The sequence below is a fragment of the Paenibacillus sp. FSL H8-0315 genome (genome assembly GCF_038005365.1).
Lineage (GTDB): Bacteria > Bacillota > Bacilli > Paenibacillales > Paenibacillaceae > Paenibacillus_AQ > Paenibacillus_AQ odorifer.
Genome location: NZ_JBBOTA010000001.1, coordinates 5,478,789 through 5,536,459 on the forward strand (window position 1 = coordinate 5,478,789; position 57,671 = coordinate 5,536,459).

Sequence of the window (57,671 nt, forward strand, 5' to 3'; positions counted from 1 at the left end):
GTAGTATTGCCATATATGAGTCCGGACCTTTCGGCTGCTTTACGTCTGAGAGATGCCGGTGCTGCTGCTGTGATGCCGCTTGGTGCGCCGATCGGGACGAATCGCGGCCTGCGCACTAAGGAGCTTGTGCGTATTCTTATTGAAGAAGTGAATTTGCCGATTATTGTAGACGCCGGGATTGGCAAGCCCTCGGAAGCGGCGGAAGCAATGGAGATGGGGGCCGCTGCTGTTCTGCTTAATACGGCTATTGCAACGGCACGTAATCCGCTCGTCATGGCGGAAGCGTTCCGCGAGGCGATATCCGCTGGCCGCAAAGCTTATTTGGCAGGACTCGGTCCTGTAGAAGAAGTTGCTTTTGCTTCGTCACCGTTGACTGGATTTTTGAACTGAATTTGATAGGTCACGAAAGGAGGGAAGATTAGCATGAGCTTTTTTGACACACTGGCCCGCTTGGAGCAGTATCCTTATGAGCAACTGTGGAAGGAGTTCCGGGAGGATGACGTTAAGCGGGCGCTTGGAAAAGACAAGCTGAACGAAAATGATTTGCTGGCATTGCTCTCTCCGGCAGCAACGCCGCTGCTAGAGGAGATGGCGTTGGCTGCACAGCGACTGACCCGTGCACATTTTGGTTATTCGATGCAGCTGTTCACACCGATGTATCTTGCGGATTTTTGTGTGAATCATTGTACCTACTGCAGCTTCAGCTCCATTTATGATTTTCCGCGCAAAAAGCTGTCCTTGGAGGAGGTTCGCAGGGAGGCTGAGAAGATTGCAGCTACAGGTCTGCGGCATATCCTCATTTTGACTGGTGAATCGCGCCGGGAGAATCCTGTCTCATATATTAAGGATTGCGTAGATGTACTCAGGGAATTTTTTTCCTCTGTCAGTATTGAGATAAATCCTCTATCAACTGCAGAATATAAAGAGCTTCTTCAAGCAGGGGTGGATGGATTAACACTATACCAAGAGGTGTACCACCAGGAGACTTACAGAAAGCTGCATGTTAAAGGGCCTAAAAGAAACTACCGGAATCGCCTGGATGCACCTGAACGCGGCTGTCAGGCAGGTTTTCGTTCTGTGAATATTGGTACGTTGCTCGGGATGTATGATTGGCGGCAAGAAGCATTCCAAAGTGCCATGCATGCCCGCTATTTGCAGGATCGGTATCCAGATTGCGAGATCAGTCTGTCACCTCCGCGGTTTCGGCCTTATTTAGGGGAATTTAACCCGGAGTGTGATGTTACCGACCGATCGCTAGTGCAGATTATTTTGGCATACCGGTTATTTTTACCCCGTTCGGGCATTACTTTATCTACACGAGAGCCTGCCTCTCTACGCGATCATTTAATTCATCTAGGAATAACTAAGATGTCAGCCGGGGTCACTACTGAGGTGGGCGGTCACACTAATGCAGGGGGAACTCCGCAATTCGAAATATCCGATGGCCGTAGTGTGCAGGAGATTACGGAAATGCTATATACGAAGGGTTTGCAGCCCATTTTTAAAGACTGGGATATCCTGACCGAATCAACAACGTAACGCTTGTATTATCAATTATTAATCACTAATGGACCCCTGCGAGATTCATGCGGAGGTCCATTTTTTTTGTATAGAGGGTGTTTAGTTTCCGGCAGAGAGCTCATCGAGAGACATTTCGAAACTCGGTGCCATATGAGTCAGAAAATAATCCACTTCCTGCAGGTCAAGCCCACGAAGTTTTGCTGCTGTCTGCTCCTTCGCGGCGGCAAATTCTCGGTTTCCTGCAGCAACTTCCCATACGCATTTCAAATAAGCATCCAGCCGATCAGCGGCTTTCACATAGCTGTGCAGCAGAATGTCCTCCGAATCGGGAGGGCTGTCTTCCGGTCGTATAAGCTGAGTGTAGATGCTTTTCAGCTCTGATGGAATCATTCCAGTTAAGCGATCAGCCGCAACTTTCTCCATTTCGCGGAAGCTGGTGAGCAAGCTAGGATTGTTGTATTTTACCGGCGTGGCGATGTCACCTGTGAACACTTCGCTGGCATCATGGAACAGAGCTATGGTTGCTGCTCGTTCCGCGTTTAGTGAACGTCCAAAATGAACATTACCGATGGAACAGAGCATATGTGTGAGCAATGCAACATGAAAAGAATGCTCAGCGACGTTCTCCGGTGCGGTGCTGCGCATCAAGCTCCAGCGCTGAATATACTGAAGACGATATAGATAGGCAGAAAAATGGTAGCTCAATTTTAAAGTAACCCCTTTCATGCGGTGCTAGGTATGATATTATTATACTAATTGTATCAAACTTTAGATAACCTGGAACTGCCGAGAGGAGCTTGAATGAAGATGCAGCATTTTGAAGACAGTATTTATAACCTTATCGTAGAAACTTCCACGAATTTGCCGGGAGATGTACGCCGGGCAGTTGCAAAAGGTCGCGCGCTGGAAGACAGGGCTACCCGGTCCGGTCTTGCTTTAACCACGATTGCGCAAAATATCGGAATGGCTGAGCAGCAAGTGTCTCCGATCTGTCAGGATACGGGAATGCCTACATTTATCATTCACACCCCTGTGGGAATCAATCAGATTGAGATGAAAAAAGATATTCATAATGCCATTGTACGAGCGACCAAGAATGGTAAACTTCGTCCCAATTCTGTAGATTCATTAACAGGTGAGAATAGCGGAGATAACTTGGGTGCAGGCACACCAGTCATTCATTTCGAACAATGGGAAGAGGATAAAATAGACGTTAGACTTATTCTGAAGGGTGGAGGCTGCGAGAATAAAAATATTCAATACAGTCTCCCGGCAGAATTAGAAGGACTCGGCAAAGCGGGTCGGGATCTTGACGGAATCCGTAAATGTATTTTACACGCGGTATATCAGGCGCAGGGACAAGGATGTAGTGCCGGTTTTATTGGCGTGGGTATCGGCGGTGACCGTACGACTGGCTACGAGCTGGCTAAGAAGCAGCTGTTCCGCAAAGTGGAGGATGTTAATCCAATAGAAGACCTTAGTAAGCTGGAAGACTATATTATGGAGAATGCTAACAAGCTTGGAATTGGCACGATGGGCTTTGGTGGTGAAGTATCGCTGCTGGGCTGTAAGGTTGGCGTAATGAATCGTCTGCCAGCTAGCTTTTTCGTATCCGTTGCTTATAACTGTTGGGCCTTCCGCCGCCAAGGGGTGCTGGTTGATCCATCCACAGGCAATATAGAGGATTGGTTGTATGAGAGTGGTACAGGGATATCTGTAGATGATGAAGGGGCACATGAATCTGAAGCAGTAGTTGCTGAGGGAGCTAACAGCCCGGCCTCTGAGTCGCGGGAAGTACGTCTTACAACGCCGATAAGTGAAGAGGATATCCGTAGTCTGCGTGTTGGAGACGTGGTTATTTTATCCGGTGAAATGCATACAGGCCGTGATGCTTTGCACAAATATTTAATGGATCATGAGTCTCCGGTAGATCTGGAAGGGGCTGTGATTTATCATTGTGGTCCTGTGATGATGAAAGATGAGGAAGGCTGGCATGTAAAAGCTGCGGGCCCAACTACGAGCATTCGTGAAGAGCCTTATCAAGGCGATATCATCAAAAAATTTGGAATCCGTGCAGTCATCGGAAAAGGTGGTATGGGTCCAAAAACGTTAAAAGCGTTGCAGGAGCACGGCGGGGTATACCTCAATGCGATTGGTGGAGCCGCCCAGTATTATGCTGAGTGTATTAAGAAGGTCAACGCTGTTGATTTTATGGAATTTGGTATTCCTGAGGCGATGTGGCATCTCGATGTGGAGGGTTTTGCAGCGATTGTGACGATGGATGCTCACGGCAACAGTCTGCATGCGGATGTGGAAAAAGATTCTGCAGCTAAATTGACTCAATTCAAGGAGCCAGTGTTTAAATAAATGGGGTTACAACCGGTGGATAAGTCATGAGGAGGGCAGATTCTCTGAATGGCTTTTCCATGGGTTTTAATCAAATTATAAGGATTTATATGTCCAGACTATAAATGATCCTTAAGGAACGCCGAAGGCGTTTTTGCCTGTCTAAAGGAGGACAACGAATGGCACCACATTATATTAGAAATGGGTTTCTTAACGTTACGCCGTATTTTATTGCGGAAGATGCAGACCAATTGATAGATTTTGTTGTGCACTGCTTTGATGCCAAAATTATTGATATGCTGCGAAATGATGAGGGAAGGATTAGGCATGCCGAGGTCAGAATCGGTGATTCCATCATTGAGATTTCCGAAGCGAATGAAAAGTATTCACCGGTACAGCTTGCCATTCATCTTTATGTAAGAAATGTTGATGAGACCTACCGCAAGTGCCTGGATGCCGGGGCTTCTATTATTGAAGAACCACTGGATAAATCCTATGGAGAAAGAGGAGCAGGGGTTAGAGACCGTCAGGGTAATCAGTGGTTTCTTGCCACCCGTACAGAATAAACTCATGTGTTTTTACAAAAGTAATACAAAGTAACAGTCCAGAGTTAATCAACTCGGGCTGTTATTTTTATATAATCTACTCTGGGGGGCTTATGTCACGGTCATAGTCGTACTGGTATTTTGAAGAAAATGAAGTTAGGATAAAAGATACAATGATAAAGGGAGAGGCAAATTTCAGATGAAACCGTTTCGTGCTCGTCTTACGTTTATACTTATGGCCTTAATCGGTATTTCCATGATTGGTACTGGATTTACGATGGCTCATCTGTTTAAGAGCTCCCATATAACTGCTCTGGAAGAGAATATGTCCCGGGAAATAAGTTTGCTCTCAGGAACACTGGAATTTGTAGATATGAATTCTTCAAATGCGATCCCGTATTACACTGAACAGGCGGAGCATATTTCTAAACTTTTAGATTCTCGGATAACGTTTATTACAAAGTCGGGTAAAGTAATTGGCGATTCTGAGAAAAACCCCTTGGAAATGGACAACCACTCCAATCGTGAAGAAGAGATAGGGGCTGCGAAAGAGGGAACTGGACGGGCAATCCGTTACAGCGAAACTCTAAAGCATGAGATGTTATATGTGGCTGGAAAGGTAACTTCTGATCAGGGATTTGACGGCTATATTCGGGTCTCAATGGGACTTGATGCTGTAACGCAAGGTCTTAAGCATGCTTGGATGATCATGGCTGCAGGTCTAATTATCTTGTTCTTGTCAGCAACTATTGTGAGCTATAAAGTAGCTTCAAGCATGACTTCCCCGCTGGAGCAAATCACAAGAGTCGCCCGGCGGATTACCGATCTGGATTATGATGCCAGAGTTCATTTGAAGCGTAAAGATGAAGTTGGACAGCTGGCTACAGCGATTAATGCAATGGCAGACAGTCTTCAAGACCAGCTTAAGACGATTCGTGATAATGAGGATCTGCTGCAAAGCGTGCTGGATAATATGACGGGCGGCATCATAATGATCAATGCGGAAGAAGAGATTGCGCTGCTTAATCGAGCTTCAGAGCGAATGCTTGATGTCAGTAACGGTGAAATGGCGGGTCATTCGTACAAAGAGTTAAAACGGCATTATGAGCTAACCCGTCTGCTTGAAGAAGGGGTGTTAAGCCGGGAGCCGATTCATGAAGAACGAAGTATTTATAACCCAAGAGAGCGAATTGTACGGATGGACGCGGTTCCGATGATCCAGGATGGTACGTACAGAGGTATGCTTTTCCTATTGCAAGAGGTTACGGAAATTCGCCGTTTGGAGCGGATGCGTAGTGAATTTGTAGCTAATGTATCGCATGAACTCAAGACTCCGGTTGCAGCGGTCAAAGGGTTTGCCGAGACCTTACTGGGTGGCGGAGTTAAAGATGAGAAGACGGCGAGATCCTTCCTGCAAATTATTTATGATGAGAACGAGCGTTTAAATCGCTTGATTGGAGATATTCTGGAATTATCTAAAATCGAATCTAAACGGGTGCAGCTCGATTGCTCACCGGTTCATATCATTGAATTCTTTGATTCCGTGCTGGGAACCATCAGTAAAGTCGCTGAGAAGAAAAACATTAGTCTTAATGTAGAGGTTCCTGAGGAGCTATTCATTGAGGCGGATGAGGATAAGCTGCGTCAAATCTTTATGAATCTGTTCTCTAATGCGATTAATTACACACATGAAGGCGGAAACGTAAAGGTCTACGTTAAGAGTCTACTGAAACCAGACGGCTCCGAAAATGTTCAATTTACTGTTAGCGATACAGGTATGGGGATTCCTAAAAAAGATCTTCCGCGTATTTTTGAACGTTTTTACCGGGTGGATAAGGCAAGATCCAGAAGCTCCGGTGGAACCGGATTGGGGCTGTCTATTGTAAAGCATTTGGTAGATATGCACCATGGAGTGATTTCAGTTGAAAGTGATTTGGGAATCGGAAGTTCCTTTGTGATTGAATTGCCTTTACTGCAGGAAGAAAAGACCGATTAGATTTTTGTAAATTCACTTTTTCAATTTTACACTAAGTTAACATTACGGTGATATGATGGTTTTGTTGCTGTTTTGTAAAAATCAAACTATATGGAAGACGGGGGAACCTATGGCTCAACGATTGCTTGTCATTGAAGACGAACCGACACTAGCCCGGCTGCTGTCCTATAACTTAACGCAGGAAGGTTACGAGGTGACGGTAGAGGATCATGGAACGGCAGGATATGATCGTGCGACGAGGGAACCTTTTGACTTGATCGTATTGGATCTGATGCTGCCAGGAATGAATGGCATTGACATCCTTGATAAATTGCGTGGACAAGGTATCCGCACACCTATTATCGTATTGACTGCTAAAAATGCTGAAGAAGATGTGGTTAGAGGGCTGAAATCTGGTGCTGATGATTATATAACCAAACCTTTTGGAGTATCCGAATTGCTTGCAAGAGTGAGCGCTGTTTTACGACGGATTTCCGGTCTTGCTGAGGAGGCTCCACAAGAGACACCTATATCTGCTTCTACGATCATTCTGGGACAACTAGAAATCTATCCTGAGCGGTATGAAGTTTCCTTAGGTGGACATAGCATTAACCTGCGACCGAAAGAGTTCGAGGTATTGTTATATTTGGCTCGTAAACCAGGGGTAGTGCTGACAAGAGATGATCTTATGAACGCTGTATGGGGCTTTGATTATATTGGTGGACAGCGCACCGTTGATGTGCACGTAAGTTCACTTCGTAAAAAGCTTGAGCTAGATCCAGAATCCGTCCATATCGATTCCATTCGAGGTGTAGGTTATAAATTAGTTGTTAACAAAAAGAGAGCTCCGGTCATTTAGCATGACTGGAGTTTTCTTCTTTATCCCGTTCATAAACAAGATTCAGGTGAGATTACACGCCGAATTGTAGGGAATACTATCACGTGGACTAATTCATCTTCACCAATTTTACATTGCGTTAACATTTCTCTCCAACTGTATTTACATTAAAAGCTTATTATGGAGAACGAAGATGATGAGAAGGAGACGTAAATACTAATGAAATCCATCATTGACATAGAGAAACTTGATCTCTACTATGAGTCATTTCACGCACTGAAGAATGTGAATCTGCAAATTCCGGAGAAACAGGTTACTGCTTTTATTGGACCTTCCGGTTGCGGAAAATCCACTCTGTTGCGCACGCTGAATCGTATGAATGATATGATTCCTGGTACACGTATTGAAGGAACTGTAAACATCGGCGGCAAAAATATTTATAGTGACGAGGTAGAGGTAGAAAGCCTGCGTAAGCAGGTGGGCATGGTATTCCAACAGCCAAATCCTTTTCCAAAGTCGATTTACGACAATGTTGCTTATGGTCCTCGCCTGCACGGTATTCGTTCAAAGAGCGAACTGGATGAGATTGTAGAGCAAAGTCTGCGTCATTCCGCGCTGTGGGAGGAAGTTAAAGATTTTCTGAAAAAATCTGCCCTTAGCTTGTCCGGCGGACAGCAGCAACGGCTGTGTATCGCCCGAGCTTTGGCAGTACAGCCGGATATTCTGCTCATGGATGAGGCAACGTCTGCACTTGATCCTGTGTCTACGCTCAAGATAGAGGAGCTTGTACAGGAATTAAGAAGTAAGTATACAATCGTTATGGTTACTCATAACATGCATCAGGCGGCACGTGTATCTGGTCGAACCGTGTTTTTCTTGAATGGTGTAATTGTAGAGGCGGCGGATACAGAGGTGTTGTTCTCGACTCCTAAGGATTCCCGCACCGAAGATTATATTTCTGGACGTTTCGGCTGATACGGGCTACAAGGGCGCTCGTCCTTGGAAATGGCAAGCTGACCATACATTAATGAGGAGGATCGCTCTTACTATGATTCGCAGAAAAGAATTTGATAAAGATTTGGAAGAGCTGCGCAGTCTGCTGCAGCAGATGGGTGAACATGTAATAGATGCTCTTGGTGGAGCAATTGTTGCTTTACAGAATCTTGATACTGTGCGCGCTCAGGAAATCATTAAAGCAGATTTGCAGCTGAATGCCATGGAAGATAAAATCATGGAAATTGGCTCACGGCTAATTATTACACAGCAGCCTGTAGCAAAAGATTTGCGCCGCATTATCGTTGCTTTCAAAATATCTAGCGATTTGGAACGTATGGGTGACTTGGCTATTGATGTTGCGAAAGCAACTATGCGCATCCATGGACAGCAGCTGATCAAGCCGCTTGTAGACATTCCACGTATGGCGGAAATTGTGACGACCATGATTGATGAGGCTATCCAGTCTTATCTGGATGAGAACACGGATCTGGCTTATAGAATGGCACAAGATGATGATCAGGTCGATCAATTATATGGTTCGATGATCAATGAGCTATATAGTTATATGGTGGCAAAACCGGATTCTGTATCCCAAGCTATGTTATTAACGCTGGTAGGCCGTTATATTGAACGGATTGCCGATCATGCGACTAACATAGGTGAGAGTGTTGTTTATCTGGTCACAGGCAGCCGTCCGGACTTGAATCAGTAATTTGCACTTACACAGCTTTTGTTATATCTTTAGTTAAACTAAGTAGCCGCCCTTTTAAAAGGGCGGCTACTTGTTGTATATCCTTAACATATCAGCTTATCCCACTGTTTAGGTTGGTAAAGCCGTTTCTACTTGTACAGGGCATATGGTAAGATGTAAGGAGTAAGCATGAAAAAGGCGAGGTGCACTATGGACAAGTTGATACTTATAGATGGAAACAATATTATTTACCGTGCTTTTTTTGCGATGCCCCCGCTGACGAATACAGCAGGGCAACAGACAAATGCGGTGTACGGATTTACAACGATGCTGCTTCGTTTAATCGAAGAACATAAACCGACACATATGATTGTCGCTTTCGATGCAGGGAAAGTTACTTTTCGGCATGAAGGTTATCAAGATTATAAGGGCGGCCGGCAAAAAACACCGCCGGAACTCTCCGAGCAGTTCCCTTTGTTGAAGGAATTGCTGACTAATTTAGGTGTACCGCAGTTTGAAATTGGCAATTATGAGGCTGATGATATTATTGGCACCATTTCACGCCAGGCGGATGAAGCGGGACGGCAGGTTATGATCGTGTCGGGAGACAAGGATATGTTGCAGCTGGCCTCTGAACATACGACCGTTGCCTTAATCCGCAAAGGGGTCACCGAAGTTGAGCTTTATGGGCCGGAACAAATCCGGGAGAAATATGACCTAACCCCTGAGCAGATCATTGATCTTAAAGGGCTGATGGGCGATGCAAGTGATAACATCCCGGGAGTACCCGGCGTAGGTGAGAAGACAGCTTTGAAGCTGCTGCATCAATTTGGATCAGTGGAAGGTGTCTTAGCTGGAACCGGTGAGCTAAAGGGTAAAATGAAAGAGAAACTGGAAACCCATGCGGAAGATGCGGTGATGAGTAAAAAATTAGCGACCATCTATCGTGAAGTACCGCTTGAGCATTCGTGGGAAGACATGGTCTTCAATGGAATTTCAGCGGATACAGCCGGACCAGCGCTTGCTAAGCTGGAATTTAAATCATTGTTGGACCGTTTGTCGCTTAGTGCTTATGCTCCTGTTACCGAGGGTGAGGAGAGTGCAGCTGAAGTAGAAGCTGCGGCACTTGATATTACGATCGTAAGTGAAGAAGAACTTAAGGAGCTTAGTGAAGCCCTGGCTGGTATTTCGGCGCTGCATGTGGAATCGAATGGAGATAATCCGCATCGTGCCGAGGTAATCGGAATAGGATTGTCCTCTCTGGAGCGGCATTACTATGTGCCGTTTGAATTACTGCATAAACCGGCCGCTGCGAAGCTGCGTGATTGGCTAGGAGATGAAAAGGCTCCGAAAAGTGGATATGATCTTCACCGCGCTGATTTGGCTCTACACTGGCAGGGAATTGCTTTTGCAGGTGCAGCCCATGATGTGCAGCTGGCGGCTTATTTGCTTGATCCTACGGAGGCTAATCAGAATCTAAATGATCTCACTGCTAAATACGGCTTGCCGCGGCTCTCTCCTGATGAAGAGGTATTTGGTAAAGGTGCCAAATACAAAATCCCTGAGCTTGAAGTTTTAGGAAATCACGTTGCACGAAAGAGTGCAACGGTTCTTGGAATCGCACAGAAGCAACAGCAGGAGCTGGTGGAGACCGCAATGACAGGGCTATTCGAGGATCTGGAAATGCCTTTGTCACGGATTTTGGCGGATATGGAGAAACAGGGGATTGCAGTCAATGCTGGTGATCTTAAAGAGCTTGGAAAAGAATTCGAGGCGCAAATTTCCAAATTGGTCAGTGAAATATACGAGATTTGTGGCACTGAGTTTAATTTGAACTCACCAAAGCAGCTGGGTGAAATCTTGTTTGTAAAGCTAGGTCTGCCTGTCGTCAAGAAGACGAAGACGGGTTATTCCACGGATGCCGAAGTGCTTGAGAAACTGGCGCCATACCACGATGTGGTGCGTTTGATTCTGCAATATCGCACAATTGCAAAGCTGCAATCTACCTACGTAGAGGGGCTGCTTAAAGAAATTTCCCCGAACACAGGGAAGGTGCATACATTCTATCGGCAGACAATTGCCGCTACAGGACGGCTTAGCAGCCAATTCCCGAACTTGCAAAATATCCCGATTCGTCTAGAGGAAGGACGCAAAATCCGCAAGGTATTCGTTCCGTCCGAACCGGGCTGGTCCATCTTAGCAGCCGACTATTCGCAGATCGAACTGCGTGTGCTGGCACATATTTCCGGTGATGAGCGGATGAAGGAAGCCTTTCTGCATGATATGGATATTCACACGAAGACAGCGATGGATGTGTTCGGTGTGACCGCAGAACAGGTGGACAGTAATATGCGCCGTGCCGCAAAAGCCGTTAACTTTGGGATCGTCTACGGGATCAGTGATTACGGTCTCTCGCAGAATCTGAATATTCCGCGTAAGGAAGCCGCGCAATTTATTGAACAGTATTTTGAGGTTTATCAGGGTGTGCGCCGCTATATGGACGATATTGTAGTGGAGGCACGAAAGTATGGTTATGTGACCACATTGCTCGAACGTCGCCGTTATCTGCCGGAGATTAATGCGAAGAACTTTAATCTGCGCTCTTTTGCGGAGCGGACAGCAATGAATACACCTATACAGGGAACAGCAGCGGATATAATCAAGCTGGCGATGGTGCATATGGACAAGGCGTTATTTGATCGTGGGCTTAAGAGCCGTATGCTGCTTCAAGTACACGATGAGCTTGTATTCGAGGTGCCAGAGGATGAAATGGAGCTTATGAAGACGCTTTTGCCGGAAGTAATGGGTGGAGCCCTAAAGTTATCTGTGCCGCTTAAGGCAGAGGTCAGCTTTGGAAGTAACTGGTACGAGGCGAAATAGACTCCCTTTAAGGTGTGCATATCAGCTATAATGTAGTTGAGGTGAAGACATCATGCCGGAATTACCGGAAGTAGAGACAGTCAAGAGAACACTTAATGAGTTAGTTAATGGAAAGCAGATAGAGAATGTAACCGTCCGGTTGGCGCGGATTATTCAGCGTCCGGATGATATTCAGGCTTTTGCCCACCTGCTGGCAGGTCATAGCATTGTAAAAGTTGAACGAAGAGGAAAGTTTTTGCGTATTGTGCTGGATGGTCTGGTGCTTGTGTCACATTTACGGATGGAAGGCCGTTACGGACTTTTTTCAAATGATGACCCACTGGACAAGCATACACATGTGATTTTTCATTTTACGGATGGAACTGAGCTGCGTTACACGGATGTTCGCCAATTCGGGACAATGCATCTTTTTCAGATGGGAGAAGATCTTCAGCTGCCGCCTTTAAATAAGCTGGGGCAGGAGCCGCTGGAGCCTTCTTTTACACCGGTGAGGTTTAAGCAGATCGTGTCCGGTAAAAGCACCAAAATTAAATCGCTGCTGCTTAATCAGGAATATATCGTCGGCATCGGCAATATTTATGTAGATGAGTCGTTGCACCGTGCGGGTATCCATCCTGAAGACAGCGCCAAAGCGCTCACGGACAATCAATTGGACAAGCTGCATCATGCTATTGTAAGCACGCTGGCCGAAGCGGTTAACGCCGGAGGTTCATCTGTTAAGTCATATGTTAATGGCCAAGGTGAGAGCGGTACGTATCAGCAGCAGCTATTGATTTACGGTCGTAAGGATCAGCCGTGTAGTAACTGCGGAACGATGATTGAGAAGACGGTTGTAGGCGGTCGTGGCACGCATTATTGTCCAAATTGCCAGCGTCCGACTGTTCACTGAATTTGTTGAAATAATAAGGTTGGCACCCACTACTTGTCCCGCCCATATACTGTGTGAAGAATGCTTAATAGAGAACGGAAGCTGAAACGATAAAATTTCAGTTTTCCGGTTCTTCACAGGAGGGATTGCGGGTGCTCAGCCCATTATTTTCACTGCTATTGCTAGCGTTTGCCTTGAGTTTGGATGGTTTTGGTGTAGGAATTACATATGGGCTGCGTAAAATGAAAATACCACTGCTCTCCGTTCTGATTATCTCGCTCTGTTCGGGGGTAGTTATCTGTGTATCGATGCAGGTTGGGGTTTTGCTTGCCAAGGTAGTGTCTCCGAATGCAGCTTCTATAGTTGGTGCAGTTATACTTGTGCTAATGGGGTGCTGGTCGCTTGTTCAGATGCTGATGCAGAAAGAGAAAGATGCAGATGGCGGACGTAAAGCTGAAACGGTAGATAAGGGCTCATTTTCCGAGCAGGCTTGGGCAGAGGTAGCTGCTGATTCTGAAGCGGGTACAGAACCTGTTATGAATGATGAACCGTTGAAATCAGCTGTTTTTTCACTTGAGCTTCGCCGTTTGGGGATCGTAGTACAGATCTTGCGTACCCCGTCTTCTGCGGATATGGATGCCTCAGGAAGCATCTCTTCGATGGAAGCGATGATACTGGGGATTGCGCTCTCTCTGGATGCTTTTGGGGCTGGACTTGGCGCAGCGCTGCTTGGCTTCAATCCGATATGGACATCACTTACAATAGCTTTGTTTAGTGGTACATTTCTATTGCTGGGTATGAAGACTGGACTTAGATTTGCCGGGAACTACTGGATGAAGCATGCTGCCGCATTACCAGCGTTATTATTAATTGCAATGGGAATACTGAAGCTATTATGAGGTGAGTACATGATTATAGGCTTAACCGGAGGAATCGCATCCGGAAAAAGCACAGTGTCTGCACTGCTTGTGAACAAGGGAGCGAGGCTGGTTGATGCCGATGTGATCGCCAGAGAAGTTATGCTTCCCGGGCATGAAGTGTTGGCTGCTGCTGCTAAGCAATTCGGAAAAGAGATCCTTTTTCCGGATGGAACACTGAATAGGGCCAAATTAGGTGAAATCGTCTTTCAAGATCCTGTGGCCCTGCAAACCTTGAACAATTTGACGCATCCTGCCATCCGGCAGGAAATCAAAGACCGTATGTACAGCATGGAGCAGGAAGAGCCGAAGCGGCTTATTATTGTGGATATTCCGCTTCTTTTTGAATCAGGGCTTGAGACCCTGTTCCATGAGATTGTAGTAGTCTACGTTCCCCGTGAAATGCAAATTGCTCGATTAATGGAACGTAATAGGCTCTCTTTAGAAGAAGCAGAAGCGCGATTGAATGCACAGATGGATATTGAGCAGAAACGTAATAAAGCGGACTACATCATCGACAACAGTGGCGATCTTGCGTACACTGAGCAACAGGTTGCTGTGTTTTGGGACAGGCTGGGTTTATCATGAAATGGCTACGTAAAAAAAGAGTACTGCTTCTGCTATTTGTGGGTTTTACGGCAATATTGTTTCTGAGTACTAACTGGATGTCGTGGTTTTATCCCATCCATTTTAAAGATGAGATTCGCAAGCACAGCATCACTTATGAGATAGACCCGTTTCTTGTAACCGCGATTATTCGTGTAGAAACGAACTTCAAAACTGGACGAGAATCCAAAAAAGGCGCACTAGGGCTGATGCAGCTTATGCCGGATACCGCGAAGTGGGCGCTGGAAAAGGCCAAGCTTCCAAACGTATCTATGGAAGAACTCAAGCATGAGCCTTCGGCTAATATTGAACTGGGTACATGGTATCTTTCAACTTTATCCCGTCAGTTCGAAGGTAAACGTACAGCAATTATCGCAGCCTATAATGCTGGACCCGGAAAAGTTCAACGCTGGTTGGACGAAGGGATCTGGGATGGGACAGATGCAACCATTAAAGATATTCCCATTGGTGAAACCAGGCATTATGTACAGCGCGTTAATTATTACTATGATCAGTACACGGACATTTACAAAGAATTTTAATTTCTACCGTGTTATGTATAAAAAGAAGTATTAAACGACCTGTAGGTCGTTTAATACTTCTTCAAAAAGCTTATGTTGGTCAGGTTATTTGTATTGACCTGCCAGTTGTTGTTCTGCCAGGGTTACAAGACGTTTAGTGATGTAACCACCGATCGAACCATTTTCATAAGAAGTTTTATTGCCTTGGTAACCATCTGGGGAAAGCGTGATTCCTAGTTCTTGGGCAACTTCGTATTTAAGTTGTTCCAAGGCACCGCGGGAATTTGGAGCTACAAGGTTATTGGAGTTGTTGCTTTGGCTCATTGCTGTTCACCTCCTCTGTTGGTAACTGTATTATGTGCCGGACTTGCCATTATCATTACAAGAAAAAAACGGTGATTTCTGGAAATAATAAAAAAGCCGTTCAAAAGCCGGATTTATAACGTGCCGGGACCCATACCATTATGTAATAGGAAGTGATGAAGCTTATGAAATGCCCTTACTGTGATCACACAAATACTAAAGTGCTGGACTCGCGACCAGCGAATGAAAATAAGTCAATCCGTCGTAGGCGTGAATGTGAGCGTTGCAGCAAACGTTTCACTACTTTTGAAATGATTGAAGAAACGCCACTCATTGTAATTAAAAAAGACGGCAGCCGTGAGGAATTCAGTCGTGATAAAATACTCCGCGGTCTCATCCGTGCTTGTGAGAAACGGCCGGTTTCTGTGGAACGTCTAGAAAAGATCGTGTCCGAGGTTGAGAAATCTCTGCGCGGCATCGCCGTTGCGGAAGTGGAAAGCCAACAGATTGGTGAATTCGTGATGGAGCAGCTCTACCCAGTAGATGAAGTGGCTTACGTTCGTTTTGCGTCCGTATATCGCCAGTTCAAGGATATTAATATGTTCATGAAGGAACTCAAAGGGCTGCTGTCCAAGAGTACGGGAGAATTAGAGGGATTATAGGGTTTTGTCCAGTTAGGGCGTTACAGCCAATCCTAGGGTCTGTTAGGAGTGCTTGTACTGGTTTGTTTCCTCTGAGTTTTGAGCGGGGAATTTGAGTGGAAAAATGAATTTTAAAAAAAGTGTTGACATAGAGGGCGATTTTTTATATTATATAGAAGTCGCCTACGACGCTTGAGTTTATCGGAACAACTCAATTACGACCAAACTAAAATTAAAAAATGTGTGATTACATACATCTGAAATTTCAGTTTGGGGCCATAGCTCAGCTGGGAGAGCGCATCGCTGGCAGCGATGAGGTCAGGGGTTCGATCCCCCTTGGCTCCACCAAACATCATATGGACTCTTAGCTCAGTTGGTAGAGCAGTAGACTCTTAATCTATTTGTCCAGGGTTCGAGCCCCTGAGAGTCCATCCTAAAAAAACGGCAGAAATGCCGTTTTTTTGTTGTTTGGGGAAGAGTGACTTTTTATTTGGTTTTGATCGTGGTATAGTTTGGGTAGATAAAACGTACAATGCAAAGAGAGTCGTGCGGAAACACGACTCCCAGTGCAATAGCCGCTTTTAAGGGCGGCGGCTTCGGAAGTTTAGTCAGGAAATAGACCGCATTCCTTTGCGAGAGGGCGGTCTATTTCTTTTTGAGGTAGTTGAGCAGTGCAATAATGAACATGCCGAACATGAACATCAGTGACAATTGCTGACTTCAATTACAGACAATCCATATCTAAAGAAACAGCAAGATGCTGTTTCTTTTTTTGTTCCCATTTATTAATTATCATTAAATCCATTAAACTCCTGAAGCATTTGGATAAAGGTTTCAAGCTGTTGATTATCCCATTGGGCTATGCGCTCATAAAATATGAACTCCTTATCCTGTAACGCGTCAAAGGTTTTTTGTCGTCCAAGATCAGTGAGAGTAAGAAGGATCGCTCGACGATCATTAGGAGAGTCTTCTCTTCTAACATAACCCAAATTCTCGAGTTGCTTGATGAGACGGCTGACTGAACTACGATCCATAGCCGTTGATTCTGCCAACACAGAGGCGCTTGTTGGTCCATAAGAGTACAGCCAACGGACTATATGGAAAGCAGCAGGCTGTATAGATGAATCGAAAGCGGCAGCAGTTCTGACATTTAGGGCATGCGAAGCGCTAATGAGAGCACTAATTTGTCCACCTAGCTTCAATTCTAATTGTCCTCTCAACGTGTCTTTACGTTCGGCATTCATTGTTTTAACCACCTAACCTTGTATTTTAAAGTTATCATACATCTATTTAGTTGACATATGTCAATCATCAATATATAGTTGATATATATCAATTATATGTTTTGGACAATACGCTGTCAAAATGAAATTGGCCCTTATGAATTCCTTATATAAAGGAGAATGTAGATGATGACAAAGCCGATTATTGTAATTACTGGAGCTACAAGCGGTTTGGGACAACTCGTTGCACTTGAAATGGCAAAGCAGGGTGCCCATCTTGTTCTGACTGTAAGGAGTAAAACCCGTTCGGAAGTAACTGAAAAAATGATAAAGGAGAGCGTACCAGCAGCCGAAATTAGTTTTTTCTACGGAGATTTATCTTCAATGAGGGATGTCACTAGGTTAGGACAAGAAATATCTAGTGTTTTTCCGAAGATAGACGTGTTAATAAATAACGCAGGGCTTCATGGGTTTGAACAGCGGATAACTGCCGATGGATTCTCAGAAATGATGGCTGTGAACTATTTTGCACCATGGTTATTGACGCAAACCTTAGAACGTTCTTTGAGAGCAGCAGGAAATGCAAAAATTATAAATGTTGCTTCGGAAGCTTCACGCCGGCATGGAGTGCTAAAGTTGCCAGAAGATTTGCTCAATACAGCTTCTTTTACTTCCAGAGGATCTTCTGAGATTTATGGGAAAACCAAACTGTTAAACATTATGTTTACCAGTGAGCTTGCACGCCGCTGGGCGGGAACGGGAATCAGTGTTCATGCATTGAATCCGGGTTTTAACGTTACAGGTCTCGGGCGTGAACTTTGGTTTTCTTCGATGCTTAAGCGCTTATTGAATTTCTTTCGTATTGGCGATCCTCGTAAAGGAGCGGAGATCATTATTCGTTTAATGAGCGATCCTAAGTATCAAGAGAGCAGTGGGGGATATTTTAACGTTGGGACAGGCAATCCCATTGTACCCGTCCAACCGGGAGGAGATAGGGTAATGGAAAATAAATTATGGAACGATACGCGAGACATTTTGCAGCAGAAAGGTTTCTTTGGAAACTGATTTAATTAGTGAAACTAACCTCATGTCCGTTCGAATCACCCATTCATGATCCTGCGGACTGTATAGCTCTTATTTTCTTTATTTAATGAAATTAGTCGAGTGATCGGACCGTATCGCACTTATTCCCTCATCAGTAGCAGTATTTTGCTTTGAAAAGACTAGATAAGTGCGTAGGAGTCCGATAGCTTGGGAAAACGCCTCATAATGAGAAAATAAGAGCACCTCGGTCCGTTGTATCTCAACCTTCCGCCAGTCCGACATTTTTTAGTACTACGATCAGAAATAGACCGATCCCTTGTGAGAGAGGGCGGTCTATTTTACAGTTACCGTTAGTTACCGTATTCCTTCAAAAGCGTATCTCACCAACTGCTGCACATAAGCATCGTCTATGGGTTGGCCGGTCACCAGCAAGCGGTAGAATATCGGCCCGTAAATAAGATCGGTAACAACTTCAATATCGAGATTATCCTTCAATTCCCCGCGCTGAACACCTCGTTCCATAAGCAGCCGTGCCTCAAGCCGACGAGGCTGGAAATATCGGGTCCGATAAGCTTCCGCCAAGCCTGAATCCATCTGTCCTTCGCCAATGATCTCCGTAATGATTTTACCCTCTCGACTAATCAGGAACCGGGATAAGTTCGTTGCATGCATGAGAATATCATCGAATACTGAACCTGTGTCAGGTACGGGCAGTCTGTCCGCAGCGGAGGATAGGAATCCATCAATCACCACGGCAGCCTTGTTAGGCCACCATTTATATATCGTAGCTTTGCTGACCTTGGCACGATCCGCTATTTTTTCCACCGTAACTGCTCCAAAACCATTTTCCAATAACAAATCATAGGAAGCGGAAAGAATAGACTTCTCCGTCTCAACATTACGCGGACGTCCTCGTTTACTCTCCATCTGAAATCACCCTTTCGTTAATCTGTCTCCAGTCAAAATATAAACTATACGTTCAGTATACTAAAAAAATCCGGGAAAATAAATGACCATCGCCTATTTACAAAACGATACGTTCAGTATATTATTTAAACATGAATTAGTGAACTGAACGTATAGTATTTAAATTATTATGACCATCTGAGGAGGATTCACATGCAAAAAGAACAAGCGGCGAAAGAGAACCACATTTCAAGTTGGATGATGTTTATGTTAGCAGCGGCATGCGGGCTTATCGTGGCCAATCTTTATTATGCTCAAACCCTTGTCGGACCTATCAGTGTCTCGACAGGACTTTCTTCTACAGCCGCAGGCTTGATCGTCACTTTAACTCAAATCGGTTATGTTGTAGGTTTGTTATTTATCGTGCCGCTGAGTGACATTGTTGAGAATCGGCGTCTCACGATAATCACGTTAATGGTTGCAGTGGGTGCATTGCTGGTTGCAGCTTTCGCAGCTAATGCGCCTTTGTTCCTGACAGCATCTTTGTTTATAGGAACCGGTTCTGTGGTAGCTCAAATCCTGGTGCCTTATGCCACCTATTTAGCGTCTGAAGAGCAGCGTGGGCGTGTGGTTGGTAATGTTATGAGTGGACTCTTACTTGGTATTATGTTTGCCCGGCCCGTGGCAAGCTTTATCACCAGCATCTGGGGATGGCAAGCCGTTTTTATTTTTTCAGCGGTCGTCATCACGTTGTTAGCCATTCTGCTGTCGCGATTTCTTCCTGAACGTAAACCTGCACCTTCGGTAAGCTATAGTAAATTAATTGTCTCTTTAGGCACCCTTTTAAAACAAACGCCTATATTGCGCCGACGTGCCTTATATCAAGCTTGTTTATTTGGAGCTTTTAGTCTCTTTTGGACGGTGGTTCCGTTGCGGTTGGCGGATGATTTTGGAATGTCGCAGCAAGGTATCGCATGGTTTGCTTTAGTAGGTGTTGGTGGGGCTGTAGCCGCGCCGATTGCTGGAAGACTGGCAGATAAAGGTTGGAGCAAATGGTTAACCGGGCTGGCCATGATCATTGCCACCTTGTCTTTTTTACTAATTCATCTTTTCCATAGCCACTCAACTTTTGCTCTCATCCTGCTCTTTATTTCCGCGATTACATTGGATATGGCCGTATCCGGAAATCTTGTACTCGGACAGCGTGTGATTTATTCATTGGGAAGTGAAGCGAGGGGACGTCTTAATGGGATCTTTATGGCGATTTTCTTCGTGGGTGGAGCCGTTGGATCATCTTTGGGTGGTTGGGCTTATGCCTATGGGGGATGGACCTTCGCCTCACTCATCGGAGTGATCCTGCCGCTATTGGCTTTGGTTTACTTTTTCACTGAAAAAAGATCAACTAAAGCTGTTGAATAAATCCTTGCTTTAAGAGTGGGGGTTAGGCTTACGGCAGAATAGACCGCTACCTTTGGTTAGGGCGGTCTATTTCTTTTTGAGGTAATAACGCTTGATAAACGTTAGTTATGCTCCGCTAACTGCACCTCAAACCCGTCCGGGTCCAGGATATAAAAGAACCGCAGGTGGGGATTGGGTGCGATTGGTCCGCGCGCTACTGGGATACCTTGGCTTTTTAAACTCTCCATCGCTTCATCAAGTGACTCCACTTCGAAACCCACAGAAACGCCACATTCCGGCTTCAAAGCCGGGTCACTTCCCTGAATAAGCTCGATCTTGGGTTGCCCCTCCAGACCTAACATGACGATCTGTTTTCCACTGCTCTCAAATCTCCGCTCAATGGGTAGCCCCAGTATCCGGTTATAAAAATGAAGGGAAGCCTCCAGATCGCGGACCCGAAGCGTAATCCAATTCATACTCAATTTCATGGTTTTATAGTCTCCTCTGATGAATATTCTATATCGTATATTATACGCTATCATCTTGCACGGAAACAGGGAGAATGGGGAATCAAGAACATTTAATGAGGATAAAAGCCCGCAAAATCAGCTGTGCAACCAGTGGTTGACAGTATGTAAGGGGAGATAGGTAGTCAATTACAGAACGTTATAATATGATGAGCATGAGGTGATGGCGAATGGACTTTGCAAATAAATTGCAAAGCTATAGGAAACAGAGAGGAATGTCCCAGGAGAACTTGGCGGAGGTGATTGGTGTTTCGCGGCAAGCCGTGTCTAAGTGGGAATCAGGTCAATCCTATCCCGAAATGGATAAGATGATTAGTTTAAGTGAATTATTTCACGTAAGTTTGGATCATCTGGTGAAGGATGCTTCAAGCGATACCAGAGCAGAGCATGTCGCAAGCCCCGTATATGTAGATCTGAATTCCTTATTTCATTATGAGTACAAAAGTAAGAGAACATGCTTTGGAATTCCACTGGTTCATATCCATATCGGACGGGGGCTATATGTTGCCAAAGGGGTTATTGCCATAGGTAATGTTGCGATTGGTGCGGTATCCATTGGTATTGTTGCTTTGGGCGGATTATGTTTAGGTGCGCTTGCTCTAGGACTCATCAGTTTTGCAGGTCTGGCTCTAGGGCTTTTGTTAGCCGTTGGGGGCATTGCGGCGGGTACAATGGCCGTTGGTGGAATAGCATTGGGGATATTTGCTGTTGGAGGTTTAGCTGTAGGTATGTTCTCCTTGGGTGGTCTCTCTATCGCTTCCCATATTGCAATGGGTGGGTATGCAAGCGGGCATATAGCTATAGGGGATACCGTAAAAGGTGCTTATACCTTTATTACTCAAGATAATAATTTCAACGACATCAAGGGGGAGGAGGTAAGAAAGTTAATTCAGCAAGAATATCCACATCTTTGGAAACCCATTGTGCAGGTAATTATTTCAATTTTCAAATAGCTGATTAATTTGCGGGAATTTCTTTACGGTTGTTTCATATGGATATAATTTGGGTAATAAACGACTGGCGTTTGTCATATTGATCCGGCAAAAATACTTGTTGCTCAGCAACAAGTATTTTGATTTTGTGTTGGATATTTGTGAAAATATAAAACCTGATATTAGATTTTTTGCTGAAAACCGAAATTTTTACAGAGGAGTATTTATTTGAAAAGCATTCATAAGCGCTTATTATTCTTGCTGCTTGTGTTTATAATTCTACCGTATTTTTTATCCGTGTTGTTGATCTATCGGCAGACGAAAGAGAATGTGGAACGACATAAACTTGAGAACAGCCAAGAGCAAATTCAGCAGGCGTCAGCCGATCTAGAGCAATATTTTGATGAAATCATTAATCTTCCATATATTTTATACCGAAATCCAGACTTATTCAGGGTGTTTGAAGAAGGGTTAGAAGAAGATTTTTATTACAAGCAGCTTGAAATTAATAAGGGTATGACTAACTTCTATCTCATGAGGAGTGAAATTCGTCAGGTCCGTCTATTCATAAACGAAGGGAAAAGCTCATTTACAGTTTATAATGCCATGTTAAGTTCCCGTAAAAGGAATCCGGATTTATTACAGCAAGCTTCCATTCATAAGCTGATGAGCTCTAATAGCAATGATCTTATTGAAGCTCCGCATCCGATTGAGAACTATAACGATACCTCCATTATGCCTCCTTCGGATAAAACGATGGTCTTGACGGTTCATCACAAAATTGTGGATGTCCTAACACAGGAATTTCTGGGCGTCATCACTATAGATATTGATTTGGACAAGATTGCTCATATCGCTAATCATTTTCTACAGAAAAATAAAGAGAGCGTATGGCTTTCCGATGCGGAGAATCATGTCATTTACGCAAGTGATGAAACATGGATAGGCAAAACCATTCCCGATGAACTGCAAAGGAAAATAAGTCCGATACAGGCAGATACTAAATCTCCAGAAGGAGATATTGTGTTTACTAGAACATTGCAGGAACCGATAAAAGAGTGGCATTTTGCTAAGGTAACCCCGAGCTCTTTTTTATTTGAAGATGTAAGGAAAACTGCCTATACAAACATCATCGTAGGTGTGGTTGTAGGTGGACTGGGCTTGATAATGATAACAATCATTTCTTATGGATTTACACGGCCGATAAAACTGCTTAGTCAAAAAGTCCAGCGTATCGAGGGGAGGAATATGAATGCCCCATTCGACGATATGCGGGAGGACGAAATCGGTATTCTAGAAAGACATATCAAGGAGATGATGAATCGGATCAACCGTCATATTGACCGGGAGTATAAGCTTGAGATAGAGAACAGGAAAAATCAGCATAGGGCGCTAAAGTCGCAAATCAATCCGCACTTTTTATTTAATTCTTTACAATCCATTGCTGCTGTTGCCCTACTCTCTGAATCTCCAAAAGTATATCAACTGATTACCTCTTTATCCAAAATGATGCGGTACTCGATTCGTGTGGATCAGAAGGCGACGGTTCAAAGCGAAGTGGATTATGTCCAGGCTTATTTGAATCTTCAAGCGGAACGTTTTCAGACTGATTTTAGCTATTCCATTGATGTACCTAAAGATATTCTTGATATTCCGGTTCCTAGTATGATCTTGCAGCCGCTCGTTGAGAACTTTTTTAAGCACTGTTATGACGAGGGCTATGAACAAGCTTACATCCATATTTATGGTGAAATACAAGGTGATTATTTGAATCTAGTCGTAGAAAATAACGGAAACAGCGTGACGGATGATGAACTTGAGGCATTAAAAAATAATCTCTACACACCGGTTAACGAAGGCATTCCTTCTTTTGCGCATATCGGGTTAAAAAACATTCATGATCGCTTGGTTCTTCATTTCGATCAGACAGCGGGAATCAAACTAGATTCGATGCAGGGACAAGGGTTCACTGTACGGCTAGTAATTCCACTCTACCTAAAGGAGAAGTAACGTTTATGAAAGCTCTTATTGTAGATGATGAGTCTAATGTTAGAAAAATCATCCGTTTTTTGGGACGGTGGGAACAATACGGGATTACCGAAGTGCTGGAAGCCAGAAATGGTCTCGAGGCTAAGGCGTTGATTGAGCAGAAATCTCCAGAAATCATAATGACAGATGTCAAAATGCCCAAAAATAGCGGGATGGAGTTAATCGAGTGGTTGGCTGCTAAAGACTATCCGGGAAAAGTGATTATGATTTCAGGGTTTGACGATTATTGTTTCATGCGTAAAGCGTTTAAGCTGGGATGCTTTGATTATTTGATGAAGCCAATTGAAGAGAAAATGCTGAATGAAACTTTAGAAGGGGCGTTGAGAGCCTGGGAACAAGAAGAGGGAGAACGTCGCAATATGGAGTCCGGATTTTATGAAGAGGTAAAAATGTTTCGCTTAAACAGGGAGATTACTGCTGCTTGTAACGGTGAAGCTTTTGATGCAGGCGAAATTGCCTCGGCTCTCCCACAGGCAGAAGTATACGACTTCACCATGATGTATTTTTACCAATCTCATTATTCGGAGCCATACATTCAGCTTTTGACCGAAGAGCTGGCTACACGGGAGTGGGGAAATGCATTTACGCTTCAAAATGATCCTAATGTCTGTGTGATTCTGTCCCTTCATGGACAGCTTTTCCCGATAGAGGAATGGATTACCCAGCATTTTGATATACCTGTTCGTTTGGTTAGTGGCCCCTCCATCCAATCGCTCGCAGAGATATCGTTATCTTTTCAATCTGTACAAAGGTCTATGGCTGAACAAAATTTTAGAGCAATCCATCGTTTGGCGGATTTAGATGATGTTAGGCGTATGAATGATATTGTCGCATTTGTTGATGAGCATTATATGGAAGAGCTAAGTTTGGACAAATTATCCACCCGTTTTTTTCTGAGCCGAGAACATATCTCGCGGAGATTTAAGCAAGAAGTAGGGAGGACTCTTACTAACTACGTCATTCATTTACGAATAAATCAAGCGAAACAGTGGTTACTAGAATCGGATGAAAAGATGTACTCGATTGCCTTAAAGCTAGGGTATCAAGATGAGATTTATTTCTCTAAGCTGTTCAAAAAAAACGTCGGTATGACGCCTGCTGAATATCGTAATTCACAGGGAGCAAGAGAAATAGACGCGGAAGTCAGGATAGCCAGTACATAAGTTCATTGTTGAATGCATCTGGGGGAATTATGAAAATAAAAAGGGTTCAAATGATTATCGTGGGGTTGATTACGCTAACGCTTTCTTCATGTGGTGCGCATACACGTCCACTGAAGGAAGCAGATTTGAAGGTAGCGGATAAGGCAGTCACATTGGAGGTACTGAATCCTAAAGTGGAAATCTCTATAGAATTCGAGCAGATGGTTAAGGAATATGAAAAGGAAAACCCGAATATTAACGTAGAAATTCTAACCTTTGGCGGGGGAGCTAACTACCTTGATGAGCTAAAGGCGAGGTTTGCGGCCAATGTTGGTCCGGATATTTTTCCAAATGGCGGTTATGAAGAAGCGAAGGCATGGAGTAGATATCTTGAGGATTTATCAGATCAACCTTGGGTGGAACAGGCTTATGACGAGGCGCTAGAACCGATGAAGATGGACGGGAAAATATACGGGATGCCGATCAATTTTGAAGGCTACGGTTTTATTTATAATAAGGATTTATTCGCAAAGGCTGGGATTACTCCTCTCCCAACAACGTTTACGGAATTAAAAGAGGCGGCGAAAAAGCTGAAGGCTATAGGTGTGACTCCTTTTTCTGTTGGGTATTCCGATCATTGGTTTTTTGTACTCCTGTTGAATATTGCTATTGCACAACAGGAGGACCCGGATGCTTTTATTCAAGGGTTAAACAACGGAACACAATCTTTTCGAGCGAATAAGGAAGTTAAAGATGTCATTCGGATGCTGGATTTGACCGTACAATATGGTAACGAAAATTTTTTGACAACAGATTATAATTCGGAAGTTGAGTTATTTGCAACAGGGAGAACGGCGATTCTAAAACAAGGGAATTGGGTTCAGTCTAAAATTGATCAAATATCGCCGAATATGAATATCGGTTTTTTACCCATGCCTATTAATGATAGTGCCGAAAACAATGCGTTGCCAGTAGGGGTATCTAATAATTGGGCTGTTAATAAAGAATCTTCGCCAGAAAAGAAGAAGGAAGCCAAAAAGTTTTTGAACTGGATGGTTTCCTCGGAAACAGGGAAAAAGTTCATGAAGGATCGCTTTCATTTTATTTCAGCTTTTAAAAATATAGAGACGGACCGTTCGGGAGCGCTTGTAAAAGATCTTATGCGATACGTCGATGAACAGAAAACTTTATCTTGGAATTGGTTCAAATTCCCTCCCAGAGCAAGAGAGGAGTTTGGCTATCTTATGCGAGCTTATGTAGGAGAGCAAATTAATCGGGATCAATTGCTTCAAGAACTTCAAAAATCGTGGGATACCCATGTGAAGTAATAAAACCAAATCAATATAACCCTGTAAATGCATCAATTTACGACATACTCATAACGTCTACTCTTCATTAGAATTTAAAAGGGGAACAGCACAAAGGAAGATCGAAACCCAAATTTAAAGTATAAGAGGAGTTAGATGATGAATTTCAAGAAAATGATTAAACAAACAACAATCCTAACCTTTACAGCTGCTTTAATGTTAGGTGGAGCTACTCAAACCTTTGCGAAAGGAAATAACAAGCCGAACAAGCCGGAGTACAATGACTATGGTTTCTCTCATATCACTCGCGCTGACATGTTGAAATTACCCAAACAACAAAATAGTAAACAATTCCAAGTCCCAAAATTTGATGCTTCAACGATTGAGAACATTCCTGCAGCCATTAAGTTCGATGAGAATGGAAACAAAATTGAAATGGATGTTTGGGATACTTGGCCGCTGCAAAATGCAGATGGAACTGTAGCCAGTTATAAGGGGTATCAAATTGTTTTTGGTCTGGCGGGCGACCCTAATAATGGATCAGACACATTTATTTATTTGTTCTATAAGAAAGAAGGAGACAACTCTATCAGCAGCTGGAAGAATGCCGGCAGAGTGTTTAAGGATAGTGACAAACTTGTTCCTGATGATTATGTTTTAAACAATCAAGCCGAAGAATGGTCCGGTTCAGCAACCATGACATCTGATGGCAAAGTTCGCTTGTTTTACACTAATCGTCATCCTTGGGATCCAGATCGCGGATTTTACGGGAAACAAACTTTAACTACAGCTCAAATTAATGTCTCTGCCCCGGATGGGGATACCCTTAAGATTGATGGCGTAGAAGATATGAAATCCATCTATGACGGTAATCAAGGTGAAATTTATCAAAGTGTTGATATCACCGGTTTTAGCAAAGGCGATTACGACGATAATCATACCTTAAGAGATCCTCACTATGTGGAGGATAAAGGCCACAAGTATCTTGTATTTGAAGCAAATACAGGGACAACTACGGGTTACCAGGGTGAAGACTCTCTTTTTAACAAAGCTTATTATGGTAATAGCAATGCCTTCTTCCAAGCGGAGAAAAAGAAATTACTTAGCAGTGCTGACAAAACATCTGCGGAAACCGCGAATGGTGCGCTCGGTATCATTGAATTAAATAATGATTATACATTCAAAAAAGAAATGAAGCCGCTACTTGCCTCCAACACCGTGACAGATGAAATTGAACGTGCGAACATATTTAAATTGAATGGCAAGTGGTATCTGTTCACAAGCTCAAGAGGTTCTAAAATGTTCATTGATGGCATTGATGATGAAGACATCTATATGCTCGGGTACGTATCTAATTCTTTAACCGGACCGTATAAACCATTAAATGGTACAGGACTTGTCCTCCATCAAGATCTTAATCCTTATGATATTACCTGGACTTATGCTCACTTTGCGATTCCGCAAGCGAAAGGGAATAATGTAGTCATCACAAGTTACATGACGAATAGAGGTTACTTTGGGGATCATCATTCCACTTTTGCCCCAAGCTTTGTGCTGAATATTAAAGGCTCCAAGACTTCAGTTGTACCGAACAGCATTTTGGAACAAGGGCAATTGACGCTTAAAGGTAACAAACCGTATTAATCATTTACAAAGTAAATGCCAATGTAGTTGGCGTTTACTTTTCTTTTTATAAGCTGAGATTAGCAATGTGAAAAAAGCGAGGTATATTTTGAATAAGAAAAAAATGATAGGAATCACTATATTAATCCTTTGTTTAATTTGTTTTGTGACGATAGTATTAGTAACTTATGACGCTGGAGAGAAGAAGAAGCCGGGGACCGACGTTCCTGATCATAAACCTACCACTCGGGCTAGCTATCATTTCACTGTACCTGAGCATTGGAAAAACGATCCGCAAAAACCCATTTATTTTGATGGTAAATATCATTACTATTATCTCTATAATGCTGATTACCCGGATGGAAATGGTACAGAATGGAGACATGCCACATCAACGGATTTGGTGAGCTGGACAGATGAAGGCGTTGCGATTCCAAAATATACAACACCCAATGGTGATCCCTGGTCAGGATCTGTTGTTGTTGACGATAGCAATACAGCAGGTTTTGGCGAAGGGGCTATTGTGGCGATTTTAACACAGCCCTCTGCAGAGGGGGGGAAGCAAGAACAATATTTATGGTTCAGTACGGATCGTGGGCTGACGTTTAAATCTTATAGTGATGATCCTATTTTGCCAAATCCGGGCACAGAAGATTTCAGAGACCCGAAGGTAATATGGGATCAACATTCTCATAAATGGGTGATGACGCTAGCCGAAGGTACGAAAGTGGGCTTTTACGAGTCTGACAATTTAAAAGATTGGCACTACACAAGCGGCTTCGAAACAGAAAATATCGGAATTGTAGAGTGTCCTGACTTCTATATGATGCGGGCGAATGATGGCACTTATAAATGGGTTCTTGGGGTCAGTGCAAATGGTAAGTCGATAGGTAAACCTAACACGTATGCCTACTGGACTGGAGATTTTAATGAGAATGAATTTATCGCGGATAATCATGAACCACAGTGGCTAGATTATGGATTTGATTGGTATGGTGCTGTAACTTTTGAAGAAGGAAAGGACAAGGATCAATACAATCATCGATATGCTTTGGCCTGGATGAATAATTGGGATTACCCTCATGTTACCCCCAATCTTAACGAAGGTTTTAACGGAATGGATTCAATCGTGCGTCAAATAAAATTAACACGAGATGAAGAGCAGTCGTATCAGTTAGTATCACAGCCCATCGAAGCATTAGATCAAATGGTAACTTCAACGGATTCCTTGCAACAAATAAAAGTGAACGGCTCGTCAACACTTGATATCACAGGCGAAAATTACCAGCTCGATGCAGATCTATCTTGGTCAGAGATTACCAATGTAGGCTTAAGACTTCGTGAATCCGCAGATAAGACGCGCCACGTGGACGTAGGAGTGTTTGTTGAAGGACAATATTCTTATGTTAATAGAGCCTTCACTGGACAACCTGATGAGAGTGACAGATATCTTGAAAGCAAGGCCCCCTTTGATGTGAACAAGAAAAAAGTGCATCTGAAGATCCTTGTGGATAGAACAAGTATTGAAGTTTTTATAGATGATGGTGAAATTGTATTTTCTAATGAAATCTTCCCGGAAATAAATGATCAAGGCATTACCTTGTTTTCTGAAGGTGGCACCGCGATTTTTAATAATGTTGTAATTAAGCATTTTGGCAAAGATTAGAATGAATATACAGAGTTTTTCTAATTCTTGCGCAATAAGAGGGCACTCCAACCTATGGATGTCCTCTTTTTTTATTATAAGTACGTAATATTAAACCTAATTCACGAAGGAATACATAATTGTTAAACGCTATCTTGAATTCTAGAATGAGGTTATTGGCATCACGTTACTTTTTTGGTTTCAAAATCATTCTGGGAGGTTGTCCTAATGAAGCGAAGGCCTATTTATGTTGTTCTTATTCTGTTTATTGTATTAGGTTCATGGTTGCTGCTGAATCACCGGGAAAATAACAGCGCCTCGGAGAAGCAAGTGCAGGAAGTGCTGCCTACGAGTACTGTTGATACTAACACAACAATGGCTAACGTTACTGTAAATAACAGAGAAACTCCGGTGCAGTACTTGGATCCCGCATATAAAGTTACAGTGAAACACGATATTTTGTATGCAAGTAAGAAAAACGAGACGGATGCTGAAGAACCGCTGAAGCTCGATTTGTACCAGCCCATTGGAGATGAAACCAAGCAGAGGCCAGTATTTATTTTTATTCATGGCGGAGGTTATACCGGAGGGGATAAGTCTGATGCAGCAGATTTTTCCGAAGGCCTGGCGAAACGGGGGTATGCTGTTCTCACTATTGATTATAGGCTAAAAAAAGATCCGTTTTTCAATTTCACTCGCACACTTAACGATGCGAATGAGGATATAAACGTGATCAAATGGATTAATGAGCATGCGGAGACTTATGGATTGAACAAGGAACGTATAGTTATTGGCGGAGATTCAGCAGGAGGTCATCTGGCCATGAACTTTGTGAATCTATCCTTAGCAAAAGATCCCTCCCTAGTTAAGTCTGTATTTTCCATTATAGATATTTATGGTGGTGAACTGACAAGAAGTGCTGACAGCAAGCTGCCGCCTGTCCTAATTATTCATGGAACGATAGATAAAATGGTGCCGTACCAGCAAAGTGTTGACCTAGCCGCTCAATTGAAAGAGAAAGGTATTTATCATAATCTGCTCACGCTGGAGGGAGTCGGACATGATTATAAAAATGAAAAATACATCGATGAAATTATGGAGACGACAGCACATTTTCTGTGGAATGTCATGAACAGTTCGGACCTTGCGAGTCTTCCGGAAAATTCGGGGATCACGGTTGCTTCTGGTTCTGCTTTTGATATTAAGCTGCCTGAAGCTTATCGCAGCGCATCGAAGGAGCCGCTTAATATCGATTTGCCAGAGGGATGGCTGCTTAGTGGAGAAGAAGAAGGTTCGCTGTGGATACAGGTTCCGGAAAGCTTGGTGCGCGGAAACGATTCGCTGTTCGTCTCTCGGGGTGCAGAGCCTACAGCGGCATCAAGCTTCACTATGAATATCAACGTAATCGACCCGCTGGCAGTGTATTACGAGACTTTTTATGAGGAGTCTGCCAAAGAGATAAAAACCCATATGGATGTTACCAATCAGTCTACAAGCAATTTCAGCGGTTCAGTGGAAGCTGATTATGAGACGGAACGATCTACCCGAGGTACTTATGCTTCGACTGTGGAAAATCTGGAGCCGGGTAAGAGCGTTCGTCTTGAGATTCCTGAGCTGGCAAAAGGCCAGCGGTCGCTTAAAGTTTTTAATGATATAGGTACCTTATTGCAATCGACAGTTGATTCTTTTAACGTGCTTCTGTTGCCGAAACTCAGTCCGCCTGTCCAAATCGATGGCAACTTGTCGGACTGGGGGAATCAAGCTCCCTTTGATGTGAAGGATGTCAAAATCATGGGCTGGCAAGGAGAGCAGGATCTCAGCGCCAAGGGTTCCTTAGCATGGGATGCCGACAATCTTTACCTTGGGGTAGAAGTTATCGATGATTATCATGCACAGTCAGCATCAGGAGATGCCATCTGGAGTGGGGACAGCATCCAGATTGGAATTGGCATTGCCAACGGGGATGGAACGGTGCCTTCTGAGTACCATGAACTCGGTGTGGCTCGCGGAGATACGGGCGAATTACTCAAATGGTGCTGGTTGGCACCAAAGGGGTTTAATTTGGGTGATGCTATAGAATTACAGTATGCCGTGGAACGTAAAGATTCAAAAACCAGCTACGAACTAGCCATTCCCTGGCGTGAACTAAAATCCGACGATGTACAGGTGAAGCCAGGAATGAAGCTGAAATTTTCGTTATTGGTCAATGACAATGATGATGAGGGGCGTAAGGGCTGGGTGGAATATAACAGCGGCATTGGTTCGGCTAAGGATGTTGATGCTTTTGGTGATCTATTTGTGCATTGACATATTATGCTGTTAACACTATGATATGAATGAAAAAATAATTATTCATTCACGGAGAGACGAAAAGTGGAAGACAAAAAAACAAAGATATACGAATGTGCGAAAGAGCTATTTAGCAATAAAGGCTTTAAAGACACGAATGTTTCTGGCATTACCACAATGGCTGGAATAGCTGTAGGAAGTTTTTACAACTATTATCCCTCCAAGGAAAAGCTTTTTATGGATATTTTTTTAGAGGAAAACGAAAAGCTCAAAAAAAGCTGTATGCAATCGCTCGATATGAGCCAAAGCCCATTAGCACTAATACGGCAGATGATGGTGCTTAATTTGGAAGGTATGATAGCCAACCCCATTCTTAAGGAATGGTATAACAAAAGTGTTTTCGCAAAAATCGAACAGCTGTACCGGGAAGAAACCAACATTCAGGTAAACGACTTCTTGTATGATAGCTTCCATGAAATCATTAAGCAGTGGCAAGCCGATGGTAAAATGCGCAGCGATATGGATAGTAAAATGATTATGATGATCTTCGGCGCAATGATTAATGTGGAAACCCACAAGGAAGAAATCGGGCTGGAGTATTTTCCACAACTTTTGGACAATATGCTGGAACTAATTATGAAGGGTTTGACAGACTGCCCCTAATACACTTATGGTGCAGTTTTTTTTTAGTGAAATGAATGAATTATTAAATATTCATTCAAATTTTAAAGCAAAAGGAAGGAGGCAAGCAGGTGAGTAAGAGAAGAGGAAAAAAGCGAAAATTCAATAAATGGATTATTGTTCTCAGCATTCTATGCGGGATTACAGTCATAGGTTGGATAGGTGGTATTCTCTTATCTGCTCCGGGAAGGCATGAAGTTCAGCAGCTTACTATCAACGCCATAGATATACAGAAACTGCGGGAGGGCAGCTATGTGGGGGAATACATTGGCATCAAAGATCATTCCAGAGATACCAAGGTGAAGGCCACAATATCTGCTGGACGGCTGTCAGATATCAAAATACTCAAAGGTGCCTTGGACAAAACAGGGAACCCTGCTGAACTGAAGGGTGGGCTAAGCATTGGTGATTTGTTTGGTCATGTGATTGAATCGCAGTCTCTTCAGGTGGACGTTATCAGCGGGGCAACGCTTACCTCTAAAACACATCTTAAGGCACTCGAAAATGCCCTACTGCAAGCGGAGACGAAATAATTCATTTTAAGGAGAATTTATATGAACATTGCAGTCATTTCGTATTCATTCACAGGTAATAATGAAGCATTAGCAAGGAGTGTGGCGAAAGCATTGTCGGCTGAATATATACGAATCTCGGAAGCTAAACCCCGAACACTCGGTAGGATTACCTTTGATATGATTTTTGACAGGATACCGTTGGTTCAACCGAAGCCTGAGCAAATAGGAAAATATGATATTATCCTATTTTTTGGACCGGTTTGGATGGGGAAAGTGGCCACACCGCTCCGTGCCTATTTAAAGTACTTGAAGAAAAATCCGCAAAAGTATGGTTATCTTTCAATCAATGGTGGAGCTGACGGTCCAAATCCGAAGGTGCCAGGGGAGCTCAGAAAAAGAACTAGAGCAGACCCTGTTGTATTCATCGAGCAGCATATCGCAGATCTGATATCAGCAGATCACAAGCCTGCACGTAAAGATACCTCAGCTTATAAGTTAAATGAGGGCGATATTAATCAATTAACTGGAAAAATAGTGAAGAAAGTAAGGGATATGATCTAGCTTTTAAGCTCCAGCGAGACGAACAGAGAAACGGCAAAGCTGCCGTTTTTTTTGTTTTCTCTGCAATCTGGTAGAAATTGTTCTATTATAAAGTGTTCCTTCAATTCGCTAGATGGTATGATAGGTATGGGAGGGAATTATAAAATGAACAATGAGACGACTAATGAAAATGAAATAACAAATGAGAATGAGGAAGTAAATGATAATACAGAAATGTCTGAAGAGGATATGGCGCAGCTGCTAAAGGCTGTTCACCATAACGGCCTTGTAGCATTGAGAGTACACTTTAAAGATGTTGAAGGACAAGTATTGAACATGGAAGCCTACGGCCCTGTTTTTGTTTTTCACGTGAAAACTGAATTAGATCAGGTGTATTCCTGCGGATTTTTTCTGCGCGAGTTAATTGCAAGATTCCAGTCGGGTAAGGATCCGGCAGCATGGATGGCCTCATTCTTCGTTGAGCTGATGAAAATTGAGGGAGGCAAAACACTTCCAAAACCACCAGCAAGTGAAGAAGAAGCAAAAGGGATCATTGACAATGTGTTAGTTCCGCTTTGTATTAAGGAAATTACCCAAGAATTTGCTCCAGAAAAAGTGCATGTCGGGCTAGCTTGGAACGAGAAATTGGGACCAGTCTTCGAGGCTGGATTTCCAGCGATCACCGATGGGAATAACGTATGCGCATTCCCGCTTCATCTGTTGCTGACTCATTTGCAATTGAACCGGGATCCATCCGAACTGCTTGTTCAAGGCATGTATAACATCCGCAAAGAACATGGATTGGAGTAAAACAGGCTCTGAGCCCTGACCATCCATAACCCAAAGAAACGGCAGAAATGCCGTTTCTTTTTCTTTTGACATTCAAAGAGTAGATCCTTGCTTGATGAATTCATTCATATTTACTTTGAGCTGATAGCTTTAAGCTGATAACCTGCTGCTTGAAGGTTTCGTTCACATCATCTACGGACTGTATGGACCTCTGTCAAGAAAGTGGACAGTCACGCAACAGACATTCTAGTCAATTGCTCAGCAAAACGAACTGGAGAAAGATACCCCAGCGCGCCATGCATTCGCTTGCGGTTATAGTAAAACTCAATATATTGAAAAAGTGTCTGGTAGGCTTGCTCCTTAGTTTTGAATCGCGGATTACAATAAATGAGCTCCTTTTTCAAAATGCTGTGCCACGACTCGATACAGGCGTTATCATAACAGTTACCTCTGCGGCTCATGCTGGACTCCATGCCATACGCTTTCAACTGCTTCGTGTATTCATGAGAAGTATATTGAGAACCTCTATCGGAGTGATGTAATAGACCCTTTTCCGGTTGTTTAGCTTCGTAAGCATCTTGTAAAGCGCCCGAAATCAAGCTAGTTTCCATATGGTTCTCCAAACGCCACCCCACGATTTCGCGCGTGCAAAGGTCCATCACACTAGCCAGGTACAAGCGCCCTCCCCGGCAAGGAATGTACGTAATGTCGGTAACCCATACTGAATTGGGTTTGCGTATTTTAAATTGCTGGTTCAGCGTATTCGGGGCAATCGGATGGTCATGATTGGAGTCAGTGGTCTGTACCCGATACGTTTTGGAGACAATGGAGCGAAGCTTCATATGTCGCATGTACACACTCACCGTGCGTTCGGTAACGGTATAACCTTCTTGATGTAACAGGCGGGTGATCTTCGGACTCCCATACCGCTTTTGATGGTCTGCAAAATGATACTGAATTCGCTTCATTATCGCAGCCTTACGAAGCATATGCGTACTGGTTTTTTCTGTCCGCCACTTGTAGTACCCGCTCCGTGACACATGTAGGGTCATGCACATCTTCTCCAAGAGAAACTCGGAGCGATGTTTTTCAATAAACTGGAATCTCAGTTCCTTGGTTTGCTGAAGATGTGCACTGCTTTTTTTACGATCGCTAATTCCTCTTCCACATCGGCAATCTTGTTATCTTTTTCTTGAAGTTGACGGCTCATTTCTTTCAACTGTGCCTCGAGTTCCCGTACTCGATCCACGCTAGCTGCCGGTTCATTCTTTAGTTCTCGATACTGGCTCATCCATTGATGCAGGGTACTTTTTGGGATGTTAAGCTCTTCCGCCAAGTCGCCCACTGTCTTTGTTTGCTCTTGAATGAACTGTACTGTCTGTTTTTTAAATTCTTCGTTATACCGTTGTCGATGTTCTCCCATGTGAACACACCTCCGTGGACTCATTATCGCCAGTCTGTTAACTACTGTCCACTTTTTATTCTAGCTTCAGTATAGCGCTTATCTTTGCTTTTTAGCTCCATTTACCGAACTCGCGGACCGTATAGCACTTATTGTCTGTTTATTGCCTATAAAAGTAGGAGGATTAGCCAAATAGTTGCATCTCAGTCCGTTAACAGAAGAATTCTCTTGAAAATGAACCAATAACGTCTCCTCGGTCCGATAGGCCTTGGTGTTGCTGGATTATATAAAGAAACTGTCAATACTTTTCAGATAGTTTAGGATTAAATTTCATTTAAGGAATACGTTTGCGGACCAAGCTATATGTACAGTACCACTATACTTTTTTAGAAAAATAAACGAAGGCGTGGTAACAAGATGAAATATCTAGTTTCAATACTACTAATTGCTGCAGTGATAGCATCTGGTTGTTCCAATTCCACTCCAATTCCTCATCCAACCTCTAATCAGGAAACTTCTCCTTCTCCTGATCCTTCAGATAACCGCAGAGAAGATACTGTGTTCCTCAACAAAAATATAGGTTGGAAAGCAGTCTATCCTTTTCAAGGAATGTCACGTGAAGATATGGAGCTTTATACAACTAGTGATGGGGGAGAGACTTGGAAGGAGATTGGGGATAGCTTACAAGCAGGAAGTACTCTTCCTAGCGGGGTGAAATCGGGAATTACTTTTGTTAACGAAAAAGAAGGCTGGATTACAACGAATGCGCCTTGGCAGGGAAAGGTTGGTTTATATAAAACAATGGATGGTGGAGTTACCTGGAGTGAACAGACTGTCACAGTGCCGGATGAGTTAGTAAACTCGCAAATCTATGCTTATCCTCCCCTCTTTCTTACGAAGGATCAAGGAATCTTAATTACTCGGCCCGCTGAAAATGAACATACATTGTTATATATAACGATAGACGGGGGACAACATTGGAAATCATTCCTTGACCATCATAAGGATCAGTATGCTGGTATTGCATGGACGCTCTCAGAGAGTATGGCGACGGTAAAATACGCAGAGAAAACCTGGACATTAAGCATGCAGAACTATGGAAAATGGTCCCTTTAATCGAAATGTTGGCATATTGCGTTTAGAAAAGACGTACACATCAAATGAAGCGAGGCGTTAACCTGACTCTGGCTGTTATAGCTGTTTATGGGATAACGTTTTGTTTTATCCATTATTCGAAACCGGTTTCAAATGTGCGAGCGCGCCGCGCAATGAAATCAGTAGGAGGAAAAGACGATGTTACGAAAAGGAAAAATGTTAAGTCTATTTCTGCTGTTCACCCTCTTAATTGCTTGGGTACCTACAGGGAGTTCAAGCGCGGCATCAAGCTGGAATCTGGCATGGAGCGATGAATTTGATGGGAATTCTCTGAACACTAATAATTGGTCGGCGGAAATAGGTACGGGTAGCGGGGGGTGGGGAAACAATGAGCTTCAGTATTATACCAGTCGTCCGCAGAACCTGCAGGTAACGGGTGGGAATTTAGTGATTACTGCACAAAAGGAGTCGTACGGGGGGATGAATTATACCTCTGCACGGATCAAAACACAGGGACTCAAAAGCTTCACCTACGGAAAAATCGAAGCTAGAATCAAATTGCCTTCAGGACAGGGACTCTGGCCAGCATTTTGGATGCTTGGGGCGAATATTGATTCAGTGGGTTGGCCGAAATCTGGGGAAACGGACATTATGGAGCGTGTGAACAATAATGCTTTTGTTAACGGGACGGTACATTGGGATGCCAATGGGCATGCCGAGTACGGTCAGGTGTCTGGTAACCTCGATTTCTCACAGTACCATGTGTACAGCGTGGAATGGGATGCGAATTATATAAGATGGTTTGTAGACGGCAACCCATTTAATGCTTTTTATATTGAGAACGGAACCGGAAATACGGAGGAGTTCCAGAAACCTTTCTTCATCCTGCTAAACCTTGCCGTGGGTGGAAATTGGCCGGGAAGTCCAAATGCTTCAACTGCTTTCCCAGCTCAAATGCTGGTTGATTACGTACGTGTGTATCAGGCTGCGCCTACCTCAAGCATCGTTAGTGGTGGGATTTACACTTTAGCTGACAAGGCTAGTGGCAAGGTTCTGGACGTAGTGGATGTATCCACAGCAAGCGGGGCGAAAATGCAGCAATGGACCAATTACACTGCCAATAATCAGAAATTTAAAGTGGAGAGTACAGGCGACGGTTATTACAAGCTTACGGCAGTGCATAGTGGAAAAGTGTTGGATGTGCCGAACTCATCAACCGCGAGCGGTGTACAGCTGCAGCAATGGGATGACAATGGTACCAACGCTCAGCGATGGAGCATTATTGATGTTGGAGGGGGCTATTATAAGCTTATTTCAAAAGTGAGCGGATTAGCCATGGATGTATCCGGAGCATCAACAGCCGATGGTGCAGCAGTTCAGCAGTGGACGGATAACGGGAGTGATGCTCAGAAATGGTTTTTTACGAAAGTGAACTAAAGAAATGCCGCCCCATATCAAATGGGGCTTTTTCTAATCGGTCTAATCGGTCTAATCGGTCTAATTTGTTTTAAATCGGCTAAAAGAATAGGGGTTAAGTTCAACTGAACAATTTTTATTTTCTGCTTGTTTCTTTTTCGGGTGAGGTGTGGTTTTAAAGGGCTGCTTTTCCGTTTTCTTCGTCTGATTTTGGCTCTGGTGATTCTCCAAGGGGTTAGCTTTAGGAATTGCTGATATAGGGATGAACCCGCGGAATCTTTATTCCAGCATTTATCATCTCCGGCAAAATGGATGATTTTGTTAGTGAAATCATGGTCCGGAATGTTTGTGTTGAACGAATTAAAACGGATATCAAGGGGGAGGTAATTCCCACCAAAAACTGCATTCAGAACATCCTGATCTGGCATGGTGACATCAGGAAAGGTACGTAGGAAGGTTAGCATTTCTTCGTACCAGTTGGTATTCTGGCGGATATTATGCAAAGAAAATAAAATCACTCCGGAATTAAAATAAAGATCAGGATTTAATCCCTTAGCGCTCACAATATGAGCAACCTCTCTAATTCCCTGGTCCCAAATTGCAGCCAAATACTTGTCATTCAGTTCAACCTGCCATAATTCAGTAATGTCCATATTCACTAATACATCGCAGTCCAGATAGATGATTTTGTCCACGGGTATTAGTGCAGGAAGAAGCAATCGATACATACATGCCTGCGTCCATACATTAATGGAGTTAACATTGGCTAGCACCTGAGTTAGATCATCAGGCATAGTGATTGAATAAAAGCTAAGGGTATGATTATGTTTTGTAGTTAATGCGCTAAGCCTGCGCTTATTAGTTTCACTTAAAGAAACATCATGTAAAATATGAATATGAATTGGGGAACTCGTATGATGAAAAATTGACGCTAGAACGACTCCGGCATGTTCAGCATATTTCCCATCCTTATCTTGAAAAGCCAAGGCGATATCGATCATTTGATTTATCCTCTCTTCACGTTTGTGTACGAATGTACCACAGTATACGTTCGCCTTGATCAGAGGACAGAGACATTAAACCCAGAATATTCACCCAATTTCATGTGAACACCAAAAAACCAAGTGCTGAATCTCAGCAACTTGGTCGGCTAAGGACTTCAATCTTTATTTTCGCAGCTTAATTTGATCTACGTGATGATTGTTGTCCTTATGCATTATAAGATCCGCACGATTTCGGGTGGGCAGAATATTTTGCTGCAAATTAACGTAGTTTATTTCTTTCCAGATCCGCTTTGAAATTTCAATAGATTCCTCTAGAGACAGCTGTGCATATTTTTTGAAATAAGATTGTTCATCTTGGAAGGCAGTATCTCTGAGCTTAATAAACCGATCAATGTACCATGTCTCGATATCGTTCACATCAGCATCCACATAAATAGAAAAATCAAAGAAATCAGATACAAAATAGTTAGGCATATTATGATTATTTGTAATCGCAGTCTGAAGAACATTTAAGCCCTCAACAATTAGAATATCCGGATTCTCAATCGTAATATATTCATCTGGCACAATATCATAAGTTAAGTGAGAGTATACAGGGCTTTGGACCCGCGGCACCCCAGACTTCACATCCGTTAAAAAAGAAATTAAACTACGCGTGTCGTAGCTTTCAGGAAAGCCCTTTTTCGTCATTATACCGCGCTTTTCCAGCTCTGCGTTGGGATGTAGAAAACCATCAGTCGTAACTAAATCCACTTTTGGATGGGAAGGTAATTGTGAGAGGAGTTTTTGTAGGAGTCTGGCCGTAGTGCTTTTACCAACAGCGACACTTCCCGCGATACCTATGATAAATGGACCTTTTTTTAGATCATTGTTTAGAAAGTGATTTATAGACTCATTAAATTTATGAGCAGATAGAAGTTGCAGATTTAGTAAATTGGACAGAGGAAGATAGACTTCGTTAACATCTTCGCTGGAGATTTTTTCATTAATACTTTGGACTTCCATAAGTTCTTCTTCTGATAATTGGATAGCGGTGAAATCGCTTAGTTTTTTCCAATCCTCACGTAAATAAAGTGTATATGCTGAATTATTCACCATTAAATTTTCCACATCCCTGAAGTTTTTAGAGATTTCTTATGCACTTAGGTATTATAACCGTTCATACAGCTTCATTCCATTCATTGTAATCGACATTATTATGGACATTAAGGAGATTGCATTTCAGTAAATGGGAAAATCAATTAAAATATAGAATATTAGGAAAAATGGGGTGGGGCAATGGGAGTTTTTCGAAAAGTTGAATTATTGAAGGATTACACACGCACGGAAACGTTCCAAGAAGAGTCAGAGGGAAGGAAAATAGTTATAAGTATTTATTATCCGGATACAGAGGGTGTATTAAATAAAAACGCATCTGCAATGAAATATATGGAGCTTTTCGGGCCCTGTCAACAACAGGCGAGAGATCTTCTACAAGATATTGGCATGAACATGGAAATCATAAATACATTATCTACCTCAATCAGCGATCGGACCTTTCAAAGCAAATCCAAACGCTCCTATCCAGTCATCATCTACTCACCTGCATTAGGTTTAGATAGAGATATGTATATTTATAATATAGAAGCGCTGGCCAAGCAAGGTTTCATCGTGGTAACGGTCAGTGCTGCGTACGAAGCTATGTTTACTGTTTGCCCTAGTGGAGAATTTATTAATCAATCCGAAGCTATGAGGCAAATAAAAGCTGCGGATTATACCGATTTACATAACTTAATTTCCATTCGAAAAAAAGATATCCAATACGTTCTGGATCACCTGTCCACGCTTAATTCTATGGATAAAGATGTGAAGGGCTTATTTGATATGAATAAGATTGGTATTATCGGCCATTCCATCGGCGGTGCTACTGCATTAGATTTAACTATGGAAGACGATAGAATTAAAGCTGCTATTTTATTAGATGCAAGCATGCACTTATATATTGAGAATGAAGAGAAGAACAATACTGTGCCGCTTCTTGTATTAAGGCAAAAGGCCTCGACCTTAAAATCCTTAAGTAATATATTACAGGAGAAACTGGCAAATGATTTCATCAAAGGACAAGAGGCGCTTTTTCAGAATTGGAACGGATATAAATCTTTTCTGAAAATACGAAAGGCTACACATATGTCATTTAGCGATCTGCCCCTTTATGAGGAAGGAGAGAATTTAAAACAAAGAACCTGTGAAATTCATACTTGCCTAAATGAGCTTATAAGTAAGTTCCTTTTGGAGCATCTTTTAGATCAGGGGCAAGGTTATTCGGCATTAATTAGTAGGGTTCATAAAGATTTTTGCGAGATCCATGGTAGTGGAGAAGAAATTCTGTGAATTAGCAATAAACTCTCCTTTGTTTATACCGATAAACATATATAAGGGAGGGAATTATGAATGCATTCTGCTCAGTCTAATGAGAAAATATGTAATCATATTGAAAAATACATAGGTGTTATTGATAATGTTTTTAAAGAAATTATTTCAGGTGTTTTGTCGATAGATATTCTAATTCTTGATCCGACGCCTGAGCGGAACTTCTATACTTTAATTACCTCTGGAATGAGCGAATTACCGATGACGGTGCCAGAAGGTGCAGAAGAATATCAATATGCTGAGCTAATGATTTGCCTCCCTCCTACCTGGAAGCTGTCGGATGAGGCTTTTAAGGATGAACGGAATTATTGGCCGATTCGAGCCCTGAAAACAATGGCTAGGTTTCCGCATGAATATAATACATGGCTTTATATGGGGCATACGCTTGTGAACGGGAATCCCGCCCAGCCTTATAGTGAGGATACAGGATTTCAAGGGATGTTCGTTTGGGTTCCAGATGTAAAAGATAAAGCCGGTTTCTTTAATTTAGAAATGACCCATGAGAAAGTGGTGCACTTTTATACGTTAATTCCGCTCTATGGGGAGGAGTTAGATTATAAAATCAAGCATAGCGAGGAAGAGTTACTACACAAGTTAAATAAGATTGGGGTTACGGATGTTTTGGATCCTTCCCGTAAAAATAGTTGTAAGAAGTTATGGGGACTCTTTTAAACACAAGAAAAAACGGCTGAGAGCCGTTTTTTTATTTTTTGATTCCAAAAGCAATCCAGCGACCATCCACATCTTCGATCACAAATTCCTTGTTATTATAATCGGTGTTTGATAAAGAACGAACAATATGAACACCGGCGGCTTCGAACTCCTTCTCCAACTCTTGTTGCTGCTTCGTAATAAAATAGGCATCGTATCCATAACCGTACAACTCTCGATTGGGAATGACCTTTTGTCCATGGGATTGCGTAAGGATAATCTCTGTATCGTCACGATACAAACAAAGATGTGGTTCTTGTGTATCTAAATAGGGTACAGCTTTAAAACCTAAGTACTGGCTGTAGAAGGCAGCGGTTTGCTCAATATTCAACGTAGGGAAAATACTATGTGATTGTAAGAGCTTTTTGTCCACGAGTGAGGTCATCCTTTCAAAGAAAAAATAGATATCCATATATTACCTTAAGATAGAAGTTTCAACAATACACGGAGTTTCCATTTAGCAGAAGATTATTCACGGTTGACATCATCGCTATTCTATAATAATATACATGCATGAGCATGCATTTATAAATATTTTATATAAGATGAACTTAGAAACTCATGTTCACTGGAAGCATTGATCATACTATACTTAGTTTTTTATAAAGAGGAGAGATATCATGAAGGACTTATTCACCCCGTATGAATTGAAGGATTTGAAGCTGAAGAACCGCGTGGTTATGCCTCCGATGTGTCAGTATTCAGTCTCTAACAAAGACGGAATTGCTACGGATTGGCATTATAATCATTACGTAAGCCGCGCTGTTGGCGGAACCGGATTAATTATTATTGAAATGACGGACGTGGAGCCTGATGGCCGGATTACTGATTTTGATCTTGGCATTTGGTCTGATGAGCAAATTCCTGCACTGGCCAGAATCGTTGAAGCTTGTCATTCTTATGGCGCTAAAGTAGGTATTCAAATTGCACACGCCGGACGTAAAGCAGAAGATGCAGCAGTTCCTGTATCCTCCTCTAACGTTCCTTTTGACGCTGACTCCAAAACACCACGTGCCTTAACAACTGAAGAAGTGAAAGCTATGGTTGAGAAATTCCGGTTGGGCGTGAAGCGGGCGATACAAGCGGGATTTGATGTTATCGAGCTTCATGGAGCGCATGGTTACCTTATTCATCAGTTCCATTCCCCTCTAACCAATCAAAGAACAGATGAATATGGCAAGGATTTAACACTGTTTGGTACAGAAGTCATTCGCGCAGCAAAAAGTGAAATGCCGGAAGGAATGCCATTGATTATGCGTATCTCCGCCCAAGAATATGTTGAGGGCGGGTACGGTATCAAAGAAAGCTTGGAATTTAGTAAAGCTTACAAAGAAGCAGGCGCAGATATTTTCCATATCAGTGCAGGTGGTGAAGGTCCTATCGCAGCTGCCGGGAAACCAGGGACGCATGCAGCTTATCAGGTTCCTTTGGCCAGAGAGATCAAGTATGGCTTGAATGTTCCGGTTATTGCGGTTGGCAGATTGGATGAGCCTGTACTTGCTAATGCCGTGATTGGGAATGAGGAAGCTGATCTTGTTGCCGTGGGCCGGGGCATGTTGAGAAATCCATACTGGACGCTGGAAGCAGGGGTCGAGCTTCAGAAAGATGCTGGTATTCCCAGACAATATTCTTTCGGGTTTCCAAGAATTAATGGATAAAGACTAATTTAAATGGTGTGAAGTCTAAACAAAATAATTGTAAAGTGTGGAGGGACCGGCTTCTTGGAGAAACGGTCTCTCCTCTTTTTTAAAATAAAATAAAGTATAAGTATCGAACCTATACTTTATGTAAGGTTGTGGATTGTAGTACTATTATATAGAAGGAAAAAATCATGAAAAGCCATACACCCGGGAGATGAATAATAAAATGGGCGACATTCTTAACAATGAACTTATAACGAGTTGGTTGACGTTAACGCATATACAAATGAATGTGACGAATGAATTGGAAGCTAATCTACAAACCAAACATGGCTTATCCTTAAAAGAATTTTATTTGCTGTTATTTTTGTCGGAAGCGCCGGAGAAGAAACTGAAATTGCAGAAGCTCGAAGCTATGGTGGGTTTAAGCCAGAGTGCAGTTTCCCGACTGGTTAGTCGGTTTGAGGCCAAAGGCTGTGGCGCTTTAGAAAGAAAAGCGTGTGATGCTGATCGCAGAAGTATCTATACTGCCTTGACTGCCATTGGCGAAGACAAGCTCCTTCGTGCACAAGATACCTTTCAAGAGACCCTGCTTGCAGCTTTTCCAGAAAAAGATGTGAAAGAGCTTTTGGATCAAATGCTTCGCATGAAGCAACAGTCATGAATTCACAATAAAACCTCTGTTTTGGTAAATGGACCGAATCTCCATTTCCCATACAGAGGTTTTTTAGTGTAAGGCGCTATTTACATCCTACCTGTTCATTCTACTGTTGCTGGGAAAGCCGGTAATAATTATAGTCTTCATGTTCAATTGTAATCTCGTCAAGAAGCTCGAAACCACATTTTTGAATGACTCTATTAGACGGGATATTGTGTTTCAGAGCAATGGCGTTTAATACATCGGTAGAGCTATTATCAAACAAATACTTAATTAATCCCTTGGCAGCTTGAGTAGTGTAGCCTTTACCGCGATGATCCTTGGATATGGCATACATAATCTCTCTGTTAGGAACGGGCAATTCATCCTTAATTCCTGTACAACACCAACCAATAAACTCACCGGACTCTTTTAAAATAATGCCTAAACGAAGACGAAGCTCTCCGATATCTCCGCCCGCTGAGATCGCTTGAAGAAACTGCTGGTTCTCTTTTATTTCATAGTTTATTAACCAGTCCAACCGTTGTTCTTTAGGAACATTCCAATCTGGCAAGAATTCAATAATTTCAGGCTGTAGAGTAAGCGCATGAAACTCCTCTAAATCCTCCACGCTATATTCCCGCAAAAAAATATCTTTACAATCAATCGTAAATAAATCATTGGAATTGGCCTCTTCATTCACAACCTCGCTCAACTTTCACCACTCCTTTATTAACTAACAGATATTTTACCATGAAACAATTGATTGATTTGGTAATATTTGATTATAAAAATTGTTTTCTTTTATTTCACATAAATATTAATTGGTTAATATATTAATTGACTATAAAATATGTTATTATGTTTCGTATAAACGGCAATGAACTAATTTGGTTAGGTTTTTAAGATTTCTACTATAAAGATAACAGGTGATCTTCTATGAAAAATGACAACGGTAACAAATTTATTAATGGTAGTCTAATTGCGCATTATAAGTTTGATAATCCAGAGGATGTAGGTCAAGATTTCTCGGGGAACGGCAATGATGGAACCGCTTCAGGTACTAAGCTGCCGGCTATTAAATCCGTAGCAGGTAGACAAGCTGTTTCGCTTGCTGGGGGAGAACATGGCACATCCTATATTTCATTACCTAACGATCTGCTTAAAGAGGTCAGTGACCATACAGGAATCACGATTTCGACCTGGATGTATGTAAGCAAAGCTTCAAGCTTATGGGAAAGAATTTTTGATTTTGGTAAAGGTGAAACTGGACCTTATCTTTTTGTAACCCGCAATTTGCGGGGCACTTGTTTTGCAGGGGAAGACTTAATTGCAGATCCAGGGAAATCCTTTGCGACTGATGAATGGGTACACGTTTCCTTTGCAGTTACAGGCACAAAAGGTGGAACACTAAGCAGTGCAGGACCTGTGATGTATGTAAATGGTGAAGTAGTTGCGGATGGCATGATCAGCCAAACCTCTAGTGGCACATATGCTAAGCTGCGCACATGGTTTGCTACTTTTGAAGATCAACTGAATTATAGCAATAATACAATCGGGAAATCCCAGTACGCGGCAGATGTTGATTTTGGCGGCTATATTTCGGACTTCCGTGTATATAAAGCAGGCTTAACTCAAGATGAAGTGATTGAAATCATGTGCGAATCCTTGACGGATGAAGATATCGTTAAGCTTGCAAAAGATAAATACTTAACCTTCCCAAGCTCGATCATTACCAAAGATATCGAATTGCCAGCTTCGCTGATGGGCGGGAAAGTTGACGTATCTTGGGTATCCAGCGATACCAAAGTCATTTCTAATGAAGGCGTTGTGAATAAAGGAGTTCAAATTGCTCAAGGCGTAACGCTTACAGCACATTTGAAAAAGGGAGCTAGTACAGTAGAAAAGAGCTTCACTGTGTCTGTGCTTCCGGAAGATTTGCCACCTTACACCTTAACGATTGACGGCAATCAGGAGATTTTGGATGTTAGCCAAATTCTATATGGTTTATTCTATGAGGACATTAACAATGCAGCAGACGGTGGGATCTATGCAGAGCTAGTGCAGAATCGCTCCTTCGAATCTTTTGCTTTTGACAGCTATTCGCATGTATGTGGTGTACATGGTGCTTCCACCGGAAGAAATTATACACCTCTTCACGCATGGTCTGGGGATACAGACCAAATGACTGTCCATAATACAGGCGGATTAAACGATTTCTTCGGCATCGATGATAAAGATATGAATGCTCATTATGTGACGGTAGCGGATGGCGCGACGATTAATAATAGAGGTTTCGCCGATTCCAATCAGCACTGCTCGATGTTTATTCAGGAAGATGCCAAGTACAACTTCACGATTTGGGCGAAGGCAGAAGCAGCGGGCACAATTACCTTGCAATTGCTCGACAAAGACGGTAAAGCCATCAGCGATACTGCAGTTGTTGAAGTAAACGGTGACGGCAACTGGAAGAAGTATGGTGTCGATTCAAAGCTTGTATTAACAGGATCTGAAACTGTGCTTGGTCAGCTGGCTTTAACCTTTAACGGTGAGATCTCCATTGATATGGTTTCCTTAATTCCTGATGACGTTTGGGGCGCTGGTGAAGAGGAACGTTCTGCTACAGCTCATGCTAACTATAAAGGAAATTCAAACTATAGATTGCGAAAAGACTTAGTGAATGCACTCGTTGATCTTCATCCTACCTTCCTGCGTTTCCCTGGGGGTTGTATTTCTGAAGGTTCTCACATTTGGGAGAACGTGTACGATTGGAAAGAGTCCGTCAACGATATCGAATTGCGCAAAGAGAACTATAACGTATGGGGCTACATGATGACCATGGGTCTTGGATATATGGAGTATTTCCAATTAGCCGAGGATTTGAACGCAACACCACTTCCGGTTATGGCCTGCGGCGTACTCTGTCAAGCTCGTTCGGATTATGCGAATCCAGCTGGCGGTGCGTTAAGAGATTATTATGTGAAGAACTTTACGGATCTGATTGATTTTGCGATTAGCATGGATTTTGACAATAATGAGTGGGCTGCATTGCGTAAAAAGATGGGCCATGAAGCAGCGTTTGATCTGCGTTATTTGGGTGTGGGGAATGAAAACTGGGGTACAGAGTTTTTCGCCAACTTCGAATATTTTAAAACAGTGATTGATGAGTATATGGTGAAGAACTATCCTGATCATGAATTGACTATTCTCTCTACCGTGGGTGCACAGGCAGATGATGATGCTTACCAGCAAGGTTGGAAATTCCTAAGCGGAAATTTACAGGGCTCGGAAAAAATCAGCTTTACGGATGGTACATCGAGCATCGAAGAGACTGTTACCTGGTACGAAAAACAAAAGAACTACATGGATACCATTGCGGATGAGCATTACTACCGTTCCAATGAATATTTGTTAGAGAATGCTGATCGTTACAACTACTATTACAGAGCCTATAAGGAAGACGGCAGCTTGGATGAGGCTGAAACTTCAAAGGTTTTTGTGGGTGAATATGCTTCCACAGATAAAAACACATTGGCAGGAGCTGTTGCTGAGGCGGCGATTATGTCCAGCTTCGAGAATAACTCTGATGTGATTAGATTGGCGGCAACGGCACCGTTGTTCAACAAGGTTTTGACAGATGGCACCTATAGATGGACACCGGATTGCATCTGGTTCGATGATGAAACCGTATGGTACACACCGAACTATTATGTTCAGCAGCTGTATGCTAAATACCTGGGAACCAAAGTGGTTGGCACCTCATTTTCGACTTATCGCAACGGGGAGAAGGTAGACCTCATTCCTCATGGAGGAATTGAAGTGGCTGCGGGGAAATCATCTGTGATCGTGAAACGGGTGAAAGTGACTTCGAATGTAGATGGCAGTGTATGGTTGGATCAAGATTTCACGCAGCCGCTGGATGAAGCTTGGAAAGTGATTCCTGGCTCTGCCGGATATACGATGGATCCTTCCAAAGGTCTGGTATTGAAAGCGCAGAATGGCGGATTGAATGGATTGTATATCCTTAATGACGCGTGGACTAATTATAAAGTAGAGGTTGTAGCTGAAAAAGCTTCTGGCGAAGATGGCTTCTATGTAGGCGCAGGTCTGACAGAAATCTCACCGGAAAATAAAGATGTTATCGAATATGCGATTGGCTACAATGGCGATGCCACAGGAGTCAAGGTGTACAAGCAAGGGATTGAGGCTTATACTCTCGGCGATTATTCCTCTAGTACCGCTGCTGGTAACCTTAGAGCCAGTTGCTATGAAGAGCTTGCGGATCATACGGAATATACCATCACCGTTAATTATGGCGGAGCATATGGCAAACATTTGATTTGCTCTTATACAGATGGCAAGGTAACAAGCAAAGTACTGGATTATAAGCTTGAGGCTTATAACAGAGAAGTATACAATTCCGTAACTAAAGATGATAAGCATCTTTATGTGAAGCTTGTAAATGCGGATGGTGTAGAAAAAGCAACGAAGCTTGATCTAAAAGGCTTAAAAGTAGCTGCTACGGGTAAACGGATTACTTTAACCGGAGACGCCTCACTGGTTCACACACCTAATGTGAACAGAAAAAATGATGAGAAGGTTACACCAGTTGAAACGGAAATCGTAATTGATAAAGACACGGCAATTGTGAAGCTAGCTGCCAATTCCGTGAATGTGATTGTTCTGGATCTGATTTAATAGAAAATATGCTGTTCAACACGCGCCGATCTTTTTGTTCGGTGCGTGTTGTTGTTTAACAAGCCTCTAAATCGGTTGATGATTATATAGAGAGAACTGCCCACTTGCTTGATGAATCTCAGAATCTATCTTACACTGGTGAAAGTACAATCACCGACTGACCCTCCAGCCCGCGATCCTCCCAGATGTTTTATCCACAGTTGCCTTCATTACTCCAGAATACAGTGCATACCCTAGCCCCTAAAAAGGAGAACGATAAAATGATGAAATCATTCAAAACGGACTGGAAAGCAAATCTGAAAAATCCTCAAACGATTATGGCCTTGTTTACTTATCGTTATGGAAATTGGGTGTATTATCGAGTGAAGAATGGCATCGTGCGAAAACCTTTGTGGCTTTTGTATCGGATAATGGATGTGCTTTTTGTCCGTATTCTTGCGAATGGCGAGCTTCACGCTCAAGCTCAAATTGGTGACGCGCTTCATTTACCGCATGGTTTAAATGGGATTATCATTAGTCCTAAAGCGGTGCTTGGAAGCCATGCTACTATTTTTCATCAAGTGACTATTGGCGGGAGAAATAACTTAGGAGAGCCAGTGATTGGAGACAGAGCTTTTATTGGAGTAGGCTCCAAGATTCTTGGACCGGTTGTCATTGGTAACGATGTTAATATCGGGGCCATGTCTGTCGTGGTAAAGGATGTGCCGGATAACGCTTCGGCTGTAGGTATTCCTGCTAAAAATATATTGCGGAGTGAACCGAAACCAGAGAATACAAGATAAAGACGTTAGGTTCTAGTACATAGGGTACGCGTGCGCTTTATTTTAATATCTTACAGGGTATAATTAAAGCATCCAAGTAATCTTGTAATAACCTTCTAGAGATCGGAGTAATGAAATGAAATATAGCAATTTAGAAGAGTGTGTTAATGATTTAGAGAAACACGGACATTTAGTTCGTATTCATGAAGAAGTGGACCCTTATCTAGAGATGGCGGCGATTCACCTAAAGGTTTATGAGGCTGGCGGACCTGCATTATTATTTGAAAATGTAAAAGGCTCGAAGTTTCGGGCCGTATCTAACCTTTTTGGAACGTTAGAGCGCAGTAAGTTTATCTTTCGGCGTACTTGGGACTCCACACATAACGTAATTGCCCTTCGCAACGATCCCGTAAAAGCACTCAAAAATCCATTTAAATATGTTGGTACCGGATTATCCGCGAGAAAAGCATTGCCGATTAAAAAGCCAGGGGGTCTGCCAAGCGGTTTTCAGGAAATTAGTATCTCTGATCTTCCGCTAATCACACATTGGCCGGGAGATGGTGGTGCTTTTGTAACCTTGCCGCAGGTGTATTCAGAAGATCCGGACAAGCCGGGCATTATGAACTCCAATCTGGGAATGTACCGTGTGCAGCTGACTGGAAATGAGTATGAATTAAATAAAGAAGTGGGCATTCATTATCAAATTCATCGCGGCATTGGCGTACATCAGGAAAAAGCGAACCGCCAAGGACAACCGCTTAAAGTAAGTTGTTTTATCGGTGGACCACCCGCTCACTCTTTATCGGCGGTTATGCCTTTGCCTGAGGGAATGAGTGAGATGATCGTTGCAGGATTACTTTCAGGACGCCATTTCAGCTATAGCTATGTGGATGGTTATTGTATCAGCAATGATGCGGACTTTGTAATAACAGGTGAAATTCACCCTGGTGAGACGAAGCCGGAGGGGCCTTTTGGCGACCATTTAGGCTATTATAGCTTGGTTCACCCTTTCCCAGTAATGAGAGTACATAAAGTGTACGCCAGAAAAAATGCAATCTTTCCATTTACGGTTGTCGGCCGGCCGCCACAAGAGGATACCGCGTTTGGTGAGTTAATTCACGAGCTGACAGGTGGGGCTATCCGCCAAGAAATTCCGGGCGTCAAAGAAGTTCATGCAGTCGATGCTGCGGGTGTTCATCCCCTGCTGTTCGCCATTGGCAGTGAACGTTATACGCCTTATCAGCAAGTAAAGCAGCCAGCGGAAATTCTGACCATTGCTAACCGGATTTTAGGGACGGGTCAGCTTAGTTTAGCTAAGTTTTTGTTTATTACAGCAGAAGAGAATCAGCCTATCAGCACACATAATATCGAGGATTTCTTGACGTATATCTTAGAGCGGATTAATCTTCATAGAGATATTCATTTCTATACCAATACCACGATTGATACACTTGATTATTCCGGCACAGGATTAAACAGCGGAAGTAAAGTGATCTTCGCAGCAGTAGGGGATAAGAAAAGAGAGCTATGTACAGAGGTGCCAGGCCTGCTGAAAGAATTACAGGGATTTGAACATGCACGAATGGTGATGCCTGGTCTTGTTGCCCTTCAAGGCGCTAAATTCACAAGCTACGCTGAAGCAGCACTGGAAATGAACAAGCTTAGTGAAGCTATTCAGGAGCAAGGGTCACTTCCTTCTTGCCCAATGATTATTTTGTGTGATGATAGCGAGTTTTTGAGTGAAAAGATCGACAATTTCCTATGGGCGACGTTCACCCGCAGTAATCCATCTCATGATATCTATGGAGTGAACAGTTCTACTGAGTATAAACATTGGTCCTGTGATAACGTGATTATTGATGCTCGGGTAAAACCCCATCAAGCCCCGCCACTGATCCCAGACCCAACCGTTCAGAAGCATATCGAACGATTATTTGCATCAGGTGGCAGTTTAAGCAGAGTTAAGATATAGAGAAACATTCATCGGCCTTCTTGGGAATCCAAGGAGGCCTATTTGCTGTTTGTGAAATGATTTTGCTCATATGAAATAAAAAAGGAATAGGGGTATTATGGGGTGTATGGTATATATTTACTATTAATATTGGGGAAGTGTTGTTCTGATGGAAATTATGGAAACCGAACGTTTATGGATTAGAAGGTTCTCAGCAGAGGATTGGAAAGACCTTCATGAATATTTGTCGCAAGAAAGTGTTGTGAAATATGAGCCCTATTCCGTGTTTAATGCAGATGAATCTCGCACTGAGGCGCTCAAAAGGTCATCGGACCGTGCTTTTTGGGCAGTCTGTCTTAAATCTACGACAAAAATGATCGGCAACTTATATTTTCAAGCGAGCGAACCAAAGGTTTTTGGCGTTTGGGAATTTGGATATGTTTTTAACCCTGATTTTCAGGGAAGCGGGTATGCTACAGAGGCTTGTAATCAATTGTTAAACTATGGCTTTGATAATCTGAAAATGAGACGTGTGATTGCGAACTGTGATCCCGAAAATACACGCTCATGGAAACTGCTTGAACGATTGAAGCTTCGTCGAGAAGGACATTTTTTGCAGACAGGTTATTTTAAATACGATAGTAATGGAGAGCCAATCTGGCATGATACTTATTCCTATGGATTGCTCAGAAGCGAATGGTTAAGGATGAAGGAATAGCAAAACTGTTGTCGTAATCTCAAAAGCGGGTGTCCCCTCACTGATTCTTCTGTCCTAACTTCTTCCCAAATCGTAGGTTTTTATAACTATAGGCGAAGAAATTGAACGGTTTAGTGTATGATAAAATCTGTTTTTTAAATGTTCAGAGTGACACTTAGGTGGTAGTATCGTGTTGGATATGAGTGAAACTGGAATCATCTACCATCCAGCTTCCTGAGCAAAGAGGAGGGGATACGCGCACGAAGTGAACTTATATTTGAAGAACGAATGACAACGAAGCTTATTGTAAGCGTTTACTAAAACGGGGCTAGATGCGTACTAAGTTCTTTCAATCATAAGAAAGCGGGTGAAGCACGGAAGATGAAGAGGAATAAGCTTGGAAATAAAATATTTATGGTGTTATTGTCGTGGATCTTCATTTGTTCATCAATACTTCTATCTACAACATTTGGGGGGCAACAGGCCAGTGCAGCTTCAGGCCCAATAACCTTGCAATATGATTTTGGAACAGCAACAAGTCCTGTTATGAGTGGTTATACAGGCGTGCATGAATCTGAATTATATACGAATGAGCTAGGGTATGGTTTAGATCAGGCGGTTGCTTCGAGGAATCGCTCGGGTGGAGACGATATGACCAACGATTTTGTATTGGGACTGTCCTATTCTTTTTTGGTGGATCTTCCTAATGGGGATTACGATGTGACTGTATACTCAGGAGATTTACTAGCGGGTACAAGTACAACCAAAACTACGATTACTTTGGAAGGTAGCACGGCTGGGTCGATAAGCAGCAAGCAAGCTGTAAATCAAGCTACCTACCGGACGACTGTTCAAGATGGTCAACTGACCGTCGGCATTACGGGTACAGGGGTTGGCGGATATTTAAATGGACTAATTATTCAGCAGATTGTACCAGGTCCATTGAAAGCCCCTGAGGGATTAGTGGTTCATAATATCACTCCCACTGAGGTATCTCTAGGGTGGAGCAGCGTGACCGAAGCAGTCTATTACAATATTTATCGAACGGTTCTTCCTAGTGGAAGCCTTCAAGCCATAGGTCAAGCTGCTGCTAACAGCTACGTGGATTCAGATGTAAATGAAGGCAGTGGTTACATTTACAATGTGTCAGCAGTAAATGGAAAGGGTGAGGAGTCTGCTTTGAGCGCATCTGTGACCGTAGACAAAATTCCGGGGGTAGAGGTTCCCGCAGCACCAACCGGTCTTTCAATTGTCAGTGTCGGTGTAAGTTCTGTTCAACTGAATTGGAACAGTGTGGCTGGAGCTAGCCGCTATACGATCTTAAGGTCTGATTCAGCAGATGGAACATTCCATGAGATTGGTCAGTCAGAGAAGACGACATTTACGGATGCCTCAGCGGACACCTCAAAACAGCAATATTATGGGGTGAAGGCAGCCAATGACCAAGGCGAATCAGAGCTATCTAACAAGGTGGAAAGCGCCGTGTATACGCCTCCTGGAACTTTGCCAGAAGGGGATGTTTATTCCTTTGATTTTGGCCCGGGTGCTGTGGCTGAAGGTTATCTTAAGGTAGATGCAGGGGTATCTTATTCCTCTGATGTTAAATATGGATTTACAGATATATCGAAAGTAACTGGGGTAGACCGAGGAACCTCAGATCCTTTGCGATCAGATTTTGTGGTCCCTAAGGATGCAACTTTTAATGTAGATTTACCGAATGGCGACTATACAGTTTCACTTATCGCTGGTGACAGCGCCGGAGATACAGAGATTGGCATTAAAGTCGAATCCATTCAAAAAGTTCAACAGACGAGCAAAACAGCAGGCCAGTATTTGGAAATGAGCTTTGACATCGCTTTGGTGGATGGACAAATGAACTTGGTGTTCTCTGGCACTAAGCCAAATATCAATGCACTGGTGATTACTAAGCAGCCAGACCGTCCTGCTAATGAATTGCCAACAGTTTATATTGCGGGTGATTCAACCGTGCAGACTTATGATCCTTATTGGATACCACAGGCAGGCTGGGGACAAATGATTCCTGATTTCTTTAGCGAGGAAGTAACGTTTAAGAATCACGCTATCGGAGGACGCAGCTCTAAGTCATTTATTGTCGAGGGAAGGCTGGATGAAGTGCTGCGTAAGATCCAACCGGGTGATTATTTCCTGATCCAGTTTGGTCATAATGACGCAACGATTAGCGTTCCAGACCGATATGCTTCTCCAGCCGATTACAAAGTTTATTTAAAAACATATGTCAATGGAGCTAGGCAAAGAGGAGCAACTCCGATTCTGGTGACCCCCATGGGGCGCAGAGATTATAATGCTGCGAGCGAAAAATTTAATGTAAGCTTTCCAGAATATGTGCAAGCTATGAAAGAAGTAGCAAGTGAGTTGGATGTTGACTTGGTCGATCTTAGCGCACTCAGTGTAGCTTATTACAATTCTATCGGTTTTGCAGCTACACGCTCTGTATTCCTTCACCTCGATGCAGGGATATATGGTGCTTTCCCAAATGGCTCGGCAGACGATACTCACTTTCAAGAGTACGGAGCCATTCAAATGGCCCGTCTGCTGGCCAAAGGAATAGGGGAATTAAATATTCCACTCTCCAGCTTTGTGCAGGACATCAAACAGCCGGAAACGGTGCCTGTGAAGCCTGAAGGTCTTGTAGCTGGGAGTATCAGTAATGCAGGTGCAGTACTGAAATGGAATAAAGTAGAAGGTACAGATATCTATAAAATCTATCGTAAGCTAGCAGCAGAAGCCGAATCTGCTTATACATTAGCGGGAACTTCAACTGTCCCTTCATTGACATTAAGCGGGTTGGTTGAAGGTCAAAGCTACTCGGTAAGAGTGACTGCAGTGAACGGGCTAGGAGAGTCTGAGCCTTCAGATGAAGTGAAGCTGACTACGAAATCCGCTCAGTATCGTTATGATTTCGGACCTGTTGGTTCACCCGTTGCTGCGGGTTATACGGAAGTGAATGTGAATGTCCTATATACCCCAGAACGTGGATATGGTTTGACCTCGAGTGCAGGGATGATTGATCGGGATCGGGGAAATGCGACGGACAATCTGCGCAGAGATTTTGTGATTTATTTTGGAGGATCGTATGAATTCAAAGTTGATTTACCCAATGGTTATTATTCTGTTAAGACCTATACAGGAGATTGGATTGGATCTGCCAAGACGAATGTAGCCATTGAAGGCAAAGATTACGGAACAGTCTCCTCAGGCAAGGAAAATATTGCTGAGAAGCTGTATAACCAGATTGCTGTCAAAGACGGGCAGATGAATCTTGTCTTTAGTGGCACAACCGCTCATCTCAATGGGCTGGAGATCACACCGTTATTATTAGCCCCAACGAATCTGAAACTGGGTAGCCTGGATTTAAACAGTGAGCCTATCACAGCTAAACTTTCTTGGGACAGTATGGAGGATGCGCTGAAATACCGTGTATATCGTCAGGCTACGGTTGCGAATAGTGCAGAGCTGCTGGGCGAGACAATAGAGCCGCTCTACACAGATACCACTGCGGATATTGGTATGGAATATATCTATACGGTAACTTCGGTCGACAGCACGGGACTGGAATCCGTAGGCTCTAATGCGCTAAAAGTGTCTATGATTGATCCCTCCGTAGCAAAAGCACCCGTACCTAGTGGTCTAGCTGTACAATCTACGAACAAAAATGATGTGACCTTTACTTGGAATGAGGTACCGGATGCACGGATGTTCAACATTTATCGTGCGAAATCCGCGGACGGTGAGTTCATCCTGATCGGCAAATCATTCGAAGCTTCGTACACAGACACGACCATTCTGACTACGATTCCTTACTATTACAAAGTAGCCTCGGTAAATGCAGGCGGCATCTCTGATCTATCCGCTACGTTGGAAACCTCAGCGGTGACAACATTATACCGGAAGATGGAGGCGCTGGATCGTGCGCCTGTAGCGGTTAAGACAGATGAAGGTGTGTATATCAGCTGGCGGATGTTAGGTCTGGATCCGGAAACGATAGGATTCAATCTGTATCGTGGCGATAAGAAACTAAATGATTCGTTGATTACTCAAAACACGAACTATCTCGATATTACAGGCACGGAGGATGCCAAATATAGAATCACATCAGTAATCAATGGAATCGAGAAATCTGCTTCGGAACCATTCAGCGTATGGCGGAAGCAATATCTATCGATCCCTTTGCAGAAGCCAGCAGATGATTACACCAAGGATGGTCAACCGTATACGTATAGTGCGGGAGATGCAAGTGTAGGTGATTTGGACGGTGATGGTGTATATGAAATCATCATGTTGTGGTCACCTTCGAACAGCAAGGATAACTCTCAAGCAGGGTATACTGGACTTGTCTATATGGACGCTTATAAATTAGATGGAACTCGCTTATGGCGGATTAATTTAGGGCCTAATATTCGTGCCGGTGCACACTATTCTCAATTCCTGGTATATGATCTGGATAGTGATGGACGTGCCGAAATTATGATCAAGACGGCAGATGGCACAGTGGACGGTCAAGGAAAAGTCATCGGCAATGCCAGTGCAGACTATCGTAACAGTTCGGGTTATGTGCTGCTGGGCAATGAATATTTAACGGTGTTCGAAGGGGCGACAGGCCGGGCATTGGATACCGTTGATTATGATCCGCCACGTGGAGATGTTGGCGCTTGGGGGGACACCTATGGTAACCGTGTAGACCGCTTTTTGGCAGCTGTAGCTTATTTAGACGGCGAGCAGCCAAGCGTGATTTTTAGCCGCGGTTATTATACTAGAACCGTACTTGCAGCTTACAATTATCGTGAGGGCAAGCTCGAGAAAGTATGGCGTTTCGATTCTAATGATGAAGGATATGGAGACTACGTTGGTCAAGGAAACCACAATCTTTCTGTAGGAGATGTGGACGGCGACGGCAAGGACGAAATAACCTTCGGCGCGATGGCAATCGACGATGACGGATTGCCGCTGTAT

Annotated in this window: 50 protein-coding genes and 2 tRNA genes (2 of these 52 cut by a window edge); 40 read left to right on the top strand and 12 right to left on the bottom strand. The window is 43.1% G+C overall.

Annotated features, from left to right (window positions below; genetic code table 11):
* Window positions 1-390, top strand: partial view of a thiazole synthase gene (locus MHB56_RS23690; RefSeq protein ID WP_038569684.1) — the 3' portion only. The gene continues 378 nt to the left of window position 1, outside the view; the window shows 390 of its 768 coding nt (coding positions 379-768); its start codon lies off the left edge, out of view; it ends in the stop codon at window positions 388-390.
* A 33-nt stretch (window positions 391-423) separates the two neighbouring features.
* The gene (gene thiH, locus MHB56_RS23695) at window positions 424-1,539 is read left to right on the top strand and encodes a 2-iminoacetate synthase ThiH (RefSeq protein ID WP_076304385.1); all 1,116 of its coding nucleotides are present in this window, start codon (window positions 424-426) and stop codon (window positions 1,537-1,539) included.
* Window positions 1,540-1,620: 81 nt separating this feature from the next.
* Here the strand turns inward: thiH and yfbR are convergent, their stop codons facing one another.
* Window positions 1,621-2,226, bottom strand: a complete 606-nt coding sequence (gene yfbR / locus MHB56_RS23700) for a 5'-deoxynucleotidase (RefSeq protein WP_081390510.1) — start codon at window positions 2,224-2,226, stop codon at window positions 1,621-1,623.
* A 102-nt stretch (window positions 2,227-2,328) separates the two neighbouring features.
* Here yfbR and MHB56_RS23705 point away from each other — a divergent pair, with 102 nt between their 5' ends.
* The 11 genes from MHB56_RS23705 (at window position 2,329) to MHB56_RS23755 (ending at window position 14,725) form a co-directional block, all read left to right on the top strand.
* Entirely contained in the window at window positions 2,329-3,888 is a 1,560-nt protein-coding gene (locus MHB56_RS23705; protein ID WP_076191426.1) for a fumarate hydratase, read from the top strand.
* Between the two features lie 158 nt (window positions 3,889-4,046).
* Entirely contained in the window at window positions 4,047-4,433 is a 387-nt protein-coding gene (locus MHB56_RS23710; protein WP_076124919.1) for a VOC family protein, read from the top strand.
* 178 nt (window positions 4,434-4,611) lie between these two features.
* Complete coding sequence (gene pnpS, locus MHB56_RS23715) at window positions 4,612-6,408, top strand: two-component system histidine kinase PnpS (protein WP_076124920.1); 1,797 nt, start codon at window positions 4,612-4,614, stop codon at window positions 6,406-6,408.
* A gap of 109 nt (window positions 6,409-6,517) precedes the next feature.
* Window positions 6,518-7,246 (top strand): response regulator transcription factor, encoded by a 729-nt coding sequence (locus MHB56_RS23720; protein WP_036678951.1) that lies wholly within the window; start codon window positions 6,518-6,520, stop codon window positions 7,244-7,246.
* 198 nt (window positions 7,247-7,444) lie between these two features.
* Window positions 7,445-8,200 (top strand): phosphate ABC transporter ATP-binding protein PstB, encoded by a 756-nt coding sequence (gene pstB / locus MHB56_RS23725; protein ID WP_036678954.1) that lies wholly within the window; start codon window positions 7,445-7,447, stop codon window positions 8,198-8,200.
* Window positions 8,201-8,273: 73 nt separating this feature from the next.
* Window positions 8,274-8,933 carry a phosphate signaling complex protein PhoU gene (gene phoU, locus MHB56_RS23730; protein WP_036678957.1) on the top strand — a complete coding sequence of 220 codons (660 nt, stop codon included), beginning with the start codon at window positions 8,274-8,276 and terminating at the stop codon, window positions 8,931-8,933.
* A gap of 189 nt (window positions 8,934-9,122) precedes the next feature.
* Window positions 9,123-11,792: a DNA polymerase I gene (gene polA / locus MHB56_RS23735; RefSeq protein ID WP_339247632.1), complete on the top strand. Its 2,670-nt coding sequence runs from the start codon at window positions 9,123-9,125 to the stop codon at window positions 11,790-11,792.
* Window positions 11,793-11,844: 52 nt separating this feature from the next.
* Window positions 11,845-12,681, top strand: a complete 837-nt coding sequence (gene mutM, locus MHB56_RS23740) for a DNA-formamidopyrimidine glycosylase (protein WP_341144074.1) — start codon at window positions 11,845-11,847, stop codon at window positions 12,679-12,681.
* Between the two features lie 131 nt (window positions 12,682-12,812).
* A complete protein-coding gene (locus MHB56_RS23745) occupies window positions 12,813-13,559 on the top strand; it encodes a manganese efflux pump (protein WP_076124925.1) in 747 nt (248 codons plus the stop codon).
* 9 nt (window positions 13,560-13,568) lie between these two features.
* Entirely contained in the window at window positions 13,569-14,165 is a 597-nt protein-coding gene (coaE, locus tag MHB56_RS23750) for a dephospho-CoA kinase (RefSeq protein WP_076220141.1), read from the top strand.
* Window positions 14,162-14,725, top strand: a complete 564-nt coding sequence (locus MHB56_RS23755) for a lytic transglycosylase domain-containing protein (protein ID WP_036678971.1) — start codon at window positions 14,162-14,164, stop codon at window positions 14,723-14,725. The genes coaE and MHB56_RS23755 overlap by 4 nt, the downstream gene beginning before the upstream one ends.
* Window positions 14,726-14,809: 84 nt before the next feature.
* On the opposite strand, the gene MHB56_RS23760 is transcribed toward MHB56_RS23755, so the two are convergent.
* On the bottom strand, window positions 14,810-15,028 hold the full coding sequence (locus MHB56_RS23760; RefSeq protein ID WP_036678974.1) for an alpha/beta-type small acid-soluble spore protein: 219 nt from the start codon (window positions 15,026-15,028) through the stop codon (window positions 14,810-14,812).
* A 164-nt stretch (window positions 15,029-15,192) separates the two neighbouring features.
* On the opposite strand from MHB56_RS23760, the gene nrdR reads away from it, so the two are divergent.
* From nrdR to MHB56_RS23775, 3 genes are all read left to right on the top strand, one after another.
* Window positions 15,193-15,669: a transcriptional regulator NrdR gene (gene nrdR, locus MHB56_RS23765; RefSeq protein WP_036678976.1), complete on the top strand. Its 477-nt coding sequence runs from the start codon at window positions 15,193-15,195 to the stop codon at window positions 15,667-15,669.
* Window positions 15,670-15,920: 251 nt separating this feature from the next.
* Window positions 15,921-15,996, top strand: a tRNA-Ala gene (locus MHB56_RS23770).
* Window positions 15,997-16,006: 10 nt separating this feature from the next.
* A tRNA-Lys gene (locus MHB56_RS23775) sits at window positions 16,007-16,079 on the top strand.
* Window positions 16,080-16,293: 214 nt separating this feature from the next.
* Here the strand turns inward: MHB56_RS23775 and MHB56_RS29890 are convergent.
* Both MHB56_RS29890 and MHB56_RS23780 read right to left on the bottom strand, forming a co-directional pair.
* Entirely contained in the window at window positions 16,294-16,359 is a 66-nt protein-coding gene (locus MHB56_RS29890) for a putative holin-like toxin (RefSeq protein WP_367946865.1), read from the bottom strand.
* Between the two features lie 74 nt (window positions 16,360-16,433).
* Entirely contained in the window at window positions 16,434-16,892 is a 459-nt protein-coding gene (locus tag MHB56_RS23780; RefSeq protein ID WP_076184289.1) for a MarR family winged helix-turn-helix transcriptional regulator, read from the bottom strand.
* Between the two features lie 165 nt (window positions 16,893-17,057).
* On the opposite strand from MHB56_RS23780, the gene MHB56_RS23785 reads away from it, so the two are divergent.
* Window positions 17,058-17,936: an SDR family NAD(P)-dependent oxidoreductase gene (locus tag MHB56_RS23785; RefSeq protein ID WP_341144075.1), complete on the top strand. Its 879-nt coding sequence runs from the start codon at window positions 17,058-17,060 to the stop codon at window positions 17,934-17,936.
* Between the two features lie 333 nt (window positions 17,937-18,269).
* Here the strand turns inward: MHB56_RS23785 and MHB56_RS23790 are convergent, their stop codons facing one another.
* Window positions 18,270-18,842 (bottom strand): TetR/AcrR family transcriptional regulator, encoded by a 573-nt coding sequence (locus MHB56_RS23790; protein ID WP_076301296.1) that lies wholly within the window; start codon window positions 18,840-18,842, stop codon window positions 18,270-18,272.
* Between the two features lie 192 nt (window positions 18,843-19,034).
* Here MHB56_RS23790 and MHB56_RS23795 point away from each other — a divergent pair, with 192 nt between their 5' ends.
* The gene (locus tag MHB56_RS23795; RefSeq protein WP_076184292.1) at window positions 19,035-20,240 is read left to right on the top strand and encodes an MFS transporter; all 1,206 of its coding nucleotides are present in this window, start codon (window positions 19,035-19,037) and stop codon (window positions 20,238-20,240) included.
* A 101-nt stretch (window positions 20,241-20,341) separates the two neighbouring features.
* On the opposite strand, the gene MHB56_RS23800 is transcribed toward MHB56_RS23795, so the two are convergent.
* Window positions 20,342-20,707 carry a VOC family protein gene (locus MHB56_RS23800; protein ID WP_051491055.1) on the bottom strand — a complete coding sequence of 122 codons (366 nt, stop codon included), beginning with the start codon at window positions 20,705-20,707 and terminating at the stop codon, window positions 20,342-20,344.
* A gap of 209 nt (window positions 20,708-20,916) precedes the next feature.
* On the opposite strand from MHB56_RS23800, the gene MHB56_RS23805 reads away from it, so the two are divergent.
* From MHB56_RS23805 to MHB56_RS23855, 11 genes are all read left to right on the top strand, one after another.
* Window positions 20,917-21,699, top strand: a complete 783-nt coding sequence (locus tag MHB56_RS23805) for a helix-turn-helix domain-containing protein (protein ID WP_076184293.1) — start codon at window positions 20,917-20,919, stop codon at window positions 21,697-21,699.
* A gap of 207 nt (window positions 21,700-21,906) precedes the next feature.
* Complete coding sequence (locus MHB56_RS23810; RefSeq protein ID WP_341144076.1) at window positions 21,907-23,688, top strand: cache domain-containing sensor histidine kinase; 1,782 nt, start codon at window positions 21,907-21,909, stop codon at window positions 23,686-23,688.
* Between the two features lie 5 nt (window positions 23,689-23,693).
* The gene (locus MHB56_RS23815; protein ID WP_076301292.1) at window positions 23,694-24,890 is read left to right on the top strand and encodes a response regulator transcription factor; all 1,197 of its coding nucleotides are present in this window, start codon (window positions 23,694-23,696) and stop codon (window positions 24,888-24,890) included.
* A 29-nt stretch (window positions 24,891-24,919) separates the two neighbouring features.
* On the top strand, window positions 24,920-26,197 hold the full coding sequence (locus tag MHB56_RS23820) for an ABC transporter substrate-binding protein (RefSeq protein WP_076301291.1): 1,278 nt from the start codon (window positions 24,920-24,922) through the stop codon (window positions 26,195-26,197).
* A gap of 138 nt (window positions 26,198-26,335) precedes the next feature.
* A complete protein-coding gene (locus MHB56_RS23825; protein ID WP_076219908.1) occupies window positions 26,336-27,820 on the top strand; it encodes a glycoside hydrolase family 68 protein in 1,485 nt (494 codons plus the stop codon).
* Between the two features lie 88 nt (window positions 27,821-27,908).
* Window positions 27,909-29,465 carry a glycoside hydrolase family 32 protein gene (locus MHB56_RS23830; RefSeq protein WP_341144077.1) on the top strand — a complete coding sequence of 519 codons (1,557 nt, stop codon included), beginning with the start codon at window positions 27,909-27,911 and terminating at the stop codon, window positions 29,463-29,465.
* A 207-nt stretch (window positions 29,466-29,672) separates the two neighbouring features.
* The gene (locus tag MHB56_RS23835) at window positions 29,673-31,751 is read left to right on the top strand and encodes an alpha/beta hydrolase fold domain-containing protein (protein ID WP_248549311.1); all 2,079 of its coding nucleotides are present in this window, start codon (window positions 29,673-29,675) and stop codon (window positions 31,749-31,751) included.
* A gap of 66 nt (window positions 31,752-31,817) precedes the next feature.
* Window positions 31,818-32,396: a TetR/AcrR family transcriptional regulator gene (locus tag MHB56_RS23840; RefSeq protein WP_076124944.1), complete on the top strand. Its 579-nt coding sequence runs from the start codon at window positions 31,818-31,820 to the stop codon at window positions 32,394-32,396.
* Between the two features lie 89 nt (window positions 32,397-32,485).
* Window positions 32,486-32,947 carry an FMN-binding protein gene (locus tag MHB56_RS23845; protein ID WP_076133981.1) on the top strand — a complete coding sequence of 154 codons (462 nt, stop codon included), beginning with the start codon at window positions 32,486-32,488 and terminating at the stop codon, window positions 32,945-32,947.
* Window positions 32,948-32,968: 21 nt separating this feature from the next.
* Window positions 32,969-33,490 carry a flavodoxin family protein gene (locus MHB56_RS23850; protein ID WP_341144078.1) on the top strand — a complete coding sequence of 174 codons (522 nt, stop codon included), beginning with the start codon at window positions 32,969-32,971 and terminating at the stop codon, window positions 33,488-33,490.
* 144 nt (window positions 33,491-33,634) lie between these two features.
* Window positions 33,635-34,279 (top strand): hypothetical protein, encoded by a 645-nt coding sequence (locus MHB56_RS23855; RefSeq protein WP_076301288.1) that lies wholly within the window; start codon window positions 33,635-33,637, stop codon window positions 34,277-34,279.
* 209 nt (window positions 34,280-34,488) lie between these two features.
* On the opposite strand, the gene MHB56_RS23860 is transcribed toward MHB56_RS23855, so the two are convergent.
* Entirely contained in the window at window positions 34,489-35,415 is a 927-nt protein-coding gene (locus MHB56_RS23860; RefSeq protein WP_143765044.1) for an IS3 family transposase, read from the bottom strand.
* Window positions 35,364-35,681 carry a transposase gene (locus MHB56_RS23865; RefSeq protein ID WP_036683594.1) on the bottom strand — a complete coding sequence of 106 codons (318 nt, stop codon included), beginning with the start codon at window positions 35,679-35,681 and terminating at the stop codon, window positions 35,364-35,366. The genes MHB56_RS23860 and MHB56_RS23865 overlap by 52 nt, the downstream gene beginning before the upstream one ends.
* A gap of 396 nt (window positions 35,682-36,077) precedes the next feature.
* Between MHB56_RS23865 and MHB56_RS23870 the strand changes: the two genes are divergently transcribed.
* A complete protein-coding gene (locus tag MHB56_RS23870) occupies window positions 36,078-36,776 on the top strand; it encodes a WD40/YVTN/BNR-like repeat-containing protein (protein WP_076124951.1) in 699 nt (232 codons plus the stop codon).
* 177 nt (window positions 36,777-36,953) lie between these two features.
* The gene (locus MHB56_RS23875; protein WP_036679228.1) at window positions 36,954-38,192 is read left to right on the top strand and encodes an RICIN domain-containing protein; all 1,239 of its coding nucleotides are present in this window, start codon (window positions 36,954-36,956) and stop codon (window positions 38,190-38,192) included.
* 17 nt (window positions 38,193-38,209) lie between these two features.
* Here MHB56_RS23875 and MHB56_RS23880 read toward each other — a convergent pair whose 3' ends face one another.
* Complete coding sequence (locus MHB56_RS23880; protein ID WP_076309836.1) at window positions 38,210-39,172, bottom strand: glycosyltransferase family 8 protein; 963 nt, start codon at window positions 39,170-39,172, stop codon at window positions 38,210-38,212.
* 165 nt (window positions 39,173-39,337) lie between these two features.
* The gene (gene coaA / locus MHB56_RS23885; protein WP_076124954.1) at window positions 39,338-40,273 is read right to left on the bottom strand and encodes a type I pantothenate kinase; all 936 of its coding nucleotides are present in this window, start codon (window positions 40,271-40,273) and stop codon (window positions 39,338-39,340) included.
* A 180-nt stretch (window positions 40,274-40,453) separates the two neighbouring features.
* Here coaA and MHB56_RS23890 point away from each other — a divergent pair, with 180 nt between their 5' ends.
* Both MHB56_RS23890 and MHB56_RS23895 read left to right on the top strand, forming a co-directional pair.
* Window positions 40,454-41,545 (top strand): alpha/beta hydrolase, encoded by a 1,092-nt coding sequence (locus tag MHB56_RS23890; protein WP_341144079.1) that lies wholly within the window; start codon window positions 40,454-40,456, stop codon window positions 41,543-41,545.
* 60 nt (window positions 41,546-41,605) lie between these two features.
* A complete protein-coding gene (locus MHB56_RS23895) occupies window positions 41,606-42,256 on the top strand; it encodes a suppressor of fused domain protein (protein ID WP_076184305.1) in 651 nt (216 codons plus the stop codon).
* A 31-nt stretch (window positions 42,257-42,287) separates the two neighbouring features.
* Here MHB56_RS23895 and MHB56_RS23900 read toward each other — a convergent pair whose 3' ends face one another.
* A complete protein-coding gene (locus MHB56_RS23900) occupies window positions 42,288-42,668 on the bottom strand; it encodes a VOC family protein (protein WP_076191215.1) in 381 nt (126 codons plus the stop codon).
* 247 nt (window positions 42,669-42,915) lie between these two features.
* Here MHB56_RS23900 and MHB56_RS23905 point away from each other — a divergent pair, with 247 nt between their 5' ends.
* Together MHB56_RS23905 and MHB56_RS23910 are read left to right on the top strand one after the other, a co-directional pair.
* Window positions 42,916-43,953: an NADH:flavin oxidoreductase/NADH oxidase gene (locus MHB56_RS23905; RefSeq protein WP_076124961.1), complete on the top strand. Its 1,038-nt coding sequence runs from the start codon at window positions 42,916-42,918 to the stop codon at window positions 43,951-43,953.
* Window positions 43,954-44,161: 208 nt separating this feature from the next.
* Window positions 44,162-44,599: a MarR family winged helix-turn-helix transcriptional regulator gene (locus tag MHB56_RS23910; protein WP_248549307.1), complete on the top strand. Its 438-nt coding sequence runs from the start codon at window positions 44,162-44,164 to the stop codon at window positions 44,597-44,599.
* A 100-nt stretch (window positions 44,600-44,699) separates the two neighbouring features.
* On the opposite strand, the gene MHB56_RS23915 is transcribed toward MHB56_RS23910, so the two are convergent.
* The gene (locus MHB56_RS23915; RefSeq protein ID WP_076191434.1) at window positions 44,700-45,275 is read right to left on the bottom strand and encodes a GNAT family N-acetyltransferase; all 576 of its coding nucleotides are present in this window, start codon (window positions 45,273-45,275) and stop codon (window positions 44,700-44,702) included.
* A gap of 236 nt (window positions 45,276-45,511) precedes the next feature.
* Between MHB56_RS23915 and MHB56_RS23920 the strand changes: the two genes are divergently transcribed.
* From MHB56_RS23920 to MHB56_RS23940, 5 genes are all read left to right on the top strand, one after another.
* On the top strand, window positions 45,512-49,270 hold the full coding sequence (locus tag MHB56_RS23920) for an alpha-L-arabinofuranosidase C-terminal domain-containing protein (protein WP_341144080.1): 3,759 nt from the start codon (window positions 45,512-45,514) through the stop codon (window positions 49,268-49,270).
* A 260-nt stretch (window positions 49,271-49,530) separates the two neighbouring features.
* Window positions 49,531-50,052: a serine O-acetyltransferase gene (locus MHB56_RS23925; RefSeq protein WP_036679239.1), complete on the top strand. Its 522-nt coding sequence runs from the start codon at window positions 49,531-49,533 to the stop codon at window positions 50,050-50,052.
* Window positions 50,053-50,167: 115 nt separating this feature from the next.
* The gene (locus MHB56_RS23930; RefSeq protein ID WP_076191224.1) at window positions 50,168-52,003 is read left to right on the top strand and encodes a UbiD family decarboxylase; all 1,836 of its coding nucleotides are present in this window, start codon (window positions 50,168-50,170) and stop codon (window positions 52,001-52,003) included.
* Between the two features lie 148 nt (window positions 52,004-52,151).
* The gene (locus MHB56_RS23935; protein ID WP_341144081.1) at window positions 52,152-52,700 is read left to right on the top strand and encodes a GNAT family N-acetyltransferase; all 549 of its coding nucleotides are present in this window, start codon (window positions 52,152-52,154) and stop codon (window positions 52,698-52,700) included.
* A gap of 360 nt (window positions 52,701-53,060) precedes the next feature.
* Window positions 53,061-57,671 carry the 5' portion of a rhamnogalacturonan lyase family protein gene (locus MHB56_RS23940; RefSeq protein WP_341144082.1) on the top strand. Its footprint extends 1,578 nt past the window's final position, so 4,611 of the gene's 6,189 nt are visible here — the first part of the coding sequence; the start codon lies at window positions 53,061-53,063; its stop codon lies beyond the right edge, outside the window.

Excerpts from the sequence above, each read along its gene's own strand:
- thiH (WP_076304385.1), top strand. The coding sequence starts at position 424 with ATGAGCTTTTTTGACACACTGGCCCGCTTGGAGCAGTATCCTTATGAG.
- MHB56_RS23705 (WP_076191426.1), top strand. The coding sequence starts at position 2,329 with ATGCAGCATTTTGAAGACAGTATTTATAACCTTATCGTAGAAACTTCC.
- MHB56_RS23710 (WP_076124919.1), top strand. The coding sequence starts at position 4,047 with ATGGCACCACATTATATTAGAAATGGGTTTCTTAACGTTACGCCGTAT.
- pnpS (WP_076124920.1), top strand. The coding sequence starts at position 4,612 with ATGAAACCGTTTCGTGCTCGTCTTACGTTTATACTTATGGCCTTAATC.
- MHB56_RS23720 (WP_036678951.1), top strand. The coding sequence starts at position 6,518 with ATGGCTCAACGATTGCTTGTCATTGAAGACGAACCGACACTAGCCCGG.
- pstB (WP_036678954.1), top strand. The coding sequence starts at position 7,445 with ATGAAATCCATCATTGACATAGAGAAACTTGATCTCTACTATGAGTCA.
- phoU (WP_036678957.1), top strand. The coding sequence starts at position 8,274 with ATGATTCGCAGAAAAGAATTTGATAAAGATTTGGAAGAGCTGCGCAGT.
- polA (WP_339247632.1), top strand. The coding sequence starts at position 9,123 with ATGGACAAGTTGATACTTATAGATGGAAACAATATTATTTACCGTGCT.
- mutM (WP_341144074.1), top strand. The coding sequence starts at position 11,845 with ATGCCGGAATTACCGGAAGTAGAGACAGTCAAGAGAACACTTAATGAG.
- coaE (WP_076220141.1), top strand. The coding sequence starts at position 13,569 with ATGATTATAGGCTTAACCGGAGGAATCGCATCCGGAAAAAGCACAGTG.
- MHB56_RS23755 (WP_036678971.1), top strand. The coding sequence starts at position 14,162 with ATGAAATGGCTACGTAAAAAAAGAGTACTGCTTCTGCTATTTGTGGGT.
- MHB56_RS23760 (WP_036678974.1), bottom strand. The coding sequence starts at position 15,028 with ATGAGCCAAAGCAACAACTCCAATAACCTTGTAGCTCCAAATTCCCGC.
- nrdR (WP_036678976.1), top strand. The coding sequence starts at position 15,193 with ATGAAATGCCCTTACTGTGATCACACAAATACTAAAGTGCTGGACTCG.
- MHB56_RS23780 (WP_076184289.1), bottom strand. The coding sequence starts at position 16,892 with ATGAATGCCGAACGTAAAGACACGTTGAGAGGACAATTAGAATTGAAG.
- MHB56_RS23785 (WP_341144075.1), top strand. The coding sequence starts at position 17,058 with ATGATGACAAAGCCGATTATTGTAATTACTGGAGCTACAAGCGGTTTG.
- MHB56_RS23790 (WP_076301296.1), bottom strand. The coding sequence starts at position 18,842 with ATGGAGAGTAAACGAGGACGTCCGCGTAATGTTGAGACGGAGAAGTCT.
- MHB56_RS23795 (WP_076184292.1), top strand. The coding sequence starts at position 19,035 with ATGCAAAAAGAACAAGCGGCGAAAGAGAACCACATTTCAAGTTGGATG.
- MHB56_RS23800 (WP_051491055.1), bottom strand. The coding sequence starts at position 20,707 with ATGAAATTGAGTATGAATTGGATTACGCTTCGGGTCCGCGATCTGGAG.
- MHB56_RS23805 (WP_076184293.1), top strand. The coding sequence starts at position 20,917 with ATGGACTTTGCAAATAAATTGCAAAGCTATAGGAAACAGAGAGGAATG.
- MHB56_RS23815 (WP_076301292.1), top strand. The coding sequence starts at position 23,694 with ATGAAAGCTCTTATTGTAGATGATGAGTCTAATGTTAGAAAAATCATC.
- MHB56_RS23820 (WP_076301291.1), top strand. The coding sequence starts at position 24,920 with ATGAAAATAAAAAGGGTTCAAATGATTATCGTGGGGTTGATTACGCTA.
- MHB56_RS23825 (WP_076219908.1), top strand. The coding sequence starts at position 26,336 with ATGAATTTCAAGAAAATGATTAAACAAACAACAATCCTAACCTTTACA.
- MHB56_RS23835 (WP_248549311.1), top strand. The coding sequence starts at position 29,673 with ATGAAGCGAAGGCCTATTTATGTTGTTCTTATTCTGTTTATTGTATTA.
- MHB56_RS23850 (WP_341144078.1), top strand. The coding sequence starts at position 32,969 with ATGAACATTGCAGTCATTTCGTATTCATTCACAGGTAATAATGAAGCA.
- MHB56_RS23855 (WP_076301288.1), top strand. The coding sequence starts at position 33,635 with ATGAACAATGAGACGACTAATGAAAATGAAATAACAAATGAGAATGAG.
- MHB56_RS23865 (WP_036683594.1), bottom strand. The coding sequence starts at position 35,681 with ATGGGAGAACATCGACAACGGTATAACGAAGAATTTAAAAAACAGACA.
- MHB56_RS23870 (WP_076124951.1), top strand. The coding sequence starts at position 36,078 with ATGAAATATCTAGTTTCAATACTACTAATTGCTGCAGTGATAGCATCT.
- MHB56_RS23875 (WP_036679228.1), top strand. The coding sequence starts at position 36,954 with ATGTTACGAAAAGGAAAAATGTTAAGTCTATTTCTGCTGTTCACCCTC.
- MHB56_RS23880 (WP_076309836.1), bottom strand. The coding sequence starts at position 39,172 with ATGATCGATATCGCCTTGGCTTTTCAAGATAAGGATGGGAAATATGCT.
- coaA (WP_076124954.1), bottom strand. The coding sequence starts at position 40,273 with ATGGTGAATAATTCAGCATATACACTTTATTTACGTGAGGATTGGAAA.
- MHB56_RS23890 (WP_341144079.1), top strand. The coding sequence starts at position 40,454 with ATGGGAGTTTTTCGAAAAGTTGAATTATTGAAGGATTACACACGCACG.
- MHB56_RS23895 (WP_076184305.1), top strand. The coding sequence starts at position 41,606 with ATGCATTCTGCTCAGTCTAATGAGAAAATATGTAATCATATTGAAAAA.
- MHB56_RS23905 (WP_076124961.1), top strand. The coding sequence starts at position 42,916 with ATGAAGGACTTATTCACCCCGTATGAATTGAAGGATTTGAAGCTGAAG.
- MHB56_RS23910 (WP_248549307.1), top strand. The coding sequence starts at position 44,162 with ATGGGCGACATTCTTAACAATGAACTTATAACGAGTTGGTTGACGTTA.
- MHB56_RS23920 (WP_341144080.1), top strand. The coding sequence starts at position 45,512 with ATGAAAAATGACAACGGTAACAAATTTATTAATGGTAGTCTAATTGCG.
- MHB56_RS23925 (WP_036679239.1), top strand. The coding sequence starts at position 49,531 with ATGATGAAATCATTCAAAACGGACTGGAAAGCAAATCTGAAAAATCCT.
- MHB56_RS23930 (WP_076191224.1), top strand. The coding sequence starts at position 50,168 with ATGAAATATAGCAATTTAGAAGAGTGTGTTAATGATTTAGAGAAACAC.
- MHB56_RS23935 (WP_341144081.1), top strand. The coding sequence starts at position 52,152 with ATGGAAATTATGGAAACCGAACGTTTATGGATTAGAAGGTTCTCAGCA.